The sequence below is a fragment of the Massilia sp. YIM B02443 genome (genome assembly GCF_030411955.1).
Taxonomy (GTDB): domain Bacteria; phylum Pseudomonadota; class Gammaproteobacteria; order Burkholderiales; family Burkholderiaceae_D; genus Telluria.
Genome location: NZ_JASNRA010000014.1, coordinates 115,344 through 166,991, shown reverse-complemented (window position 1 = coordinate 166,991; position 51,648 = coordinate 115,344). Strand labels below are relative to the sequence as shown.

Here is a 51,648-nt window from a genome sequence, read left to right as displayed (position 1 = left end):
AAATTTGCGATGTAGGGCTTGACGGCCGAGACGGTATCTACTAGTGCAACTGGCGATAAATCTCTTCAGCCAGAGCGCTGGAAATGCCCTCCACCGTCATCAGGTCTTCCACACTGGCGTCGACCACGCCGCGCAGGCCGCCGAAGCGCGCCAGCAGGCGCTGGCGGCGCTTGGCGCCGATGCCTTCGATCTCTTCCAGGCGCGAGGCCTGGCGCGCCTTGGCGCGCTTGGCGCGCATGCCGGTGATGGCGAAGCGGTGTGCTTCGTCGCGGATCATGGCCACCAGCATCAGCGCCGCCGATTCCTTGCCCAGTTCCTGGGCCGGACGGCCGTCGGCGAAGATCAGGGTTTCCAGGCCCACGCGGCGGCCCTCCCCCTTGGCCACGCCGACGATCATCGAGATATCCAGCCCCAGCTCGGTGAACACCTGGCGCGCCATTTCCACCTGGCCCTTGCCGCCGTCGACCAGCACGATGTCGGGCATGACGCCCTCGCCCGCCTCGGCTGCGGCCGCCACCTTTTCGTAGCGCCGCGTCAGCACCTGGCGCATGGCGGCGTAATCGTCGCCCGGGGTGATGCCGTTGATGTTGAAGCGGCGATATTCCCCGTTCTGCATCTGGTGGTGGTGGAATACCACGCACGAAGCTTGGGTCGCTTCGCCCGCCGTGTGGCTGATGTCGAAGCACTCGATGCGCAGCGTATCGAGCTCTTCGCTGTCGAGCTGCAGCACCTCGGCCAGTGCGCGCGTGCGCAGCTGCTGCGAGCCCTGCTCGGACAGCAGCCGCGCCAGCGCGATCTCGGCGCCCTTGCACGCCATCTCGAGCCACTGGCGGCGCTGGCCGCCCGGCTGCAGCACCAGGTTGATGCGGTGGCCGCACTGCTCGGCCAGGGCCAGGATCAGCTCCGGCTGGTCGAACTCGACGTTCATGATCAGGGTGCCGGGGATGAACTGGCCCGCATAGTGCTGGGCCAGGAAGGCGCTCAGCACCTCGACCTCGATCGGGCTTTCGCCCAGCGCGTCGCCAACGTGGCTCGGGAAATAGGCGCGGTCGCCCAGGTGCCGTCCGCCCCTCACCATCGCCAGGTTGACGCAGGCGCGCCCGCCCTGCACGATCACCGCGATCACGTCGACGTCGGCGTCGCCCGTGGTTTCCATGCTCTGGGCGTGCAGCACTTTCGACAGCGCCTGGATCTGGTTGCGCACGGCGGCGGCCTGCTCGAACTTCAGGTCCATCGCGTAGTCCTGCATCTTGCGCTCGAGGTCGGCCATCACTTCGCTCTGGCGCCCGCGCAGGAAGCGCGCCGCGTTCTCGACGTCGAGTGCGTACTCATCGGGCGTGATCAGGTCGACGCAGGGCGCGCTGCAGCGGCCGATCTGGTGCAGCAGGCAGGGCCGGGTGCGGTTCGAATACACGCTGTCTTCGCAGGTGCGCAGCATGAACACGCGCTGCAGCAGCTGGATCGATTCCTTGGCCGCCCAGGCGCTGGGGAAAGGTCCGAAGTACTGGTTCTTCTTGTCCAGCGCGCCGCGGTAATAGGCCAGGCGCGGCGCCTTGCCGCCGGTGATCTTGATGTAGGGGTAGCTCTTGTCGTCGCGGAACAGGATGTTGTAGCGCGGCTTGAGCGACTTGATCAGGTTGTTTTCCAGGATCAGCGCTTCGGCCTCGCTGCTGACCACCGTCGTCTCGAGGCGCGCGATCTGCGACACCATCATCGCGATGCGCGGGCTCGACAGGTTCTTCTGGAAATAGCTCGACACGCGATTCTTGAGGTTGCGCGCCTTGCCGACGTAAAGCACATTGTCGGCGCCGTCGAAATAGCGGTACACCCCGGGCAGCGGCGGCAGGCGATTGACCACCTGCAGCACTTGGGCGCGGGTGTCGGCCTTGACCTCGGGGCTGAGGTCGCGGTTGGCCTCGGCACGCGCCTGCTCGCGCGCGTCGCTCAGGCGCTCGCGCCCCAGGCGCGCCGCCAGTTCCGGCGTGAGGTCAACGCCGCCCTGGGTTCCATCTGGTTTTGCTTCGGACATTACTCTTCCGTTGATGACGCTGGAGATGCGGCAGGCGCCTGGGTCACGATCACAAAGGCGACGCCGTAGTCGGCCTCGTCGCTGATGGTGACCTGGGCGGTCAGCCGGTTGCTGCGCATGAATTCCTCGAGCGCGCCGCTGCAGACGATGACCGGCTTGCCGCTCGGGTCATTCAGCATCTGCGCCGAGCGCCAGGTCATGGGCATGCGCATGCCCATGCCGATGGCTTTGGAGAATGCTTCCTTGGCCGAAAAGCGGGTGGCCAGGAAGCGCAGGCCGCGCGTTGCGTTCTTGGCGCTGCGGGCGTGGTATTTGGCCAGTTCTTGCGGGCCCAGGATCTTCTCGGCGAAGCGCGGGCCGCTGCGTGCGAGGGCAGCCTCGACACGCGAGATCTGGACGATGTCGGTGCCGATGCCGTAGATCATCTCACGCACCCGCGCCGTGTTGCTGGCCATACGATACACCCAGGCGTGCCGCGACCATGATCGCCTTCATCTCGCGCACCGCGTTTTCCCAGCCGACGAACAGCGCATGGCCGACGATCGCGTGGCCGATGTTCAGTTCGTGGATGTCGGCGATCGCCGCCACCGGCTGCACGTTGGTGTAGTGCAGGCCGTGGCCGGCGTTGACGCGCAGGCCGCGTTTCGCGCCCTCGAACACGCCGAGCTTGATGCGTTCCAGTTCGCGCGCCACTTGCTCGCCCTCGGCTTCGGCATAGCGTCCGGTGTGCAGCTCGATCACGGTGGCGCCGACCGCGGCCGCGGCTTCGATCTGGCGCGCGTCGGCGTCGATGAACAGCGAGACGCGGATGCCCTCGCCCTTCAACTGCTTCACGGCCGCTTCGACTTCGCTGTAGTAGCGCACCACGTCCAGTCCGCCTTCGGTGGTGACTTCTTCGCGCCGCTCGGGCACCAGGCACACGTCCTGCGGCTTCACCTGGCAAGCGAAGTCGATCATCTCGCGCGTCACCGCCGCTTCCAGGTTCATGCGCGTATTCAGCAGCGGGCGCAGCGCCAGCACGTCGGCGTCCTTGATGTGGCGGCGGTCTTCGCGCAGGTGCAGCGTGATCAGGTCGGCGCCGGCCTGCTCGGCCAGCAGCGCGGCGCGCAGCGGATCCGGGTAGGTGGTGCCGCGCGCATTGCGCACGGTGGCAACGTGGTCGATGTTCACGCCCAGGTCGATCACCTGGCCAGCGGGTTGCAGGAAGCTCATGTTCGCCCTTTAACTTTCTTCTTACGTTCTTACAGTTGCATCAAATCGATCAGGATCTGGCGCGTGTTCAATGGTTGCCCGTTCAAATGGTGCGCCAGCAAAAAGCGCATCAGCTGCTTGCTCTGCGCCTGGGTAGCCGGGTCGTCATACTCCTCGCGCTCCATGTCGAGCAGGGTCTTGCCCGACACCACAGGCCAGACTTCGGCCTGCCCTGCCTCGCGTGCGCCCTTTTCCGGATCGACCACGTAGTCGAGGCCCGGCTCGACGCGGCTGCGGGTCGTCGTGCAGCGGCTCAGGTCGGCAGCGACGCCTGTTTCCTTAAGTAGGGCTCTTTCGAATTTTCGCAAGACGATTTGCGCCGGTTCGCCGTGGGCCAGCTGGTTCAGGGTCGAGACGTAATGGTCGAACAGGGCCGGATGGCGGTCGTCGCGCGCCAGCAGCTTGACCAGCAATTCGTTCAGGTAAAAGCCGCACAGCAGCGCGGTGCGCTCCAGCGGCAGCATGCCGCCGACCCATTCGGCGTCGATCAGGGTGCGCAGCTCGGACTTGCCGCTCCACGACACGGATAGAGGCTGGAAGGTTTGCAGCACCCCGCGCAGCTTGGACAGCGGACGCTTGGCGCCCTTGGCCACCAGCCCAATCCGGCCATGGTCGCGCGTAAACATGTCGACGATCAGGCTGGTTTCTTTGTAGGGATAGCTGTGCAGCACGAAGCCGGGCTGGCCGTTGACCCGGCCGCCGTCGCGCGCCGGGGCGCGCGGCCGCTTGGCCGCTGCGCCACTGGCCGAAGGCGCCGCGGCCGGCGCGCCCAGCGCCGGGCTATCGTCGAGGAAGTCGTCGTGGCTGGGCATGCGCGTGGGGACAGGCTCCTGTGGGGGTAGGATTTACTCGTAGCCGTAGGCGCGCAGGCCCGCTTCGTTGTCGGCCCAGCCCGATTTGACCTTGACCCATATCTCCAGGTACACCGGGCCGCCGTACAGCTTTTCCATGTCCAGGCGGGACTGGGTCGAGATCTCTTTCAGGCGCGCACCCTTGTTACCGATGATCATCGATTTATGCGTGTCGCGCTCGACCAGGATGGCGGCGAAGATGCGGCGCAGATTGCCTTCCTGCTCGAACTGCTCGATCAGGACGGTGCTGGTGTACGGCAATTCGTCGCCCAGCAGGCGGAACACTTTTTCGCGCACGATCTCGGCCGCCAGGAATTTCTCGCTGCGGTCGGTGATGTCGTCCGGGCCGAACACCGGCTCGTTTTCCGGCAGGTGGCGCTTGATCTCGTTTTCCAGCGCGTCGACCTGGAAGCGCAGCTTGGCCGACACCGGCACGATGGCGGTGAAGTCGCGCATGGCGGCGATCTTCTGGGCGAACGGCATCAACACCGCCTTGTCCTTCACACGGTCCGCTTTATTGATGACCAGCACCACCGGCACGTTCTTCGGCAACAGGTTCAGCACCTGCTCGTCGGCGGCGCCGAAGGTGCCGGCCTCGACCAGGAACAGGATCACGTCCGACGACGTCAGGGTGTTGGAGACGGTCTTGTTCAGCGTCTTGTTCAGCGCATTCGCGTGGCGGGTCTGGAAGCCCGGCGTGTCGACGTAGATGAACTGGGCGTCATCGCGGGTCTGGACGCCGGTGATGCGGTGGCGCGTGGTCTGGGCCTTGCGCGAGGTGATCGACACCTTGGCGCCGATCAGCACGTTCATCAGGGTCGACTTGCCGACGTTGGGACGGCCGACGATGGCGATATAGCCGCAGCGGAAGTTTTCTGGGGTAGTGCTCATGCGATGGTGTTCCTGGTTATTTCGATTGCGCAGGGGCGTCGGCCTGGCCGGCATCCGCGTCGGACTGGTTGGTGCCGATGCCGGCCAGCTTGAGCTGGGCGGCGCGCGGCTTGCCCTTGCGCGCGCCCGGGGCGCGGGTCAGGGCTTGCTGGGCCGCCGCCAGCGCCAGCTGCGCGGCGGCCTGCTCGGCGGCGCGGCGGCTGCCGCCGCGGCCGAACACCTGCACGTTCAGCTTCGGCACCAGGCATTCGACCTCGAATTCCTGGCTATGTGCCGCGCCGTGGGTGGCGATCACGTTATAGGTCGGCAGCGGGATGCGCTTGGCCTGCAAAAATTCTTGCAGCAGGGTCTTGGCGTCCTTGCCCAGCGTGCCCGGGTCGACCGAATCCAGCAGCGGAATGTAGAAGGCGCGGATGGCGTCGCGCGCGCTGTCGAAGCCGCTGTCCAGGAAGATCGCGCCGAGCAGCGCTTCCAGGGTGTCGGCCAGGATCGACGGGCGGCGGAACCCGCCCGACTTCAGTTCGCCCTCGCCCAGGCGCAGGAATTGCGACAGGTTGAGTTTCTGGGCGATCTCGAACAGCGTCTGCTGCTTGACCAGGTTGGCGCGCAGGCGCGACAGGTCGCCTTCGTCGAGCGCGGCGAAGCGTTCGTACAGGATCGAGGCCACGACGCAGTTCAGGATCGAGTCGCCCAGGAATTCCAGGCGCTCGTTATGCAGACTGCTATGGCTACGATGGGTCAGGGCTTGTTGCAGCAGCCCGATATCCCGGAACGTATACCCCAAGCGCGTTTGCAATAACTGAAGATTCATTGTCGATGTTTCATGGCGACAGGATGTACCCGCCGCGTGGTTCTGGATGTGGTGACGTTGCGCCGGTTCAGCGCGCCGCCTGGGTGTCGTCCGCCGTGGCCACCGTGCCGCTCGGGTCGGTGGTGCCGGCGAAGTCGATCAGCAGGCTGACGTTGCCGGCCAGCGGCAGGCGTTTTTCATAGGAGAAGCTGATTTCAGGCTGCTCCCCGTCGCGCGTGATCACCAGGTCGCGCCCGGTGATCGCCTCGACGTTGTTGATGTCGGCGTTGCGGTCGAACGCGGCCTGCATGTCGCGCACCGTGCCGCCGGCTTGCTTGGCCTGGCCGATCGCTTTCTTGATCGCGTTGTACTCGACGTAGGCCGGGATCAGGCGCAGCGCGAAGATGCCGACCACGCCGAGCACGGCCAGCGCCACGATCAGTCCGGTAATCGAGATGCCGCGCTGCTGCTGCGGTTTGCTCCACTGCTTGCGGTCCATGGGCGCCTTTCGCTCGCTGTCGTTGCCGGACGTACTGGGGTGATGCTTACTTGATGCCGCCGATGCGGTCGAACTTGCCGAAGTTCATCCACACCACGAAGGCCTTGCCGACGATGTTGCGGTCCGGGACGAAGCCCCAGTAGCGGCTGTCGGCACTGTTGTCGCGGTTGTCGCCCATCATGAAGTAATGGCCTTCCGGGACGGTACAGGTGAAGCGGTCGAGCGTGTAGTCGCAGGCTTCGCGCAGCGGGAACTCGTCGACCGCGCCCATGTCGATACTACGGCGGCCATCGGTGTTCAGGATGCGGTGCTGGGTCACGCCCGTCCCGTTCGGCAGATTTTCGACGAACTGCTTGTGGTATTCCGGATGCTGGTCGTCCAGGTAATCGTCCAGCGCGGTGTATTCGACCGCCTTGCCGTTGACCGTCAGGCGCTTGTCGGCGTAGCTGATTTTATCACCGGGCACGCCAATGACGCGCTTGATGTAATCCTGGTTCATGTCCTTCGGGTACTTGAACACCATCACGTCGCCGCGCTGGGGATCGTTCACCGCAATCACCTTCTGGTTGATGATCGGCAGCCGGATACCATAGGTGTACTTGTTCACCAGGATAAAGTCGCCCACCAGCAGGGTCGGCACCATCGACGACGACGGGATCTTGAACGGCTCCCACAGGAACGAGCGCAGGATAAACACCAGCGCGATCACCGGGAAGAAGCTGCCCGAGTACTCGACCCAGGTCGGCTGGCGCAGGTGGGCCTGCTCGATCGCGGCGCGGTTGTTGTTGCTGTCGAGCTTGATGCCGTCGGCGGCCAGCTTGGCGTTGCGCGCATCGTACTCGCGCAGCGCGGCGTCGGCGGCGCGCCGGCGCGCCTTGGACAGGACAAAGGTATCGAGGCACCAGATCACGCCCGTGATCACCATCGCCACGAACAGGATCAAGGCGAAATTGCTCAGGATCGGCTGCAGATTCATTATTTTTCTTCCACCTGGAGAATGGCGAGGAAGGCTTCCTGCGGAATCTCCACCGAACCGACCTGCTTCATGCGTTTCTTACCAGCTTTCTGCTTTTCCAACAGTTTCTTCTTGCGCGAGATGTCGCCGCCATAGCACTTGGCCAGCACGTTCTTGCGCAGCGCCTTGACGTTCTCGCGCGAAATGATGGTGGCGCCGATGGCGGCCTGGATCGCGACGTCGAACATCTGGCGCGGGATCAGCTCGCGCATCTTGGCCGCCACCTGGCGGCCGCGGTACGGCGCGTTGGCGCGGTGCACGATGATGGCCAGCGCATCGACTTTTTCGCTGTTGATCAGCATGTCGACTTTCACCACGTCGGCGGCGCGGTTTTCCTTGAACTCGTAGTCCATCGAGGCATAGCCGCGCGAGGTCGACTTCAGGCGGTCGAAGAAGTCGAGCACGATCTCGGCCATCGGGATTTCGTAGTGCAGCTTGACCTGGCGGCCGTGGTAGGCCATGTCCATCTGGATGCCGCGCTTGCCGTTACACAGCGTCATCACTGCGCCGACATATTCCTGCGGCATGTATAGATTGACGTCGACAATCGGCTCGCGCACTTCGTTGATCTTCGACGGTTCCGGCATCTTGGACGGATTGTCGACGCGGATGATGGAGCCGTCGCGCATCTCGACCTCGTACACCACGGTCGGGGCCGTGGTGATCAGGTCCATGTCGAATTCGCGCTCCAGGCGCTCCTGCACGATTTCCATGTGCAGCAGGCCGAGGAAGCCGCAGCGGAAGCCGAAGCCCAGCGCCTGCGACACTTCCGGCTCGTACATCAGGGCGGCGTCGTTCAGTTTCAGCTTTTCGAGCGAGTCGCGCAGCGCGTCGTACTGGTTCGCTTCTACCGGGAACAGGCCGGCGAACACCTGCGGCTGGACTTCCTTGAAGCCCGGCAGCGGCGCCGGGGCCGGCTTCGGCGCCAGGGTCACGGTATCGCCCACCTTGGCGGCGGTCAGTTCCTTGATGCCGGCGATGATGAAGCCCACCTGGCCGGCGGTCAGTTGCGGCAGCGACACCGAACGCGGGGTGAACACGCCGATGTTTTCCACCAGGTTCACCGAGCCGGTCGCCATCAGCAGGATCTTGTCCTTCGGACGCAGGGTGCCATTGACCACGCGCACCAGCATCACCACGCCCACGTACGGGTCGTACCAGGAGTCGACGATCAGCGCCTGCAGCGGCGCGTCCGGGTCGCCCTGTGGCGGCGGCACCTTGGCGATCAGGGTTTCCAGCACGTCTTCCACGCCCAGGCCGGTCTTGGCCGAGCATACGGTGGCGTCGGACGCGTCGATGCCGATCACGTCCTCGATTTCTTTCTTGGCGTTGTCCGGGTCGGCGTGCGGCAGGTCGATCTTGTTCAAGATCGGCACCACTTCCACGCCCAGGTCGAGCGCGGTGTAGCAGTTGGCCACCGTCTGCGCTTCCACGCCTTGCGAGGCGTCGACCACCAGCAGCGCGCCTTCGCAGGCCGACAGCGAACGGCTGACTTCATAGCTGAAGTCGACGTGGCCGGGGGTGTCGATCAGGTTCAGGTTGTAGACCTCGCCGTCGCGCGCCTTGTACTGCAGCGCCGCGGTCTGGGCCTTGATGGTGATGCCGCGCTCGCGTTCCAGGTCCATCGAGTCGAGCACCTGCGCATCCATTTCGCGTTCCGACAGCCCGCCGCACAGCTGGATGATGCGGTCGGCCAGGGTCGATTTGCCGTGGTCGATGTGGGCGATGATGGAGAAGTTACGTATGTTTTTCATTAACAAAAATCAAAACCAAAAAGGATGGCAGGCGCAGCACAGCACCCGCGGGCGGAACGTGAAGCGCAAAAAAGCGCAGCGCCGGAAGAACAGTCTTCTCAGGCACGCGCCTCATGGAACGGGCTTCGATCGCGAAAACAGGGCGCGATCGGCGCCAAGCCCCGCATTTTACCGGATTTCGGGTTAGAAAGCCCGGTTTCTGGGGGGCGGCCCCTGCGGTGCACGCTCTGCGCCCAGGCGTAAGCAATTGCCTTCAAGTAATCTCGAGCTCAGCCGTTAAGAATCCATCGGCGCCACCGGCGCCATCACCCGTGACGCCATGATCTCGACCACCACCCCGCTCGCCTGGACCGAACTGCTCCAGCTTCCCCTGCACCAGCGCCTGTTGCCGCTGCCGCCGGCCGTGCGCGACTTCGTGCACCAGGTGAACCTCGCCACCGGCGTGGATGCGGTTCCGGAAGCGCTGCCGGTCGACGCCGCCCTGCGCACCGACCTCGAGGAGGCACTGGCCGGGATGCCCGAGCGCGTGCGCGCGCTGGTGGCGCCGCGCCTGCTCGGGATCTGCATCGGGCGCGGCCTGGGTTCGTGCGGCATCACCGACATCGTGCTCGACGCGGGCGACAACAGCCTGCTGGGCTGCATCGTGCTGCTCGACGCCGGGCTGATGGCCGAATGCGGCGCGAATGCCTGGGCCAGCTGGAAGGACAACCTGCCGTTTCATGCCGACGGCGGCTTCACGCTCGATACCGCGATCGCGACGGCTCCCGACGACACCCGCGCCGGAGCACTGCAATTTTTGCTACTGCACGAATTCGGGCACGTGCTCAGCGCCGGCGGCGACTTCCTGCCGCGCTGGTGGGAAGCGGCGCCGGCGCGCGCCTTCCCCTTCCTCGACCTGGGCTGGACGGCGGATGCGGCCGGGCGCTTCGTGCCGCACGCGGGGTGCGACTTCGCATTGCGCGGTGCGGTCGACTTTTATGGCGCCAACAAGCTGCCCAGCGCGGCACTGGTGACAGCTTATGCGGGGCTCGAGTTGAGCGGGTATCCCAGCCTGTACGGCGCCACCAATCCCTACGACGATTTCGCCGAGTGCTTCGCCACCTGGGTGCACACGCAGATGCTGGGACGGCCGTACGCGGTGCGCATCGACCTCGACGGCGCGCCGCAGGCCTGGCTTGAACCGTTCTGGGCTAGTGCGCGCAGCGCATCGCGGCGCGCGTTCATGGAGCGCCTGCTGGGCAAGGCGGAGGACATAGGCGCGGCGCAGGAATTGATGGCGGCGTGAGCTAGCCGGCGCCGTACGCGGCCAGGTAGCGTTGCACAGCGTCCGCATCCAGGAAGTAATGGCATAGCTCGGGGCCGGCCGGGTCGCCGTACAGCACCGGCACCAGCTCGTCGAAGCGCGCCACGAGCGCCGGGTCGGCATCCACGTCGAGCACGCTGATGGCGAACGGCCGCGCCGGCGTTTCCAGCGATCGCAACGCGGCCAGCATGTCTTCGCACAGGTGGCACCAGCTGCGCGAATACAGGGTGAACGGGATCGCAGGCATCAATGCCTGCGATCCTGGCTGCGCATTCACTGGCGCGGCTTGAGGGTCAGGTATTGCGTGGTGCCCTCGCGCTGCACCAGCAGCGCCACCGGTTTGGTCTTGTCGTGCTTGGCCAGCAGTGCGTTGAACTGCTGGGCGCTGGTGACCGGCGTGTTATTCCATTGTAGCACCAGGTCGCCCGGACGGATGCCGGCGGTGGCCGCCACGCCCTGCGCATTCTCGACCATCACCCCGCTCTCGATGCCCAGCTCGCGCCGCTCCGCAGCCGGCACGTCGGCCACGTGCAGGCCGAGCGCGTTCGGCGCCGCACCTGGCGCCGGCTTCTTCGGCGCCGGCCGGCCGCCCGGCGCGGTCTTTTCATCCTGCAGCTCGACGATGGTGACCGGCAGCTCGACCTGGGATCCGCGTCGCCACACGGTGACGGTGGCGCGGCTGCCGACCTTCGATGCGCCGACCAGGCGCGGCAGGTCGCGGGTGGTCTCGATCGGCTGCTTGTTGAATTGCAGGATGATGTCGCCGACCTTGATCCCGCCCTTCTCCGCCGGGCCGCCCGGCTCGACCATCGAGACTTCGGCGCCGCGCGCCTTGCCCAGGCCGAGCGACTCGGCTACGTCGCGCGTGACTTCGCTGATCTGCACGCCCAGGCGGCCGCGCGTCACGCGACCGCTTTGCTTGAGCTGTTCGGCCACGCGCATCACTTCGTCGATCGGCACCGCGAACGAGATGCCGTTGTAGGCGCCGGAGAGGGTCGCGATCTGCGAATTGATGCCGATCACTTCGCCGCGCATATTGATCAGCGGACCGCCCGAGTTACCGGGATTGACCGCGACGTCGCTCTGGATCAGTGGCAGGAAGTCGCCGGTGTCGCGCGACTTGGCCGAGATGATGCCGGCGGTCACGGTATTGTCGAGATTGAACGGCGAGCCGATCGCCACCACCCATTCACCGACCCGGATCTTGCTCGAGTCGCCGGTGCGCAGGTAAGGCAGGCCGCTGGCGTCGAGCTTCAGCACGGCGACGTCGGAACGGCGGTCGGCGCCCAGCACCTTGGCCTTGAATTCGCGGCGGTCGGTCAGCGTGACGGTGACTTCGTCGGCGCCCTCGACCACGTGGGCGTTGGTCAGCACGAAGCCGTCGCCCGAGATCAGGAAGCCGGAGCCGACGCCGCGCTGCACTTCCTGCTCTTCCTGCTGCTGCGGGCCGCGGCGGCCACCGCGCGGGATCTGCATGCCGAAGTGGCGCCGGAACAGTTCCAGCATCTCGTCTTCGGCGCCACCGCCGCCGCCGCGCATCACGCGCTCGGTGGTGCGGATATTCACGACGGCCGGGCCGGCCTTGTCGATCAGGTCGGAGAAATCGGGCAGGCCGGTGACGACCGGCGCCGGCACCGGCTTGCCTGCCTGGCCGGCGGCCTGGGCCGGCGCCGGCACGGCGACGGCGCCGGCCAGCACGAGTGCCGACATCAGCAAGGACAGGGAAACAGGACGGGAAGATGGGCGCACGCCAGTCTGGACGAGCTCGGCGTTGCAGGAATGCAGGCTAACGGTTTTGCGTGTCATGGGATGGGGTTGTCAGGTCTGGAATTGACTTAATGGTAAGCCAATTCCAGCGCTTTGTCGCGCCGCGCCGGCCTGCGCGGCGCACCCCGGGGGAAAGGACCTTGCCGGCGTCAGGACGACGCCGACTTGGCCAGCACCGCGGCCAACCCGGTGGGCTCGGACGAGACGCTCGGGCGCCGCACCGGCGGGGGCTCGGCCGCCAGGCGCTCGGCCAGGCGCGCGCGGAACCCTGGCGACAGCCCCGGCAAGGGAACCGTGGCCGCGCCGGCGCCGTCGGTCTGGCGCAAGGTGTCGCCGATCAGGTGGTACAAGACCCAGGCGGCTTGCCCGTCGCTGCCGTGCATGGCAGCCAGCGCCAGCTCCACGTCGGCTTCCGGCAATTCGCCATCCTTGAAGGCAGAAATGTGCTCGCGTAATTTTCTATTGGTGTCCATCGGTGCGTCCATCGCCGTCGGTCTTTGTTCAATATATGCTGTGTTCGTACGATCCCGCTACCTACCGACGTTTGTCAACCGGGAAATCGAGCAAAGGGCGCAATTTCTCGGCAATGACTTCGCGCGCCCGGAAAATCCGGCTGCGCACGGTACCTATTGGACAGGCCATCACTTCGGAGATTTCCTCGTAGCTGAGTCCTTCGATTTCGCGCAAGACAATTGCCGTGCGCAATTCCAGCGGCAATGCTTCCATGGCCGCGTTCACTGTATGGGCGATCTGCTTGCTGGCGAGTACCGATTCCGGTGTATTAATGTCGCGCAAGCTATCGGCGTCATCGAATCCTTCGGCGCGCTCGGCATCCGCCTCAGTCGAGGTCGGTGCGCGCCTGCCTTGGGTGACTAAAAAGTTTTTCGCCGTATTGATTCCTATTCGATAAAGCCAGGTATAAAACGCCGAATCACCGCGAAAATGGCGCAGTGCGCGAAATGCCTTGATAAAGGTTTCCTGCACCACGTCTTCGGCCTCGGCGGGATCATGGACCAGCCGCGACACCAGGCGCATCAGGCGGCGCTGGTACTTGGAGACGAGCAGGTCGAAGGCCTCCCTGTCGCCGGCCTGGACGCGCTCCACCAACAGCTGATCACCCTCGCGTTCTGTCGTCACGGACCATGCCCCAGTTGGCGGCCCACCCTTTCTAAGAGTTGGCCTCCTGCAATAAGTTCAAAGTATTTTGTGCCCACCGTCCGCCGCGGGCCCCAGCCCGGCGGCGGCGCCGGCGGCGAGGCTGCGCACGGCCACCGCCAGCGCGCGGTACTGTCCGCAACCCACGCTGTCGGGCAGCAGCACCAGCGTGCGCACGGCGCCGGTGTCGACGCGCAATCGCAGCACCATGCAGCAGGGCCAGACGGTGGCGCCGGGCAGCAGCAGCGCCGCTGCGCCGTTTCCGGACATGTCCTGTTGTACCGTCACGCGTAGCTGCCCAACTCCAGAAATATCAATCCGGTGCGCCGTTGCGGCAGCGGGCAAAAACATGCACGAGTGGCCTAGCAGGAGTGCGGCGAAAAGCGGCGCCAACGCCACAAGGGCGCCGCCGGCGAAGCGTTCGGGCAGCAGCAGGCCCACGGCGACGGCGACCGCGCACAGTGCCGCGCCGAACGCGGCGAGGAGCCAGCGCAGGCGGCGCGAAGGGTTGACGACGGCGGACACCGCGATCGACATGATGATGATGGGAAGTAAAGACGTTCCTGCGGTCGGCGCAATACCGGCGACAGGTGGCGGGCCGAGGGACATCCCTCTTTCCGCCGGCGCCCGGCGTCAGTCCGGAGATCGGATGACGGCCGGAGCCGTGGGAAGCGCCCATCCCGTTAGACCAGGATGGGGCAAGGCTGGTTCAAACGATATTCAAACCTTGGCGAACACCAGGGTGCCGTTGGTGCCGCCGAACCCGAACGAGTTCTTGACCGCGTAGTCGATCTGCATCTCGCGCGCCGTGTTGGCGCAGAAGTCCAGGTCGCATTCCGGATCCTGGTTGAAGATGTTGATCGTCGGCGGCGAGATCTGGTTGTGGATCGCCAGCACGGTGAACACCGATTCCAGGCCGCCGGCGCCACCGAGCAGGTGGCCGGTCATCGACTTGGTCGAATTGACGACCAGGTTTTTGGCGTGGTCGCCAAAGACGCGCTTGATGCCGCGCACTTCGGCCACGTCGCCCAGCGGCGTCGAGGTGCCGTGCGCATTCACGTAGTGCACCTGGTCGCCATTGATGCCGGCGTTGTTCAGGGCCGCCACCATGCAGCGCGCCGCGCCACTGCCATCCTCGACCGGCGAGGTGATGTGGTTGGCGTCCGCGCTCATGCCGAAGCCGATGACTTCGGCATAGATCTTGGCGCCACGCGCGACGGCGTGTTCGTATTCTTCCAGCACCATGACGCCGGCGCCCTCGCCCAGCACGAAGCCGTCGCGGTCGCGGTCCCATGGACGCGAGGCGGTGGCCGGATCGTCGTTGCGGGTCGACAGTGCGCGGGCCGAGGCGAAACCGCCCAGGCCCAGCGGCGACACGGTCGACTCGGCGCCGCCCGCGATCATCACGTCGGCGTCGCCGTACTCGATCAGGCGCGCTGCCGCGCCGATGCTGTGCAGGCCGGTGGTGCAGGCGGTGACGATGGCCAGGTTCGGACCACGCAGGCCGAACTTGATCGAGAGATCGCCCGAGATCATGTTGATGATCGAGGCCGGCACGAAGAACGGCGAGATGCGGCGCGCGCCGCGGCTGGCGTATTCTTCCTTGGTCGCTTCGATCATCGGCAGGCCGCCGATGCCCGAACCGATCACCACGCCGATGCGGTCTGCATTCTCTTCGGTAACTTCCAGACCCGAATCCTGCAGGGCCTGGATGCCGGCTGCCATGCCGAAATGGATAAAGCTATCCATGTGGCGGCCTTCCTTGCCCGGCAGGTAGTCTTCGACGACGAAGTTCTTGACTTCACCGGCGAAGTGGGTCGTGAATGGCGACGCATCAAACTTGGTGATGGCGGCAATGCCCGACTTGCCGGCCAGCGCCGCATCCCACGCTTCGGCAACGGTATTGCCGATCGGTGAAATGCAGCCCAGGCCGGTGACGACGACACGGCGGTTGCGTGAACGACTCAAGCGATTCTCCCAAAAACTGTAAAGCTTGCTACTTAGGCCTTGACGTGCGCGGTTGCGTAGTCGATGGCTTGCTTGACGGTGGTGATTTTCTCAGCCTGCTCGTCAGGGATTTCCATTTCGAACTCGTCTTCCAGTGCCATCACCAGTTCCACGGTGTCCAGCGAGTCAGCGCCGAGGTCGTCAACGAACGAGGATTCGATTTTGATGTCTGCTTCGGCAACGCCCAGTTGCTCAGCGACGATTTTTTTAACGCGTTGTTCGATATCCGACATGTTTTGGCTCCATTAAGGTATGTGTTGCGGAAAGTGCGCGCATTTTATCAGGTTTGCGACCTGAAAAACTACTTTCGGCAGTTGGCGCTAACTCTTCCGAAAGTCCTGCTAAAAGACGAGATTGCACCGGCATTCGACCCCGCGCAAGCGGAAACGAAACCGGCGTTATCCCATTTTATATTTAATTCATGTACATGCCGCCGTTCACGTGCAGCTCGGTGCCCGTGATGTACGCGGCTTGCGGACCGGCCAGGAAGGCCACCGCGTGGGCGATGTCTTCCGGCTGGCCCAGGCGGCCCAGCGGAATCTGGGTCAGCAGTGCTTCGTGCTGGCCTTCGCCCAGCGCCTTGGTCATGTCGGTGTCGATGAAGCCCGGCGCCACGCAGTTGACGGTGATGTTGCGGCTGCCGATCTCGCGCGCCAGCGCGCGGGTCATGCCGGCCACGCCGGCCTTGGCGGCGGCGTAGTTCATCTGGCCCGGGTTGCCCGAGGCGCCCACCACCGAGGTGATGTTGATGATGCGGCCGGCCTTGGCCTTCATCATGCCGCGCAGCACCAGGCGAGAAAGGCGACCGACGGCGGTCAGGTTGGTGGCGATCACGCCGTCCCACTCTTCGTCCTTCATGCGCATCGCCAGGTTGTCCTGGGTGATGCCGGCGTTATTGACCAGGATCGACAGGCTGCCGAAGCCCTTCTGCACTTCGTCCACCACGGCGGCGCAGCGCTCGGCGTCGAGCACGTTCAGGACCACGCCCTTGCCGCCGAATTCGGCCAGGTAATCGGTGATCGCCTGGGCGCCCGATTCGCTGGTCGCGGTGCCGACCACCTTGGCGCCCTGGCGCGCCAGTTCGAGTGCGATGGCCTTGCCGATGCCGCGCGATGCGCCGGTAACGAGGGCGACTTGGTTTTGCAGATTCATTCTTGTCCTCTTTCTTGGATGTTCTGGATGGCTCAGTTGGCCTTGATCAGTTCCAGCACGCGCTCGAGCGCAGGCTGGTCGACCAGCGCTTCACCGACCAGCGCCGGGTCGATGCGCTTGGCCATGCCGATCAGCGTCTTGCTCGGCGCACACTCGACGACCTGGGTCACGCCCTCGGCAGCCATCTTCTGCATCGTCTCGACCCAGCGCACCGGACCGGCGGCCTGGCGCACCAGCGCGTCCTTGATCTGCTCCGGATCGTTCAGCACGGCGACGTCGACGTTGTTGATGACGTCGATCTGCGGCGCGGCGAAGGTCAGTTTGCCCATGTACTCGCGCAGGCGGTCCGAGGCAGGTTTCAGCAGCGACGAGTGGAACGGCGCCGACACCGCCAGCTTCATGGCGCGCTTGGCGCCCTTGGCCTTGGCGATCTCGCAGGCGCGCTCGACGGCGGCAGTATGGCCGGCGATCACGATCTGGGTCGGTTCGTTGAAGTTCACCGCTTCGATCACTTCACCTTGCGCCGCTTCGACACACACGGCGCGCACGTCGTCGGCCTGCAGGCCGAGGATCACGGCCATGCCGCCCTGCCCCACCGGCACCGCGTCCTGCATCGACTGGGCGCGGAAGCGCACCAGCGGCACGGCGTCGGCGAACGGGATCACGCCGGCAGCCACCAGGGCCGAGTATTCGCCCAGGCTGTGACCGGCCACGACGCTTGGCGCCGGGCCGCCGGCCGCGATCCAGGCGCGGTACACGGCGACCGCAGCGGTCAGCATCACCGGCTGGGTGTTGGTGGTCAGGTCCAGGTCTTCCTTCGGACCTTCGGCGATCATTTTCTTGAGATCGAGGCCGAGCGCGTCGGATGCCTCCTGCACGGTCTGGTCGACAACCGGGTTGCCAGCGAAACCGTTCAGCATGCCCACTGCCTGGGCGCCTTGTCCGGTGAACAGAAATGCGAATTTGCTCATCGTATTTTTCCGTAAATTTGTTGTTCTTGTGGTTGAACCGCGGCGCTTACATGCGCGCCAGCACGGCGCCCCAGGTGAAGCCGCCGCCCACGCCTTCCATCAGCACGTTATGGCCCTTCTGGATGCGGCCGTCGCGCACGGCCTGGTCCAGCGCCAGCGGGATCGAGGCGGCCGAGGTGTTGCCGTGCTCGTTGACGGTGACTACCATCTTGTCCAGCGGCAGGTTCAGCTTCTTGGCCGTGCCCTTCATGATGCGCAGGTTGGCCTGGTGCGGCACCAGCCAGTCGATCTCGGACGCCTTGACGCCGGCGTGGTCCAGCACCTCGTTGGCCACCTCTTCCAGCACGGTAACGGCCAGCTTGAACACCGCCGGGCCGTCCATGTACAGGAAGCCGGAACCTAGAATCGCGCCATTGTCGACGCTGCCCGGACCGGTCAGGATGCCGGCCTGGCTGCCGTCGGCATGCAGTTTCGCGCCCAGGATGCCGGGCTCTTCGGAAGCTTCCATCAGCACCGCGCCGGCGCCGTCACCGAACAGCACGCAGGTGGTGCGGTCGTTGAAGTCGACGATGCGCGAGAACACTTCCGAACCGATCACCAGCACACGCTTGTGGTTGCCGGCGCGGATGAAGGCGTCGGCAGTCGAGACCGCGTAGACGAAGCCGCTGCACACGGCCTGCACGTCGAACGCCGCGCTGCCGTTGGCCATGCCGAGCTTTTGCTGCACGATGCAGGCGGTGCTGGGGAAGCTACCGTGGAAGTCGGGGGTGGAACTGGCGACGATCACCAGGTCGACGTCGAGCGGCGTCTTGCCGGCCATGTCCAGGGCGCGGCGCGCAGCCTGCACCGCCAGGTCGGACGACAACTCGTCGGCGGCGGCGTAGTGGCGCGCCTCGATGCCGCTGCGGGTGACGATCCACTCGTGCGAAGTTTCGACGCCGTTCTCGGCCAGCTGGGCGGTGAGCTGTTCGTTGGTGACGCGGTTGGCGGGCAGGTAGCTGCCGGTGCCGGTGATTTTGCTATACAAGGTCATTGCTTGATCGTCCTTCAGGCTTGCGCCTGGCGCACACTATCGGGGGCGACCACCGGGGCGGCCACGGCCGTCACGGGAGCCGGCATCAGCTCGGCGATCAGCGCCGACAGCTGTTCCTGCACATTGTTATGCGCCGCGTCGTAGGCGCGCTTGAGCGCCCACTCGAAGGCATAGGCATTCGCGCCGCCGTGGCTCTTGAACACCAGGCCCTTCAGGCCCAGCAGCGCGGCGCCGTTGTAGCGTTCGGGATTGAGTTTCTTCAGCGCCTTGCGCGCCAGCACGGCGCCCAGCATCGACATCACGCTTTCCTTGAAGGTGGTCTTCATGAAGCGCGACAGGCCTTCGATGGCTTTCAGCATGACGTTGCCGACGAAGCCGTCGCACACGACGACGTCGACCGTGCCCTTGAAGATGTCGTTGCCTTCGACGTTGCCGAAGAAATTCAGCTTGCCGCGCTCGTGGTCGGCGCGCAGCAGCACACCGGTGGCCTTGACCGCTTCGTTGCCCTTGATGTCTTCGGTGCCGACGTTCAGCAGGCCGACGGTCGGACGCGGATTGCCTTCGATCGCCGAGCACAGCACCGAACCCATGATGGCGAACTGGTGCAGGTGATCCGGCGTGCAGTCGACATTCGCGCCAAGGTCGAGGATATAGGTCGGGCCGTTCTTCTGGTTGGGGAAGATCGAGCAGATCGCCGGACGGTCGACCCCGGCCATGGTCTTGAGCACATAGCGCGAGACGGCCATCAGGGCGCCGGTATTGCCGGCCGAGACGCAGGCGTTGGCGCTGCCGTCCTTGACCAGCTCGATCGCCACGCGCATCGAGGAATCCTTCTTGCGGCGCAGGGCGACTTCGACCGGATCGTCCATCGTGACGACTTCGGTTGCGTTGCGCACGCTGATGCGAGGATTGTTCTCGGCGTGGTGTTTCTTGAGTTCTGCGCGCAGCACATCCTCCGCACCCACGAGCACGAGTTCGGCGTCTGCGTGGCTTTTGAGGAAGGAGATGGCTGCCGGAATGGTAACTGAAGGGCCGTGATCGCCGCCCATGCAGTCAATGGAGATTTTAATTGTCATTTGTCGGAGGGATGCCGCGGCTCACGCTGGGCGGGCGGCAAGATGGGACCAACCCCGGACCCGGGGCCGGGCGCAATCCGCACTGTTCAAAATGACGGTGCCAGGGATGCAGCCGATTACAGATTTCATACGAACGTACGTGCGAAATAAAAAGCGGTGCCACGCAGATAACATACGTTGCACCGCTTTCATGTCACTGAAAGACAAGACGTCGATTACTCGTCGTTCTTGGTCTTCAGGACTTTACGACCACGGTAGAAACCGTTCGGCGAGATGTGGTGACGCAGGTGGGTTTCGCCGGTGGTCGGCTCGACTGCCAGGTTAGGGGCGGTCAGGAAATCGTGCGAACGGTGCATGCCGCGCTTCGACGGGGATTTTTTATTCTGCTGAACTGCCATGATAACTCCTAATACAAAGTTCTAAAATTTTAACACAACCGATATGCAAGCTTATGCAAATCGAGTATCTCGACGGCAACTTTATTTGCTGCCGACATGTTTAACGCTGCTACAACTACCGCAAATGCCATACTCGATTGCACGCGTTTGACACGTTCCTTTGCAGATTTTGGGCGACACTGTTTCTACGCTGCCGCCACCGTACTGCGAATCCTGTACTACTGATTTGACCTGCCAACTACTTGATTTATTCTGCCTTGAGATTCTTGAGGGCAGCGAAGGGCGACACTTTATCCGTTTTCAGGCTATCGAGCAAGCCGGTATCCGGACAAACGTCGTGGCGCGGCGACTGCGGCAATGCCAGCAGGGCTTCGTCCTCGAGCAATTCGCGGATGTCGCAGGTGCGGCTGCCGACGATCACGTCGATGCTGTCGTCGTCGAGGATTTCCTCGATGGCGTCGGCATCGGCATCGTCCTTGCCCAGCACCAGCATGGTCGACGAATCGATCTCATAGTCGAACGGCTGCAGGCAACGCTGGCACACCAGCTTGACCTGTCCGGCGACCGCGAGGGTCAGCGACGGATAGCCTTGACGGGTCTGGCCGCCCTGCATCGACCAGCGGATCTCGCCGCTCTTGTCGGTGCTTTCGGCCGCCAGGCGCGTCATGTCGACCAGGGGCGTGCTGCCTTCGCGATGGCCGTCGTTCTTGCAAAACTCGAAGGCGTCGATGACAAAAGCGCTCATTTAGAAAGTTACCCCGGAAAACCTGCGATAATAGCAGGCTTTCCAGCGCAGCGCCATGAAACTGTCGCTTTTGCGCGTGCCTTGATTCTTCCGCCTTGCCATGACCTCCACTTCCGCACCAGTGCGTCTCATCCTTGCATCGAGCTCTGCCTACCGGCGTGAACTGCTGGCGCGCCTTGGTTTGCCGTTCGAGGCGATCGCACCCGACATCGACGAAACGCCGCTGCCCGGCGAGTCGCCGCAGGCCACCGCACTGCGCCTGGCCGCCGCCAAGGCCCGGGCCGTCGCCGCGGCGCATCCGGGCGCGCTGGTGATCGGCTCCGACCAGGTCGCCACGCTGGACGAACTGCAGATCGGCAAGCCGGGCGACCATGCGCGCGCCCTGGCCCAGTTGCAACTGATGCGCGGGCGCGAAGTGGTCTTCCATACGGCGCTGTGCCTGTGGGATGGCCGCGCGGCCGATCCGGCACAGGCGGCGCAGATCGAGAACGTGCAGGTGCAAGTGCGCTTCCGCGACCTGCCGGACGCCGAATTCGACGCCTACCTGCGCATCGAACAGCCGTACGACTGCGCCGGCAGCGCCAAGAACGAAGGCCTCGGCATCGCCCTGCTGGAAAGCATCGTTTCCACCGACCCGACCGCCCTCACCGGCCTGCCGCTGATCGCCCTGACCGGCATGCTGCGGCGCGCGGGCGTCCGCTTTTTCGGCACCTGACCACTGACCTCCCCATGCCCGGCACCCTGTACCTGATTCCGAATACCCTCGGCCCGACCGAAGCCGCCCCTGGCGCCCTGTCCAACCTGATCCCGACCCAGGTCCAGGCGCTGACCAGCCGGCTCGATTATTTCGTCGCCGAGAATGCCAAGACCGCGCGCGCCTTCCTGAAGCTGATCGCGCTCGACCACCCGCTGGCCAGGCCGCTGCAAGAGATCGAGATCGCCGAGCTGAACGTGAACACGCCGGCGCAGGCGCTGGCGCAACTGCTGGCGCCGCTGCTGGCCGGGCGCGACGCCGGCCTGGTGTCGGAAGCCGGCGTGCCGGCGGTGGCCGATCCGGGCGCCGACCTGGTGCGCCTGGCGCACCAGCACGGCATCAGCGTGCGGCCGCTGGTGGGGCCGTCGTCGCTGCTGCTGGCCGTGATGGCAAGCGGGCTGAACGGCCAGAGCTTCGCCTTCAACGGCTACCTGCCGACCGATGCCGCCGCGCGCGCCAAGCGCATCCAGGAACTCGAGAAGCGTTCGCGTGCGGAAAAGCAGACGCAATTGCTGATCGAGACGCCATATCGCAACGGGCAGATGCTGGAAGCGCTGGTGGGTAGTTGCCAGCCGGGAACGCTGGTGTGCGTGGCGACCGATCTGTCGCTGGCGACCGAGTCGGTGCGGACCATGACGGCAGCCAAGTGGAAGGCGGCGCTGGCGGCCGGCAAAGGGCCGGATTTTCACAAGAAGCCGACGGTGTTCCTGCTCCTGGGGCAGTAAGGGACGGCGAAACATCCTGATGCGGGCGTCGCTCGAACGCCCGCTCAATGCACTTAATGCACGTCGCGCACCTCGTGCACATCGTTGGTCAACTCGCGTACCCAATCGAAGGCCGCCAGTTCGATCTCGCGCACCTCGGGCACCGTCAGTCCGATTTTCCTGAGCGCGCAATTGAGCCTGGCCCCGCCCTCGGCCGCCTCCAGCAATTCGGTGATGCGCAGCATGGTGCCGAAATCCCCTTCCCGCTCAAGCAAGGCTTCGCGCACGTCGGCCGCGATCTCGACGTGGTCGAGGATGTCGGCCATCGGCACCGAGAACAGCGCCTCGGCCAGCGACATGATGCCCACCGTGAAGGCGCGGTCGGCGCTGGCGGTGTCGCCGGGGCGCACGCGCAGCGTCATGAGTTCGAGCATCTTGCCGCGCGTGGTGGCCAGCTGCAGCAACGGCGAATCGAGATCGACCCGCGCGCCGGCCGCCGTGTACAGCAGGATCTGCAGCCAGCGCGCCAGCTGGCGCCGCCCGAGCTGGGCCAGCGCCTGCGACAGCGATTCGATGCGCGGCCCCGGCACGGCGCGGCTGTTGACCAGCCGCAGCAAATTCAGGCTGATCAGGGCGTCGCGCTTGACTGCGGTTTCGATCGCCTGGCTGTCGGCGTTCGAATTGACCAGCTCCAGCAGACGCAGGATGCCGATCTCGGACGGCGTGATCTTGCGTCCGCTCAGGATCACGGGACGCGCAAAGTAATAGCCCTGGAAGTATTCGAAGCCGAGCTCCATGCACAGCTTGAATTCGTCGATGGTCTCGACCTTTTCGGCCAGCAGGCGCTTGCCGGTGAGCTTCAAGGAATCGACCAGCTGCGCCAGCGCATTCGGCTGCACGCCCTTGATGTCGATCTTGATCACGTCCACCAGCCCGACCAGCTGATCGAGCTCGGCCGAGTGCTCGACCACGTCGTCAACTGCGAACTTGAAACCCAGCTCCTTGAGCTCGGCTACCCGCGCCAGCAGCGGCGGGGTCGGTTTGACGGTTTCGAGGATTTCCAGGATCACCCTGTCGGCCGGCAGAAAACGCACGAAGTCGCTCATCAGGACGACCTCGTCCACGTTCACGAAGGCCAGTTTCTCGCCGACCACCTGCTCCATGCCGAGTTGGGAAGCGTGCGAAATGACGGCTGCGGTGGCTGCGGCGCCATCAGTCAGCTTGGCGTCGTCATCTTCGCCGGCGGCGCGGAACAGCAGTTCGAAGGCGACCAGATGCTGGTCGCGCCCCAGGATCGGCTGGCGCGCGAGAAAGAAATCATTGGACGGCACGGAGACCGCGGCCGTTGCATCGGCATGCATCGAAAAACTCCTGAAAACGATTGCAGCACACGCCGTGCCACCCCGGCGGCACCCGCGCCACCGACGTGAGGACTATACTACATAAATGCTAATCTTAGCATTTAGACATCGAATCGCATGACGCGTTGCAGCCACACGTCGACGTTTTGCGCGACGCCTGGTGCGGCGCGTGCCGCTTGACGCGCCGGGAAGTAAGGATCAGCCGCGCCCGCCGCCCTGGCGCGTGCGCGGACCGCGCGGTGCGGCCGGGCCGGTTGGCCGTGCCGTGCCGCTGCGGGCGCTGCTCCCGGCATTGCCGGGGCTGTTTCGCGAACCGCTGCGGAACTTGTCGCCCGAGGCGGCATCGCGCGGCGCCGAACCGTCCGGGCGGCCACGCGGCGCCGGGCCATCGGTACGGCCACGGGGACCATCGGTACGCCCGCGCGCGCCGGTAACGCCGCTGCGCGCACGTTCGTCGCCGACGGCACGTGGCGCACCGGCGCGCGGCGCCGGACTTGCTACACCGCGCGGGTCATCCTCGTCGCGCGGCATGCTCTGGCCCGGCAGGCGCAGGCTGCCCTTGCCCGACAGCGGGCTGGCGCGACGCGCGTTGCCGACCGGCGCGCGCGGGGTGTCGCCCACCAGGCGGCCGGCGGCGGCGCCGGTCACCTGCGTGCCCTTCTCGATCGTGAAGCGGGCGCCGGCGTCCTTGCCCAGCACGCGCACCAGGTAGGGCATGACTTCGCGCAGCATCGGCTCGAGCGTGTACGGCGGGTTCAGGATGAACATGCCGCTGCTGTGCAGGCCGGTGCCGTCCGGGGTCGGGGTCTGGATCGTCAGGGTGACGTTGAGCCATTCCTTGGCCGGCAAGCGCTTGAGGCGGTCGGCGAACTGGCGCGACTCCATGCGCTGCAGCACCGGATACCAGACCGCGAACACGCCGGCCGGGAAGCGGCCCAGCGCTTCGTCCAGGGCGTCGCGCACGCGCCGGTAGTCGTCCTTGATCTCGTACGGCGGGTCGATCAGCACCAGCGCGCGGCGCGACGGCGGCGGCAGGAGCGCCTTCATGCTGGTGAAGCCATCGCCGTGCTCGATGATCACCCGGCGGCCGCGCGAGCGCTCGCCCTGCTCGGCCTTGTGCGCTTCCAGCTTGCGGAAGTTTTCGGCCAGGATCTTGCACTCGGACGGGTGCATCTCGAACAGGCGCAGGCGATCCTGCTCGCGCGACATTTGCTCGGCCACGTAGGGCGAGCCGGGGTAGTAGCGCATCTTGCCGCTCGGGTTCATGCCCTTGACCAGGTCCAGGTATTCCTGCAGCGGCGCCGGCACTTCGGTGGCGTTCCACAGCGGGCCGATGCCGGTGTCGAATTCGGCGGTCTTCGTCGCCTGGAAACTGTCGAGCGCATACACGCCGGCCCCGGAGTGGGTGTCGATATAGGTATAGGCGGCGTCCTTCTGGTTCATGTACAGGTGCAGCTGCACTTGCACAAAGTGTTTGAGGACATCGGCGTGGTTACCCGCGTGGAAGGCGTGGCGGTAGCTCAACATAAGCTGGAATTCCTAAAAGATGGCATTGCCGCACGAAACTGGCGGCGCAATTGTCGCCATTATCCACTACAAGCGGCCGTGGCTGGGAATATGGTGCGAAGATCGACGCCGAACAATGTAGGGTTGGCGGCTCGGCCGCCGACGCGTAGAATGTTGGCGACTCCGTTTTAGGACCGGCTGATTTGACTGCCAACTATCACCGCGTCGGCGGCTGAGCCGCCGACCCAGTAAAAAAGCCGCAGGCCCTTGCGGGGCTGCGGCCTGGCTTGTGTTGCGAATGCTTACGCGACTTTCTTGGCGTCGAAGAATTGTTCGTCCTCGGTCGAGCCGTGCAGCGCCGTGGTCGAGCTCTGGCCCTGCTGGATGGCCTGGGTCACGGCGTCGAAGTAGCCGGTGCCGACTTCGCGCTGGTGCTTGACCGCCGTGAAGCCCTGTTCGGCGGCGGCGAATTCGGCTTCCTGCAACTCGACGAAGGCCGACATGCCGCTGCGCGCGTACCCGTGCGCCAGGTTGAACATGCCGTAGTTCAGGGCGTGGAAGCCGGCCAGGGTGATGAACTGGAATTTATAGCCCATTGCGCCCAGCTCTTTCTGGAATTTGGCGATGGTGGCGTCGTCCAGGTTCTTCTTCCAGTTGAACGAGGGCGAGCAGTTATAGGCCAGCATCTTGCCGGGGAACCTGGCGTGGATGGCCTCGGCGAAGCGGCGCGCGAAGTCGAGGTCCGGCTTGCCGGTTTCGCACCACACCAGGTCGGCGTACGGCGAGTAGGCCAGGCCGCGCGAGATCGCTTGCTCGATGCCGGGACGCACGCGATAAAAACCTTCGACGGTGCGCTCGCCGGTGCAGTACGGGCGGTCGATGTCGTCCACGTCCGAAGTGAGCAGGTCGGCGGCCTCGGCGTCGGTGCGGGCGATGACCAGGGTCGGGGTGCCCATCACGTCGGCCGCAAGGCGCGCGGCGTTGAGTTTTTCGACCGCTTCCCGGGTCGGCACCAGCACCTTGCCGCCCATGTGGCCGCATTTCTTGACCGAGGCCAGCTGGTCTTCGAAGTGCACGCCGGCGGCGCCGGCATCGATCATCGACTTCATCAGCTCGTAGGCATTGAGCACGCCGCCGAAGCCGGCTTCGGCATCGGCCACGATCGGCGCGAAGAAATCGATGTCGCCCTTGCCTTCGGACCATTGGATCTGGTCGGCGCGCTGGAAGGTGTTGTTGATCCGGCGCACCACCTGCGGCACCGAGTTGACCGGGTACAGCGACTGGTCGGGATACATCTCGCCGGCCGCATTGGCGTCGCCCGCGACCTGCCAGCCGGACAGGTAGATCGCTTTCAGGCCGGCCTTCACCTGTTGCATGGCCTGGTTGCCGGTCAGGGCGCCCAGCGCGTTGACGTAGGGTTCTTCCTGCAGCAGGCTCCAGAGTTTCTCGGCGCCGCGGCGCGCCAGCGTGTGCTCGATCGGCACCGAACCGCGCAAGCGCACCACGTCGGCGGCGGTGTAATTACGGGTGACGCCTTTCCAGCGCGGATGATTGTCCCATTCCTGCTGCAGCGCTGCGACTTGCTGTTCACGGGTTGCCATGTCGTTTCTCCTCGGGTTTGAAAAACTGCGGGTGTCGTAAATCGCTTGGTTAGGAACATCATAGATCAGGTAGTGCGCAGCACCATCAGTCTTATATAAGATATACAAGATGATTTTTCCTATTATATATCAAAGGCTTGCAATGACGATTCCACGATATGGAAAGAAATTTCTTACAATGAGAAATGATCGAGCCTTGCTTTTGCTGCACATCTCATATCGCGAAGCCGATATTTCAGATGATGAAATTCATTTCAATATTGCCGAGTGGAAATTTAAATGATTTCCAATTTGTTGCATTGGGGAAATTCAAACCAAGGATCGGTTTGCCCTATTAAATTAATGAAAATAAACTAGTGTTGTTTTATTGCATTTAATATTGACCTGTTGAATCAAAGCCATCAGCATTGCGTCTTGAAGTCCAGACAACTAATCGCTGCACATTGCTTAACAACAGGAAAATAAAACAATGCAACGCACTCTGCGTAATCTCGTCCTGCCCCTGCTCCTTGCCGTCGGCGCCGCTCCGGCCCTGGCCCATGGCATCAAGACCGGCTCGTACACCTTCGAAGGCGTCACCTTCACGACCTGGGTCTACGGCAGCAAAATGACCGTGCAAGTCACCGGTACCACATCGGCAATGAAGGGCAAGTACATCGACGCGATCTCGATCGGCAACATCGGCACCGTCAGCAAGGCAAGCACCGTGTCGTCGCCGTGGAATGGCTGGTCGCTGCTGAACAACTCGGCCATCAGCACCGGTGGCTGCAACCTCGGCGCCGGCGCCAAGACCGCCGGCACCCAGCTGTGCCTGCAAGGCATCGGCAATCCGTCGCTGAAGACGACGCAAACCTTCGTGTTCGACATCGCCTCCAACAGCAAGCTCGGCGCACCCGACATCAAGCTGACCCTGGTCGACACCGCAAGCGACTGGAAGGAAAAGGCTGGCACGCTGGTCCAGGTGTCGCTCAGCAAGAACAAGGGTGAAATCGTGACGGGCGGCAGCCAGAACGGTGGCGGCTCGACCACCAATCCGACGCCGACGCCGACGCCTACCCCGACGCCTACCCCGACGCCGACGCCGACGCCGACTCCAGCGCCAACGCCGGAACCAACGCCCGAACCAACCCCTGAGCCGACGCCTGTCCCGGAACCAACCCCGCAGCCAACGCCAACGCCAACGCCAGAACCGACGCCAACGCCGACTCCGGAACCAACGCCGGATCCGACCCCGGTCAACCCGCCGGTCGCCCCTGATCCGGAACTGATTCCGCCACCGCCTGTCGGCCCGACCGATCCGATCGAGACCATTCCGGTCTCGGGCCCGGACACTCCGGATGGCGGTGCGCCGTCCGAAGTACCGGAACCGGAAACGCTGGCCCTGATGGCGGCCGGCCTGGGCCTGGTGGCGTACATGCGCCGCCGCAAGTCGGGCAAGTGATCCACCCGGGCCGGACCTAATCCGGCTGAAAACGACAACGGGCGCGACTCGCGCCGCGCCCGTCCTTCGTTTCCCGTAAAAAGCGGCGCCCGAGGGCGCCGCTTTCGTTTCCGCTTACTTCGCCAGCTCGACCGTGCCGGCGCCGCCCTCGGGCGCGCCGAACGCCAGCTCGCCGCCGCGCACCCGCACCGGAATCACATCCTTCGGCCCGAAGCGGCCCGACAGGATGGCCTTCGACAGCGGATTCTCGATCTGCTGCTGGATCGCGCGCTTGAGCGGCCGCGCGCCATACACCGGATCGTAGCCCGCCTCCGCGATTTTCTGCAGCGCTTCTTCGTCGATGTCGAGCGTCATTTCCATCTTGGCCAGGCGCGCTTCCAGGTTGTGCAGCTGGATGCGGGCAATCGCCCCGATGTTCTTCTCGTCCAGGCCGTGGAACACCACGATCTCGTCGATACGGTTGATGAACTCGGGACGGAAGTGTCCGCGCACCTCGGCCATCACGGCCAGCTTGACCACCGCCGGCTCATCGGTGTCCATCGACTGGATGCGGTTCGAACCGAGGTTCGAGGTCATCACGATCACCGTGTTCTTGAAGTCCACGGTGCGGCCCTGGCCGTCGGTCATGCGGCCGTCGTCGAGCGCCTGCAGCAGCACGTTGAACACGTCCGGATGCGCCTTCTCGATCTCATCCAGCAGGATCACGCTGTAGGGCTTGCGCCGCACCGCCTCGGTCAGGTAGCCGCCTTCTTCATAGCCGACGTAACCCGGCGGCGCCCCGATCAGGCGCGCCACCGAATGCTTCTCCATGAATTCGCTCATGTCGATGCGGATCAGGGCGTCTTCGGTATCGAACAGGAAGGCCGCCAGCGCCTTGCACAGCTCGGTCTTGCCGACGCCGGTCGGGCCCAGGAACATGAACGAACCATACGGGCGGTTCGGGTCCGACAGTCCCGCGCGCGAACGGCGGATCGCATCCGACACCGCCTCGATCGCCTCATCCTGGCCGACCACGCGCTTGTGCAGTTCGTCCTCGATGTGCAGCAGCTTGTCGCGCTCGCCCTGCATCATGCGCGCCACCGGGATGCCGGTCGCGCGCGACACCACTTCGGCGATCTCTTCGGCGCCGACCTGGGTGCGCAGCAGCTTCGGCTTGTCGCTCGCGTCGGGCTTGTCGCCCGCCGCCTCGGCTTGCTTGAGTTGCGCTTCCAGTTCCGGCAGGCGGCCGTACTGCAGCTCGGAAACGCGCTGCCAGTTGCTCTGGCGCTTGGCTTCTTCCATCTGCAGACGGATGCGCTCGATCTCTTCCTTGATGTGGGTGGTGCCCTGCACTGCCGCCTTCTCGGCCTTCAGGATTTCTTCGAAGTCGTTGTACTCGCGTTCCAGGCGCGCGATCTCCTCGCCCAGCAGTTCCAGGCGGCGCTGCGAGGCTTCGTCGGTCTCGCGGCGCACCGCTTCGCGCTCGATCTTCAGCTGGATCATGCGGCGCTCGAGGCGGTCCATGACTTCCGGCTTGGAGTCGATCTCGATCTTGATCTTGGCTGCCGCCTCGTCGATCAGGTCGATCGCTTTATCGGGCAGGAAGCGGTCGGTGATGTAGCGGTGCGACAGTTCGGCCGCGGCGATGATGGCCGGGTCGGTGATGTCGACCTGGTGGTGCAACTCGTATTTTTCCTGCAGGCCGCGCAGGATGGCGATGGTCGCCTCCACGCTCGGCTCGTCGACGATGATCTTCTGGAAGCGGCGCTCGAGGGCGGCATCCTTCTCGACGTACTTGCGGTATTCATCGAGCGTGGTGGCGCCGACGCAATGCAGTTCGCCGCGCGCCAGCGCGGGTTTGAGCATATTGCCGGCGTCCATCGCGCCTTCGGCCTTGCCGGCGCCGACCATGGTGTGGATCTCGTCGATGAAGACGATGGTTTGTCCCTCGTCCTGGGCCAGTTCCTTGAGCACCGCTTTCAGGCGCTCTTCGAATTCGCCGCGGAATTTGGCGCCGGCCAGCAGCGCCGCCATGTCGAGCGACAGCACGCGCTTGCCCTTGAGCGAATCGGGCACTTCGCCATTCACGATGCGCTGCGCCAGGCCTTCGACGATGGCGGTCTTGCCCACGCCCGGTTCGCCGATCAGGACGGGATTGTTCTTGCTGCGCCGCTGCAGCACCTGGATCGCGCGCCGGATCTCGTCGTCGCGGCCGATCACCGGGTCGAGTTTGCCCATGCGCGCGCGCTCGGTCAGGTCGAGCGTGTATTTCTTGAGGGCTTCGCGCTGGCCTTCGGCTTCGGGCGAATTCACCGATTCGCCGCCGCGCACCGCTTGGATCGCGGATTCGAGCGCCCTGCGCGTCAGGCCGTGTTCGCGCGCCAGGCGGCCGGCGTCGGACTTATCCTCGGTCAGCGCCAGCAGCACCATCTCCGAAGACAGGAACTGGTCGCCGCGCTTTTGCGCTTCGCGGTCGGCCAGGTTCAGCAGCGCCATCAGGTCACGGCCGACCTGGACGTTGCCGCCCGCGCCCGAGACCTGGGGCAGGCGCTCGAACGCGGTCTTCAATGCGTTCGACAGGCCGCCGACGTTGACGCCGGCGCGCTGCAGCAGCGAGCGCGCACTGCCGTCGTCCTGGTTCAGCAGGGCCGCCAGCAGGTGTACCGTTTCGATGTACTGGTTATCGTTGCCGACCGCCAGGCTCTGGGCATCCGCCAGGGCTTCCTGGAGCTTGGTCGTCAATTTATCTTGCCGCATCTTGTTGCTCCCTAGAGTTAGTTTTAACTGGAGAGCAAGATAGGGGTCAGTGTCGGCTTTTCAAGATGGGCAACGGCGCGAGGCGCCGTTCTTCAATCGGACAGCTTGCCCTCGGGCGCAGGTCCCGCCGCCTGCAGATCGCGCACGTTCTTCTGCACCGCGATCACGGCAAACAGCGCCAGCGCGAACGACATGGCATAAAAGCCTTTCTCGCTCAGTTCCAGCGTCGCATTCCACAGCCCGATCGTCAGCAGCAGGATGGCGGCGACCAGCGAGAACCAGCACAGGCTGGAATACATGCCGGTGACCGGTACATTCTCGGACCGGTCGCGCACGGTTTTCTGCAGCGAGATGGCGGAGAACAAGCCATACAGCAGCAAGGTCAGGTAGTAACCTTTTTCGTTGAGTTGCATCTGGGCGTTCCACAGGCCGATCAGGTAGGCGGCCATGCCGATCAGCAGTGCGGCCCAGGATGCGCCGACGAAGGCCGCGGTCGGACGATAAGTGGTTTGCATGTCAGAGCTTCCGTAAGTTGGCGTCGGCGAACTCTACCATGTTTACCAGCGCGAAAAATCACGCTTGATCACACTGCGCCGCAGTCGGCTCACCGCCCTTCCCAGCGCGCCTTGGCCTTGTCGTCGGTCACCCGCGCATCGACCCAGCGCGCGCCCTCCGGCGTCTGCTCCTTCTTCCAGAACGGCGCATCGGTTTTGAGGTAATCCATGATGAACTCGCAGGCCGCGAACGCTTCGCCGCGGTGGGCGGCGCTGCAGGCGACCAGCACGATCTGGTCGAGCGGCGCCAGCGGGCCGACACGATGGATCACCTGGGCCCCGTACAGCGGCCAGCGCGCGCTCGCCTGGGCCACGATGTCCTGCAGGGACTTCTCGGTCATGCCCGGATAGTGTTCCAGCTCCAGCTCGGCCACTCTGGCGCCGTCGTTCAGGTCGCGCACGGTGCCGACAAAAGCGACCACCGCACCGATGCGGGCGTCGCCCTCGCGCAGGCGCGCCACGTCGCGGCTCAGGTCGAAGTCGGCGGTCTGGACCCGGATGTCGCAGAAGAACGGGCCGGCCTGTTCCACCGGCTGCACGCCCGTCTCTCGTTGCGCCTGCTCAGTCACTTGTTCCATTCCTTGTTCGATCGTCTGCCCGCTCATTTGCCGTCCTTCGCCTGGCGCAGCAGCAATTGCTCGACACGCGACTCGGTGCGCGCGTCCACCAGCGCCGGCAGCGCCAGCAGCGCGCGGATTTCATCGACCTGGGCGCCCGGCTTCTGGCCAGACTTGAGCGAGCTTTGCAGCACCTCGACCTGCAGGCGCAAGCGCTCGCGCGCGAACTCGGCGCCGCTGTCGATGCCGGCCGCGATTTCCAGCCGCAGAAGATCCTGCAGCAGGCGCCCGCGGTTGGCTTCCAGCTGGCCGACGTAGCCCCCGCGCTCGCCTTCAAGCGCCGTCAACCCGGCCTCGAACCGTTCGCGCAGCACCGCTTCGTAGCCGCCGTCGAGCGGCAGCAACGCGTCCCAGCGCGCGCGCCAGTCGGCGGCGCTGGTGTTCGATTCCGGATTGGCCAGCGCCGACTCCAGCGCCAGCACCAGGCGCAGCTTGTCGCGCACCGCGCCGGCCAGCGCCACCCCGGCCGCGCGGCGCGCGCTGTCGGCGTGCTCTGTTACCTGTGCCACGGCGGCGTGGTAGCGCTTCTCGATGCGCGCTTCGTGCGCGCGCGGCACCGGGCCGATCGACTGCCACTCGGTGGCCGCTTCGCGCAGCAGCTTGCCGGCGCTCGCCGGCGTCGCTTCCGGCGCGGCCGCTTCCAGGCGCGCGCACAGCGCTTCCTTGGCCGCTTCGTGGGCGCGGCGCTCGCTGTCGGCGGCGTGCGCGTGTTCCTTGCGTGCGGCGAACAGCTCGTCGCAGGCGGCGCGGAAGCGCTGCCACAGCGCCTGCTCGGCCTTGCGCTCGAGCGGCAAGGCGCGCGCGTGCTCCTGCCAGCGGTGCTGCAGCTCGCGCAGCAGGTCCACCGCATGGCGCTCGTGCGGGTCGAGCTTGCGCACTTCTTCAATCAATTGCTCGCGTACGGCAACTTCGACCTTGCGCTGATGTTCGAGCGGACGCTGCAGCGTGGTCAGCGCTTCCGAGAACTGGGCGTCGAGACGTTTCTTTTCCTTGCGGTCGACCGCGCCCAGGTGGCTCCAGGCGGTGCGCAGGCGCTGCACCGTGCCGGACACGTGCTTCCAGTCGGCCTCACCCGCTCCCAGGCGGGCGACTTCGGCATTCGCCTCGTCGACCAGGGCCTGGCCGCGCGCCGCATTCGCGTGGCGGTCGTCGGCCAGCTGGCGGAAGTGGGCGGCGGCCGGGGCGTAGGCCTGGGTGCAGGCGGCGTCGAAACGCTCCCACAGGCTGCGCGGCGCCGGGCCGGACAGGCTGTCGAGCGCCTTCCAGCGGTCGCGCATGCTGCCCACCTTCTTGGCCAGCTCGCCCATCGCCAGGTTCTGGGTCGGCAAGCCCTCCACGGTCTTGATCAATTCTTCGCGCGAGACGTTGCCGCCCCAGCGTGCCCAGTCCGACAGGCGCTTGAGCTCGGCGCGCAGGTGGGCCAGGCGGTCGGCCTGCGCGGTGCTCAGGCGCATGCCGCGGTCCTTGGCTTCCTTCAGCGCCTTGTCCAGTTCGGCAGCGCTGCCGAGCGAACCCTGCTGCAGGGCGGCTTCCAGCGCGTCCATATTGTCGAGGAACTGCTGGTCGGCGCCGCGGCCCCTGTCGTCCTTGTTACTTTCCTTGTTGCCGGCCTTGGCGGCGATGCGGCCGGCGTCCTTGGCGCTGTCGGCGCCGGTGGCGGCCGGCTTCGACTTGCGCGCTTCCTGCGGGAGCGTGGCCAGCAGCATCTCGAAGCGTACCTGCAGCGCGCCAGCAGCGTCGCCCGCCGGCAGCGCGGGGAGGCGCTGCCAGTCCTTGCGCAGCACCTCGTGCCTGAGTTCGGAAACCGGACGGGCCTGCCATTCGGCCAGCGCCGCCTCGCGCGCGGCCAGCGCGGCCTGGTCCTGCTCGATGGTGGCCAGGCTGGCCGTCAAGCGCGCATGTTCGGTGGCGAATTCGGCCACGAGGGTGCGCGGCAGCGAGGCGTGGCCGGGGTCGACCAGTGCCGCATCCTGCTCGCCCTGCAGCTCGGCCAGGCGCGCCGCCAGCGCGGCGGCGTCGAGACCGGCCGATCCCAGCTGGCGCAGGGCCGCCAGGCGGTCGATCATGGCGCGCTGCAGCTGCACCTGGGATGCCAGGCGGCGGCCCAGTTCGGCGCGCACGGTATCGAACTCGGCGGCCAGCTCGGGCGCGCGGATGACCGACCATTTACGGTCGAGTTCTGCAACGTGGTTCGGGGTCAGGAGGGTGTCGGCCAGCAGCGCGCGCGCCTGCGCCAGCGCTTCTTCGCCGCGCCGCAGTTCGGACTCGTGGTGGCGGATCGCGTCCAGCCGGCCATGGACCAGCTTGGCGACGCGGCGGTCGAGGTTGCGCATCGCCGCGTGCACGCGTTCCAGCGCCTCCTTGCCGTGGACCAGCTCGGCGGCAGCCAGGCGTAATTCGGAGAATTCGGAGCGCAGGATGAAGGCGACGGCAGCCGCTTCGTCAGACCCGAGCGACTTGAGTTCTTCGGCCTGGCGCGCCCGCGCGTCGCCGGCCGCCGAGGCCGACGCTGCAGCGGAAGCCGACGTGGCGCCGACGGACGCCGGGTTTGACTTCGCCACGCCCGGCGCGCTCTTGCCGCTGCCGGCCTGCTCGCCGGAAGCGGCCGGTTTCGCGCCCTGCCGCTTGAATAGGAATTCGAACATGATGAAATCGCACTTCCAAAACTCCCATCATAGCAAAGAACCTCCGGCTCTACGGGCGCGTGCCGCGATTCGCCGCAGCGCGCGGCGGCCCCGTCATCGTGCTATTCCCTCGCTAATTTACCATCGGCAACGAATGGTCTTTTCCGGCAAACTGCGGTGGCCGCTGCGGTGGCCGCTGGGGTGGCTGCTGGGGCAACTGCTGACATGGCCGCTGCGACGATGCGGCGCGCGGCGGACCGGCGGCCCCGCCGCGCTGCTCGTTCTGGTAGGCGTCGTGCGCCAGCATCTGGTTGGCGATCGCAAACCAGGCCTCGCCCGAGATCCGGTTGCGCGCCAGCGGCATCAACTCCTGTTCTTCGCGCTCGAGCCGTTCGAGCAGCAGCTGGCAGCAGCGCTCGATCGCGGCCAGGCAGCCCGGATCGCCCTCGCTGGCGGCGGCCTCGGCGGCGCTGCGCGCTTCCGCCGCGCGCTGGCTCAGGTTATCGAGCTCGGCCAGCAGCGAGTCGGCCACCGCGCCGCAGCGGCGCAGCGCCGGCAGCACGAACTTGTCGAGCTTGCGCCAGTGGCATGCGTCCAGCACCCGGCGCAGCGATTCGCAGGCCTGCGCGTACTGGCGCATGGCCGGCGGCTCGCCCCACCAGGCGCCGGGACGCCAGCGCTCGAGCAGCGCCTGCACTTCGACCCGTGCGCGCGCTTGCTCGACCGACAGGGCGACCAGCGTATAGGTTGACGTCAGCATTGTGTCTCCTCTCGATATGGCTCCGCCAGCGCAAGCGGCGCACGTGGTGGGGCCGCGCCTGGGTGACTGGGGATGCTTTGTATGGGTGGCCGGCTCTTGGATTGTGTTTGTCGCCGACCGACAGAGACTTCGTAGTGTAGAGACAAGATGAGGCGTGAGTTTGAGATGGCTCAAACCCGCACCAGCCGTGCGGGCGGGGTCAGGCGCCATGATTTGCCGGCGACTCTGCAGGATGGCGCGCGGCTGCGCTATAGTAGGCGCCGGCCTGGCACCGACCTTGACCGTTTCCTTGGCCTTTTACTTCCCGAAAACCCGATCCCGAATCCCCATGCGGCTGCTGCACACTTCCGACTGGCACCTTGGCCAGACCCTGCACAACTACGACCGGAGCTACGAACACCAGTGCTTTCTCGACTGGCTGGTCGACACGCTGGCGGACGAGGCGATCGACGTGCTGCTGATCGCGGGCGACATCTTCGACAACGCCAACCCGTCGTCGCATGCGCACCGCCAGCTGTACCGCTTCCTGCAGCGCGCGCGCAGCCGGGTGCCGCACCTGCAGGTGGTGGTGATCGCCGGCAACCACGATTCGCCGGGCCGGCTGGAGGCGCCGACGCCGCTGCTGGAAGCCTATGGCACGGTCGTGGTCGGCAACGTACTGCGCCGCAGCGACGGCGAGGTCGACCTCGAGCGCCTGCTGGTGCCGCTCACCGAGCGCGATGGCGAGGTCCGGGCCTGGTGCCTGGCGGTGCCGTTCCTGCGCCCGGGCGACGTGCCGCGCATCGCGCGCGAAGCCAGGCAGGAAACGCAGGAAGGCGACGAAGGTGAACAAGCCCCGCCGCGCGACCCCTACCTGCACGATCCCTACCTGCACGGCACCACCCTGCTCTACCAGCAGGCGCATGCGCTGGCGCGCGAGCGGGCCGGCGCCGGCCAGGCCATCGTCGCCATGGGCCACTGCCACATGGTCGACGGCCAGTCCTCGCACGACTCCGAACGCCGCATCGTGATCGGCGGCAGCGAGGCGTTGCCAACCAGCATGTTCGGCGCCGACATCGCCTATGCGGCGCTGGGCCACCTGCACCTGGCCCAGCGCGTCGGCGGGCGCGAGCACGTACGCTATTGCGGCAGCCCGCTGCCGCTGTCGTTCTCCGAAGTCGGCTACCAGCACCAGGTGCTGCGCATCGACCTGGACGGCGCCACAGCCGGCGCCATCACGCCGATTTTCGTGCCGCGCGCGGTCGAGCTGCTGCGCGTGCCGGCCACCCCGGCGCCGCTGGAACAGGTGCTGGAAGCGCTGGAAACGCTGGAGCTCGATCCCGACCTGCCGCCGCAGGCCTGGCCCTTCCTCGAAGTGCGGGTGCTGCTGGACGGACCCGAGCCGGGCCTGCGCGGCCGCATCGAGGCGGCACTGAGCGGTAAACGGGTGCGCCTGGCCAAGATCGAGCCGACCCGCAAGCTGGTGGCGGTCTCGGAAAGCGCAGACGCGCTGAGCCTGGAGCAGCTGGCGCGGCTGCAGCCGGACGACATCTTCCGCCGCCTGTGGCAGCAGCGCTTCGGCGACGAGGCGCCGCCGGACCAGATCGACGCCTTCGCCGAACTGTTCCACGCAGTGGGAGAGTCGAAATGAGGATCCTGCGCATCAGCGGCAAGAACCTGGCTTCGCTGGCCGGCGAATTCACGGTCGACTTCGAAGCCGAACCGCTGGCCTCGAGCGGCCTGTTCGCGATCAGCGGCCCTACCGGCGCGGGAAAAAGCACCCTGCTCGACGCGCTGTGCCTGGCGCTGTACGGCGCCACCCCGCGCCTGCAAAAGCGCATCGGCGGCTCGCAGCTGCCGGACGTCGGTTCCGAGACCGTCACCGCACAGGACCCGCGCACCCTGCTGCGGCGCGGCGCGGCGGAGGGCTGGTCCGAAGTCGACTTCGTCGGCAGCGACGATGGCCGCTACCGCGCGCGCTGGAGCGTGCGGCGCGCCTACAACCGTCCAAGCGGCGCCCTGCAGCCCGTCAAGATCACCCTGCACCGGCTGCCGGAACTGGCGCCGCTGGGCGGCACCAACACCGAATCGGCGCAAGAGATCGTGGCGCGCATCGGCCTGTCGTTCGAGCAGTTCACGCGCGCCGTGCTGCTGGCGCAGAACGAGTTCTCGGCCTTCCTCAAGACCGACGAGAACGAACGCGGCGAACTGCTCGAAACCCTCACCGGCACCACGATCTACACCGAGATCTCGCGCCGCGCCTTCGAGCGCTACAAGGAGGAACGCGACAAGACCAGCCTGCTGCAGGCCAAGCTGGCCAACCAGGCGCCCCTGAACCCGGAACAGCGCGCCGAACTCGACACCGAGCGCACCGCCGCCGAGGTCGCCCTGGCCGCCCTCGACACACGCTTCGCCCTGTTCGAAGCCCAACTGCGCTGGCACCGCGAGCTGGACAAGCTGACTGCCGGCGAGGCGCAGGCGCAAACGGCGCTGGCCGCCGCCACCGCCGCACGCGACGAGGCCGGCGAGCGGCGCCGGCGCCTGGCCACGCTCGACGCGGTGCAGCCGGCGCGGCCGCTGGTGGCCGACGTGGCGCGCCTGGAAGGCGAGCGGCGCCAGGCCCTCGCCGCCAGCGTCAGGAACGAGGCCGACCTCGCCGCGGTTCAGGAAACCCGGCGCCAGGCCGGGCAGGAACTGGACGCGGCCATGGCGCGCCTCGACACGGCCGAGGAAGCGCTGCGCCAGGCCGCGCCCCAGCTCGACGGCGCCAAGGCGCTCGACGCCGGCCTGGAAGCGCTCGCCCCCGCGCACGCCCAGGCGGCGCAAGCGTTGGAGGCGGCGCGCAACGCCGCGCGCGAAGCGCGCGCCGCGCACGCCGCCAAAGCTGAAGAGCTGGAACGCGCGCGCCAGTCGCGCGACAGCGCCGGCGCCTGGCTGGCGGCCAACGCCCGCCTGGAGCCGCTGGCCGCCCAATGGCAGCGCTGGGAACGCCTGTTGAGCCAGGCCGAGCAGGCATCAAACACGCTTGCCGCCGGGAATGCGGCGCTGGAAGCAGCGCGCGCCAAGGCCGAACAGGCGGCCGGGCGCGAAGCGCAGGCCGCCGCCGCCCTGTCGCAGGCCATCGAGCACCAGGAGGCGCTGGAGAGCAAACGACGTGAAGCGATGGCGGCGCTCGAGGGGTTTGACGCCGACGCCATCGGCGCCGAACGCCAGGCGCTGGAAACCCGGCGCGAGCGGCTGGCGGCGGCCGAGCGCACCTGGCTCGACCTGTCGGCCGCGCGCGACGCGCTGGCGACGCTGGCGCGCGAGCACGACCGCCTCGATACGGCGCGCGCCGCAGCGCACAGCCAGCTGGAGTCGGCCCGTGCCGCGGCGCCAGGCCTCGACGGCGCCATGCAGCAGGCCGAGCGTTCGCTGGCCACGGCCGAACTGGCCTGCGCGGCCAGCGTCGAGCAGCTGCGCGCCAACCTGAGCGACGACACGCCGTGCCCCGTATGCGGCGCCCACGAGCACCCGTACGCGCACCAGGACGCCCGGCTGCACGCGATGCTGACCGGCCTGCGCGGCCAGGTCGACGCATGCCGGTCCCGCGTGCGCGACAACAACGCGCTGCAGGCGAACCAGGCGGCGGCATTGAACGCGGCGAGCGAGCGCCTGGCTGGGCTGACGAGCGAGCGTGGCGCCCTCGACAACCGCATCGCCTCCCTCACGCAAGCCTGGGAGGCCGATCCGCTGGCGCCGGACGCGCCGGCCGAGGCAGAGCGCGGCGACTGGTTCGGCGCCCAGCGCGCCGCCCTGCGCGCAGCGTTCGATGCGGTGGCCGCACGTGAAACCGCCTGGCGCAGCGCGGCCGGCACACGCGACGCCGCCCAGCGTGAAGTGGATGCGGCGCAATCCGTGCTGGCGCGCCTGCGCCAGGCCGCCGACGGCGAACGCGAGGCGGCTGTCCGTTTGCGTGACGAATTGCGTGCCCACACCGTTCGCCTGGAAGCAGCCGGCGCACAATTGGCTGCCCTGCTGGAAGAACTCGACCCGGCCCTGGCCGGCGCCCACGGCGACGGCTGGCAAAGCGCATGGCAGCGCGATCCGTCCGGCTGGCGCCAGGCGCGCGCCCTCGAGGCCGGCCACTGGCAGGAACAGACCGCGCTGCAGGCGCGCGCACTCGCCTCCGCCACGACCTTGGCAACGGAAACCGCCGCCGCCCAGGCCCGCATCGGCGACATCGACCGCGCCGGCGCCGCGGCGAAAGCCGAGTTCGAACGCATCGACGCCGAGCTGGCGCGCATGCGCGGCGAACGCGGCGCGTTGTGGCAAGGCCGCGCGGCGCGCGAGGTGGAGCGCGACCTGAACGCCGCAGTCACCACCGCCCGCGAAGCCCTGGCCGGGCGCCAGGCCGCCGCCAACGACGCCGCCCAGCGCGACATCGCGGCGCGCACCGCGCTGACCCAGCTGTCCGAACGCATCGCCGAACTCGACAACGCTGGCGCGGCCGCCGCCACCGCGCTGGCCGACTGGCTGGACGACTACCGGCGCCAATCCGACAGCGACGGCCTCGACCCGGTCGAGGACAGCGCCGAGATGGCGCGCCTGCTGCAAGTGGGCGCCGCCTGGCTGGCGCAGGAACGCGCGGCGCTGGGTGCGCTCGACGCCGAGGTCGGCAGCGCCGCCGCGGTGCTGAACGAACGCCGCGCCCAGCGTGCGGCGCACCTGGCATCCAGGCCGGAGGACGAGCAGCCGCTGGAAACGGTGCAGGCGCTATTCGACGCCATCAAGACCGAGCGGCAGTCGGCGCACGACCTGGCCGCCGCGCTGCGTCTGCGCGCGCTGCAGGACGACGAGCGGCGCAAGCAGGCCGCGTCGAGCCTGGCCGAGATCGAGCGGCAGCAGGCGGTCGAAGCGCGCTGGGGCAAGCTGTCGGAGCTGATCGGCTCCAGCGACGGCAAGAAATTCCGCAACTACGCCCAGCAGTTCACGCTCGACGTGCTGCTCGGCTACGCCAACGTCCACCTGTCCCAGCTGGCCCGGCGCTACCGTCTGGAGCGCGTCAGCTACCAGGGCATGCCGTCGCTGGCGCTGATGGTGCGCGACCAGGACATGGGCGGCGAAGTGCGCTCGGTGAACTCGCTGTCGGGCGGCGAATCGTTCCTGGTGTCGCTGGCGCTGGCGCTGGGCCTGGCCTCGCTGTCGTCGAACCGGGTGCGGGTCGAGTCGCTGTTCATCGACGAGGGTTTCGGCAGTCTCGACAGCGACACCCTGGGCGTGGCGATGGACGCGCTCGACGCGCTGCAATCGATGGGGCGCAAGGTGGGCGTGATTTCGCACGTGCAGGAAATGACGGAACGGATCGCGACCAAGGTACTGGTGCGGCCGTCGGGTGGCGGCAGCAGCGCGGTGGTGGTGGAATGACCCGGCGGGCGTCCTGGTGGGCGTCCTATATGCTGTCGGCGCCCGGTGTAGAATGCCGCACTTTCTCATCCAACAAACCTCAACCATGAAACCTGCCCGCATCCTGACCTTCAAGTGCGCCAAGTGCACCAAACCGGTCAAAGTCTTCCTGCAGAAAGTCTCCGCCTGCTCGCACATCCAGCCCTACCAGGGCATCTGTGATTGCGGCGAAGTCAAGCGCCACGCCACCGGCAGCCCGGATGCCGTGAAGTCGTACATCGAATCGACCGACGGTAACTGGCATCACCATCACTGACATGACGCGCATCGAATGGCTTGAAGGCGGCGCATCCCGCTCGGCGCAATGGCGCTCGGAAAGCGGCTGGCCGGCGCCGAAGAAGGTGGTCGTGGCCGACGATACCATGAGCGCCGACGCCGCCTACCGCCTGGCGCTGGACGGCACTGCCCTGCTCTGGCGCGGCGACTTCCAGAACGCGCGCCAGCTGCTGCAGGCGCTGGTACGCCGCATCGAACACAAGGGCGACCGCGCGCGCCGCGCCAAGCCCGGCAAGACGCCGGCCACGCCGCTCGAAGCCTTCCACCGCCACCGCCTGCAACAGCTGCAGCGCGCGCGCACCCTGGCCATGCTGGTGATCCCTTTCGAGGCCGACCACGGCATCCCGCTGCGGCGCGCGCCGGACGCGCGCCTGGCCTGCCTGGAAGCTTACGGCCCATCGCTTGAGCCATATATTGCGTCGCTGCGCGAACTGCTGGGCGTGATCGGCGCCCACGAATGGCGCCGCAAGGGCGTCATGATCCCGGCGCTGGACGAGCGCATCCACCCCTGGTACGGCGTGTTTTCGCCGGTGCGCGGCGAATACGTCGAGCTGGTGGCGCAGGCGCCGCTGCCGACCGGCGCCAGACTGGCCTTCGACATCGGCGCCGGCACCGGCGTGCTGTCGGCGGTGCTGGCGCGGCGCGGCCTGCAGGTGCTGGCCACCGACATGGACACGCGTGCGCTCGGCTGCGCGCGCGAAAACATCTCCCGCCTGGGACTGGCGAGCCAGGTCGACATCGTCCAGGCCGACCTGTTCCCCGAGGGCCGCGCGCCGCTGGTGGTGTGCAATCCGCCCTGGCTGCCGGGTAAACCCAGCTCGGCGATCGAGTACGCCATCTACGACCCCGACAGCCGCATGCTGCGCGGCTTCCTCGACGGCCTGGCGGCGCACCTGGAACCAGGCGGCGAAGGCTGGCTGATCATGTCCGACCTGGCCGAGCACCTGGGCCTGCGACCGCGCGAGCAGCTGCTGGGCTGGATCGCGGCCGCAGGACTGGAAGTCGTGGCGCGCCACGATACGCGCCCGGTGCATCCGCGCGCCAGCGACCAGGACGATCCCTTGCACATGGCGCGCTCGCAAGAGGTCACGTCGCTGTGGCGCCTGCGCGCCGCCGGTTGATTTTTAACGCACAGCAACGGCCTTTCGACCGCCATGATTGCAAAACAAAGTTGGACGCGCTATACTGACGTTCTCAGACGCGGGGTGGAGCAGTNCGCCGGTTGATTTTTAACGCACAGCAACGGCCTTTCGACCGCCATGATTGCAAAACAAAGTTGGACGCGCTATACTGACGTTCTCAGACGCGGGGTGGAGCAGTCTGGCAGCTCGTCGGGCTCATAACCCGAAGGTCACAGGTTCAAATCCTGTCCCCGCAACCAAATTCGATACGAAAGCCCGACTCACCGAGCCGGGCTTTTGTTTTTGCGCTGTGTGTGGCCCTCGTGTGGCCCGTGTGTGGCAGATGAGAGACAAGAAAGATAACGCGACGTTCGATCTGCCCGGCTTCGAACCGGCCGCACCGCTCGTCGCAGCTGCCGAGCCGAACGGCGTAGCAGGCGAGCAACCGAAGCGCAACGGCCCACGCCCGCGCCGCATCGCCCTCAAGCAAGAGCAGATGCAACTGCTCGAAGAAACCGATACCACCGGCCTGCCAGTCTGGCGCCGCGACGACAAGCTCGACCTGACCGGCCTGCCGGTCTGGGCGCCCGATCCCAGCGATCATCCATAGTCCGGCCCGGCCGGCTGCCACAGGTCCCTACAGGCCCTCCATCGCCATGCAATCCGATTCGTTCACCGCTCTGCCCCTCGGCCCGCGCTTCCTCGCCAACCTGGCGACCCTCGGCTACCACACCATGACCCAGGTGCAGGCGCAAACCCTGCCCGCCGTGCTGGACGGGCGCGACCTGATCGCCCAGGCCAAGACCGGCAGCGGCAAGACCGCCGCCTTCGGCATCGGCATCCTGCACCGGCTCAACCCGGCCTGGTTCGCGGTGCAGGGCCTGGTGTTGTGCCCGACGCGCGAGCTGGCCGACCAGGTGGCGGGCGAACTGCGCCGGCTGGCGCGCGGGGTCGGCAACGTCAAGATCCTGACCCTCACCGGCGGCGTCTCGATGCGCCCGCAGATCGCCTCGCTCGAGCATGGCGCCCACATCGTGGTCGGCACTCCGGGCCGCATCCGCGACCACCTGGGCCGCGCCACGCTCGACCTGTCCAAGGTGCAAACCCTGGTGCTGGACGAGGCCGACCGCATGACCGACATGGGTTTCTACGACGAGATCGCCAACATCGTCAGCGCCACCCCGGAGCGGCGCCAGACCCTGCTGTTCTCGGCCACCTACCCGGACGACATCCGCTTCGCCACCGCCGGCTTCCTGCGCGATCCGCTCGAAGTGACGGTCGAAGGCAAGCACACGCAAGAGAAGATCGCCCAGCGCTTCTACGAGATCGGCTTCGACGGCCGCGACGAAGCGGTGGCGCGCCTGCTGCGCCACCATCGTCCGGTGTCGGCGCTGGCGTTCTGCAACACCAAGGCGCGCTGCCGCGAACTGGCCGAATCGCTGCGCGCCGAAGGTTTTTCCGCCCTGGCGCTGTATGGCGAGCTGGAGCAGCACGAGCGCGACGAAATCCTGGTGCTGTTCGCGAACCGCAGCTGCTCGGTGCTGGTGGCCACCGACGTCGCCGCGCGCGGCCTCGACATCGCCGACCTCGACACCGTGATCAACGTCGACGTCTCGAAGGATCCGGAAGTGCACGTGCACCGCATCGGCCGCACCGGCCGCGCCGGCGGCAGCGGCATGGCGCACACGCTGTGCGCGCCGAACGAAAAGAAATGGGTGCGCCTGGTCGAGGAATACCAGGACCAGCCGGCCGTCTGGGAAGACCTGGACGCGCTCGGCGGCCAGGATGAACCGGCGGCGCCGGCGCCGATGGTGACGCTGAACATCGCCGGCGGCAAGAAGGCCAAGCTGCGTCCGGGCGACCTGCTGGGCGCGCTGACCGGCGACGCCGGCCTGACCAAAGAGCAAGTGGGCAAGATCAATATCGGCGAATTTAACAGCTATGTCGCACTGGAGCGCAACGTGGCGCAGGCGGCAGTCGAACGCCTGGCCGCCGGCAATCCGCCCGGCCCCGGCTTCGGCGCCATCAAGGGCCGCTGGTTCAAGATGCGCTTCGTCGAGTTCTGAACGCCGCCGGCCGCTCCCGGTCGGGCCGCGCACTGTTGACCCGACTACCACGTGCGCGCCGCAAATATGGCATCATTTGCAACAAAACAAGTTGCCCGGAAGCGCATCCCGCGTAACCGGCACGATGCCATGACAATCAATCCGCCCAGCACGCCAAGTACGCCAGACACCCCGCCGCCGGCGATCGAGGGACGCACCGTCCGCGAGATCGTCGAACACAACCACGCGCTGGTGAACGAGCCCTGGTGCCGCCGCATCTTCCGCCAGCTGCTGCAATCGCTTGAGGTGCAGTATGGCATGCGCATGCCGCATCGCCGCATCTCGCCCGACACCATCATGATCCTCGATGCCGGCGACCCGATGCTGCTGCCCGACGGCGGCGATCCGGCGCAGGACGAGCGCATCGTCGACGACCTGCGCGACCTGGCCGCCACGATCCACTACGCGATCACGCTCGAGCTGATCCCCGAAGGTCCGCTGCGCGGGCGCGCCCTGCCCGGCTACAGCGACTCGTTCCTGGCCGCGATCGACCGCTGCATGTCGCCCGATCCGGAACAACGTCCGCGCAACATCGAGGAACTGCGCAACCTGCTCGGCATCGTGGTGCTCGGTCCGCCGGCGGCGCTAACATTGCCGGGCGACGAGCCGCCGGCGCCGGTGCGCATCACCGAGGTGCCGCGCAAGGAGCGCCCGGGCGACGCCGCGCTTGTGTCCGGCAGTGCTGCGCGCCGCAACAACCGCTGGCCGCTGTGGATCATGGCCGCCATCGTGGTGGTCGGCGCCGTGATCGCGCTGGCGCTGCTGCTGCGCCAGACCGACAGCAGCGAAGCGCTGGCGCTGTCCGTGCCCGAGCTGGCGGAACCATCCTCGGCCCCACCCGCGGCGGCGGATCCGGAACAAGCGCTGGTGACGCTGCCCCAGCCGAATCCGGCCGTGCCCGAAGGGCCGGTGCTGGACGAAGCCGCCGCCAACGTTCCCACGACCGGCGTCGCCGCGGCGCCGCAAAACGCCGCGCCGCCCACCGCCGTCCAGCTGGCCCCGAAAGGCACGCCGCCCGGCGCCGCCGTGGCCGGCAGCACCTACAAGCTGGTCATCCAGCCGTGGGGCACGGTGGTGGTCGACGGCATCGAACGCGGCGCCAGCCCGCCGCTCAAGCACCTGACCCTGCCGCCCGGAGAGCACACGATCCGCATCGTCAATCCGAGTTTCCCCGAGCACACCGTGACGGTGCAATCGGTGAAGGACGGCAAGGGCGTGATCGAACTGGATTTCACCGAGGAGAAGACACCGTGAGCGCACGCATCGCACCCCTGACACCGCAGACCGGCATGCTGGCGCTCCTGGTGCTAAGCCTGGGCCTGGCAGGTTGCGCCCCGGTTGCGCCCGTTTTGGGCGGGAAGACGCCGGCGCGCGCCCATCCGCGCGCCGACGCCGTGAACGCGCGCGCCGAACGGGCGCCGGCGCCAAGCCGCCCGGCCCGCACCGAACGCGCGCCCGGCCGCGACGAGGTCGCCCTGCGCGACGGCATCGCCCTGTTCAACGACGGCGATTACAACGGCGCGATCCGCCGCCTGAGTGGACCCGAGATGAACGGCGCCGCGCTGCGCCACCGCGTGGCCGGCCTGAAATACATCGCGTTCAGCTATTGCGTCACCGGACGCCAAGGCCTGTGCCGCGAGAACTTCGAGCGTGCATTGCGGCTCGATCCGAATTTCGACCTCGGCGAAGGCGAACACGGCCACCCGCTGTGGGGGCCGGAATTCGCCAAAGCCAAACAGGCGGTGCGGCGCTGACCGTCGCCCCGCAGGCGTTTACAGCTTGAGCGTGGCCGGATAGGTCGGCGCGCGGCGCCGGCGGCTGGCCTGCTCGTAGGCATAGGCCATGCCGATCAGGGCCGCTTCGCTCCAGGCGCCGCCGACAAACGACAAGCCGACCGGCAAGCCGCGCACCTGGCCGGCCGGCACCGTCACGTGCGGATAGCCGGCCACCGCCGCCGGCGACGAGAAGCTGCCGCCGTAGTGGTCGCCATTCACGTAATCGGTCAGCCAGGCCGGTCCGCCGGTGGGCGCCACCAGCGCGTCCAGCTTGTGCTCGCGCATCACTTTGTCGATACCTTCTTCGCGCGAATAGCGCAGGTTGTTGGCCAGCGCGTCCTTGTATTCGCGCGCTTCCAGCCCCGGCTTGGCCTGGGCCGCGATCAGGTGTTCCTGGCCGAAATGCGGCATCTCCCGCTGCGCATGCCTGACGTTGAAGGCGATCACGTCGCCCATGGTCTTGACCGGCGCGTGCGGCGCGTAGGCAGCCAGCCAGGCTTCCAGGTCGGGCCGGAACTCGTGCAGCAGCACCGCCAGTTCGGTCTCGTTGTACTTGTCGGTGTTGGGTACCTCGACGTCGACCAGGATCGCGCCCTGGGCCGCCAGCAGCGCCAGCTCCTTCTCGATCACCGCATCGGCCTGCTCATTGCTGCCGAAGAAATTGCGCGCGACGCCGAGGCGCTTGCCGCGCAGGCCGTCCGGGCGCAGCGCGGCTGCGTAGTCGGCCACGCGCGCGTCCGTCGTCGCACTGTCCTGGGCGTCGGCGCCACTCAGCGCCGCCAGCAGCAGCGCGGCGTCGGCCACGGTGCGCGTCATCGGTCCGGCGGTGTCCTGCGAATGGGCGATCGGGATGATGCCGCTGCGGCTGACCAGGCCCAGCGTCGGCTTGATGCCGACGATGCCGCAGGTAGAGGCCGGCGACACGATGGAGCCGTCGGTCTCGGTGCCGACCGCCAGCGTAGCCAGGCTGGCCGCCATCGCCGCACCCGAACCCGAACTGGAGCCGCTGGTGTTGCGGTCCAGCGCGTAGGGGTTGCGCGTCTGGCCGCCGCGGCCGCTCCAGCCGCTCGACGAGCGGGTCGAGCGCATGTTCGCCCATTCCGACAGGTTGGTTTTGCCGAGGATCACGGCGCCGGCTTCGCGCAGCAGCGCCACGATGTGCGCGTCCTTTTTTGCGCGCACGCCATCGAGCGCCAGCGAACCGGCGCTGGTGCTCATCCGGTCGGCAGTGGCGATATTGTCCTTCAGCAGCACCGGGATGCCGTGCAGCGGCCCGCGCAGCTTGCCGGCCTTGCGTTCGCGGTCGCGCTCGATGGCAATGGCGAGGGCGTCGGGATTGGTCTCGATCACCGAACGCAGACGCGGGCCGGCGCGGTCGATGGCCTCGATGCGCGCCAGGTAGCGCGTCGCCAGCGCCTGGGCCGTCAATTGGCCGCTGCGCATTGCCTCTTGCTGGGCTTGGACGCCGGCTTCCAGGATGGCGTCGCCCGCGGGCGCGGCGGCCAGCGCCGGATGGATCACCGCCGCGCTCGCCGCCAGCCCCGCTCCCAGTTGCACGAATTGCCTGCGCTTCATCGCCACTCCCTCGTTTTTATTGAAAGCAATAGCATATCAGTAAGACATAGGCTGTTGTCACAAAGTCGCTCCAGCAACGTGGTCAATGTCGAGGCGAAAAAAAACGCTGCCGAAGCAGCGTTTTTTTTGACAAAGCCGGTGCTTAGTTACGCACGACTTTCTTGTACTCGTTGGTACGGGTGTCGATTTCGATGGTGTCGTCCTGGCTGACGAACAGCGGGACCATCACGATATGCTGGTGGGCTTCGATCGCGTTTTCGATCTTGGCTTCCTTCAGGACGTTGCCCGAAGTGTTGCCCTTGACTGCCGGCTCCGAGTAGATCACCTGGCGTGCGATGATGGTCGGCAGTTCGACCGAGATGGCCTTGCCGTCATAGAACACGGCTTCGCATTCCATGCCGTCTTTCAGGTAGTGCAGTGCGTCGCCCAGGTTTTCTTCTTCGATTTCGTACTGGTTGTACTCTTCGTCCATGAAGACGTACAGCGGGTCGGCGAAGTACGAGTAGGTCACCGGCTTCTTGTCCAGCACGACCACGTCGAACTTGTCGTCACCGCGGAACACGTTTTCCAGCGGAGCGTTGGTCAGAAGATTCTTCATCTTCCATTTGTAGGTGAAGCCCGTGCGGCTCGAGCCGTTGACGTCGGAACGCAGCACGATGAACGGCTTCTCATCGACCATGATGATGTTGCCAACACGAATTTCTTTTGCGGGTTTCATAGTGTTTTACTTAAAAAGGTAGTTGCATTAAATCATCGTGAGCCCGTTGGCAAACGCCATGGCCTACGTTTGATCGTCGGAATCCAGTACAAACTAACCGGGCATTATACTCGGTTTTGCCCTTACCGCCCCAGTTCGCGCACGAAATCGAGCAGCTTCGTCACCAAATCGCCATGCGCCAGCACTTCCCCGCGCCATTCTTCGGCGCGCGCAAGGTCGTGCGGTATTTCGTTCAGCACGGCCTGCCATGCCTCATTCCAGTCGCCGATGGCCAGGGCGCCATTCCAGCCGAGCATGAAGCGCGCCAGCGCCGGCAGTTGCGCGGCGTAACGGTCGAGGAAGGCGCGCAGCTTCTTGTGGTGCAGGTTCTCGTCCTGCACATAGATGTGCCAGACGAAGGGGCGGCCGGCCCACTGGGCGCGCACCCAGGAATCCTCGCCGCGCACGAAGTTCAGGTCGCAGGCCCACAGCAGCAGGTCGTAGTCGGGCTGCGGCACGAAGGGCAGCACGCGCAGCGTCAGGGCGCCGTGCGTCGCCGCGGCGCCGGCCACGGCGGCGGCGCCCAGGAAGGCCTCGACCTGTTCCCTTGCCACGCCTTCCGGCACCAGGCACAGGGTCGGCTTGGCGCCGCCGGTCCAGGTTTGCAGCATGTGGGCGACCGGCGCGTCCGGATAGCAGAACAGCGACACCTTGCGCGCAGCAAGTTCCTGCGGCGTGACGCCAAAGCGTGCCAGGAAAGTCGCCACGGCAGCGTGGTCTTGTTGAAACGCGCGGCGGCGCTCGTCCAGGCCGGCCTCGTGCAGCAGGCCGCCGGTGCGTTCGTTAAAGCCGGGGAAATAGAAATGCTTGGTCAGGCGCAGGCGCGGATGCATCGACGGCAGGCGGTGGCAGCCTTCGACCCAGTCCTCGGCCGTCAAGCCTTCGTAGTTCAGCCACACCGGGCGCGGCGTGCGCGCCGCCATCGCCTCGACATAGCCGGGCGGCAAGTCGCAGCCGAAGAATTCGATGACCACCTCCGGGATCCCGTCCGGCGCGAAGGCGCCGTCCTGGCCGCGCCAATGGCGCACCGTCACGCCCTGCACTTGCTGGACCTCGGCGCCAAGGTCGACTTCCGGACAGATGCGGCGGTAGCTGGCCAGGTCGTCGACCCACAGCGTCACCGCCACGCCATGCTCGTGCTGCAACTGGCGCGCCAGGCGCCAGCAGATGCCGATGTCGCCATAGTTGTCGACCACTTTGCAGAAGATCGCGAGCGATGGAGCGGTTGGGCGTATGGACATGGCGGCGAGGTGAAAGATGGGTTCGGGCGGCGCCGGGCGGCTGGAGCCGGTCCGGCAAAGGGCCGTCATTCTACTCGATTCATGGATGCTTTTTCCGCGTGCAAAGTGATTTGCGCAATGGAATGTCGCGGTTTTCCTGCCGTTGTATGCGTTACCGCAAGCGGCGATCGTGAAGTCACTTCACATGGAGTTAGTTCATAAACTTCGCGCCTGGCCTCAGGTCGAACGCTTACCTGCAGGGAAGGCGGTCTCGTTGATGCCTCCCTGCCCTACGCTCGCGCCACCGGCTCACCGTCGCCATCGATGTCCGCATTGATTGTGGGAGTCCGGGCGCGATTCATATGAACGCGGCCGCAAGTGCTCGTTCGTTGGCAACCTGGCGCAGCTCCGCGACGGTGTCGCGCAGCGCGCACGAGCATGTGGGCCGGCCGTCACGCCGGCACCGCGGCCGATTACTGGAGGAGTCGGACATGTACGATTTTCAGCAAGGTTTTGGCGCACAGCAAATCCCGCAGCAGCAGTTCGCACCGCAGAGCCTCGTGGGCGGCACGCTCGGCGCGCCGATCGGCGGCGCCATCGGACGCGGCATCGGCGGACTGTTCAACAATCCCAACCTGGGCGGCCGCATCGGCCAATGGGCCGGCGGCTTCCTGGGCGGCCTGTCGCCGTTCTCGGCCGATCCGACCGGTACCCAGCAACAGCAGATCGATCCGCAACAGCTGCAACAGCTGCAGCAACTCCAGCAGCTGCAGCAACTCCAGCAGATGCAGGAGCTGCAGCAACAACAGCAATTGCAGCAACAGCAGTTCGCACCGCAAGGGATCGGCAGCTTCATCTCCAGGCTCAGCAAGCCGGCGGGCGCGATCGTCGGCGGCCTTACCGGCAATCGCAAGCTGGGCGACATGATCAGCGACACCGGGAGCTATGCCCGCTTCCTGCCGTTCTCGGCCGATCCACAAACCCAGCAAGGACAGCAAGGCCAGCAGAATCCGCTGTTGCAACTGCAGCAGCTGCAGGCCCAGGAACAGCAACTGCAGCAAATGCTGCAGCAATGCCAGCAACAGCAAGCGGTGCTGCAACAGCAGCTGGGCGCCCAGCAAGGCGGCCAGGGACAGATGACGCCGCAGGGCGGCTGGGTCGCCAATATGGTCGGCCAGTATGCACAGCCGATAGGCAGCTTCCTGGGCAACCAGTTCGGTAACCAGGGCCTGGGCGCGGCCATCGGCGGCGTCGCCAGCCAGATCGGCCGCATGCTGCCGTTCTCGGCCGATCCGTACAGCGCCTACCAACAGCAAGCCCTGCAACAGGCCCAGCTGCAGGCCCAGCAAGGCCAGTTCGGTGGCCAGCAAACCCTTCATTAAACGATAACAAAGCCGCCGGAAGCCGCGACTGCGGCGTCCGGCTTTCGCGGGTTCTGTTGAGCCCGCAGGAGCCCAACCATGCCGCAACCCCTGCCACCTGCCGCAGTCAGCCGCTACATCGTGCGCGCCACCGGCGAGGACGACGCCCTGGCCCGCTTCCTCGCCGCGCTCGACACCGAGCCCGGCGTGCGCCTGGTCGACACCATCGGCCCCTCCGCCGGCCCGCCGCATACGGCCGTCGTCGAGACCGACGCCCCGACCGCCGAGCGCCTGCGGCACAGCAGCCTCTACCAGTTAACGATCGAACCGGACCAGCCGCTCTCGCTGTCGCGCTGAGCGGCGCCGGACAAAGGACACGACATGCCCAAACAACCTCAAGGCGGCGCCAGCGACTTCCAGGACCGCCCACCTCCACCGCCGGACGGCGCCGGAGACAAGCGCCCCGCCACCGACGACGGCGCCGCCGCAGGCGCGGCCAGCGCGGGTGCTGCGCCCATCGCTTCCGGCAGCGCGGGCGCTTCCGCCACTTCCGGCGCTTCCGGCGCTGAAGGCGCTTCCAGCGCTTCCGGCGCTTCCAGCACCGGCGCCGCGCCGGGGCCCGGCCGCCCGGTCGCCGAGCGCAAGAAGAAGTATCTGGTGGCGCCGCGCGCCGCGCCCGGCGCCGCCTT

The 51,648-nt window shown here is 66.5% G+C and carries 48 protein-coding genes and 1 tRNA gene (1 of these 49 cut by a window edge); 16 read left to right on the top strand and 33 right to left on the bottom strand.

The annotated features are described in order from the left end of the window. Window positions 1-40: 40 nt before the first annotated feature. The 9 genes from uvrC to lepA form a co-directional block, all read right to left on the bottom strand. Window positions 41-2,029, bottom strand: coding sequence for an excinuclease ABC subunit UvrC (uvrC, locus tag QPK27_RS15890; protein WP_290419222.1), 1,989 nt, complete (start codon window positions 2,027-2,029; stop codon window positions 41-43). Next, window positions 2,029-2,454, bottom strand: coding sequence for a holo-ACP synthase (gene acpS / locus QPK27_RS15885; RefSeq protein ID WP_290419226.1), 426 nt, complete (start codon window positions 2,452-2,454; stop codon window positions 2,029-2,031). The genes uvrC and acpS overlap by 1 nt, the downstream gene beginning before the upstream one ends. 1 nt (window position 2,455) lies before the next feature. After that, the gene (gene pdxJ, locus QPK27_RS15880; RefSeq protein WP_290419221.1) at window positions 2,456-3,241 is read right to left on the bottom strand and encodes a pyridoxine 5'-phosphate synthase; all 786 of its coding nucleotides are present in this window, start codon (window positions 3,239-3,241) and stop codon (window positions 2,456-2,458) included. A gap of 29 nt (window positions 3,242-3,270) precedes the next feature. After that, window positions 3,271-4,092 carry a DNA repair protein RecO gene (recO, locus tag QPK27_RS15875; RefSeq protein WP_290419220.1) on the bottom strand — a complete coding sequence of 274 codons (822 nt, stop codon included), beginning with the start codon at window positions 4,090-4,092 and terminating at the stop codon, window positions 3,271-3,273. Between the two features lie 33 nt (window positions 4,093-4,125). Continuing rightward, window positions 4,126-5,022: a GTPase Era gene (era, locus tag QPK27_RS15870; RefSeq protein WP_290419219.1), complete on the bottom strand. Its 897-nt coding sequence runs from the start codon at window positions 5,020-5,022 to the stop codon at window positions 4,126-4,128. A gap of 16 nt (window positions 5,023-5,038) precedes the next feature. Beyond that, the gene (rnc, locus tag QPK27_RS15865) at window positions 5,039-5,833 is read right to left on the bottom strand and encodes a ribonuclease III (protein ID WP_374047075.1); all 795 of its coding nucleotides are present in this window, start codon (window positions 5,831-5,833) and stop codon (window positions 5,039-5,041) included. Window positions 5,834-5,900: 67 nt separating this feature from the next. Beyond that, complete coding sequence (locus QPK27_RS15860; RefSeq protein ID WP_290419217.1) at window positions 5,901-6,311, bottom strand: DUF4845 domain-containing protein; 411 nt, start codon at window positions 6,309-6,311, stop codon at window positions 5,901-5,903. A gap of 46 nt (window positions 6,312-6,357) precedes the next feature. Next, window positions 6,358-7,287: a signal peptidase I gene (gene lepB, locus QPK27_RS15855; RefSeq protein WP_290419216.1), complete on the bottom strand. Its 930-nt coding sequence runs from the start codon at window positions 7,285-7,287 to the stop codon at window positions 6,358-6,360. After that, entirely contained in the window at window positions 7,287-9,080 is a 1,794-nt protein-coding gene (gene lepA / locus QPK27_RS15850; RefSeq protein WP_290419215.1) for a translation elongation factor 4, read from the bottom strand. The genes lepB and lepA overlap by 1 nt, the downstream gene beginning before the upstream one ends. Window positions 9,081-9,399: 319 nt before the next feature. Here lepA and QPK27_RS15845 point away from each other — a divergent pair, with 319 nt between their 5' ends. Continuing rightward, complete coding sequence (locus tag QPK27_RS15845) at window positions 9,400-10,365, top strand: hypothetical protein (protein WP_290419214.1); 966 nt, start codon at window positions 9,400-9,402, stop codon at window positions 10,363-10,365. A 1-nt stretch (window position 10,366) separates the two neighbouring features. Here QPK27_RS15845 and QPK27_RS15840 read toward each other — a convergent pair whose 3' ends face one another. The 13 genes from QPK27_RS15840 to QPK27_RS15780 form a co-directional block, all read right to left on the bottom strand. Beyond that, window positions 10,367-10,630 (bottom strand): glutaredoxin family protein, encoded by a 264-nt coding sequence (locus QPK27_RS15840; protein WP_290419213.1) that lies wholly within the window; start codon window positions 10,628-10,630, stop codon window positions 10,367-10,369. Window positions 10,631-10,656: 26 nt separating this feature from the next. Further along, window positions 10,657-12,093: a Do family serine endopeptidase gene (locus QPK27_RS15835; RefSeq protein ID WP_290419212.1), complete on the bottom strand. Its 1,437-nt coding sequence runs from the start codon at window positions 12,091-12,093 to the stop codon at window positions 10,657-10,659. A 206-nt stretch (window positions 12,094-12,299) separates the two neighbouring features. Further along, window positions 12,300-12,623, bottom strand: coding sequence for a sigma-E factor negative regulatory protein (locus QPK27_RS15830; RefSeq protein WP_290419211.1), 324 nt, complete (start codon window positions 12,621-12,623; stop codon window positions 12,300-12,302). A 61-nt stretch (window positions 12,624-12,684) separates the two neighbouring features. Beyond that, a complete protein-coding gene (gene rpoE / locus QPK27_RS15825) occupies window positions 12,685-13,287 on the bottom strand; it encodes an RNA polymerase sigma factor RpoE (RefSeq protein WP_290419210.1) in 603 nt (200 codons plus the stop codon). Between the two features lie 57 nt (window positions 13,288-13,344). Next, complete coding sequence (locus QPK27_RS15820; protein ID WP_290419209.1) at window positions 13,345-13,914, bottom strand: protein YgfX; 570 nt, start codon at window positions 13,912-13,914, stop codon at window positions 13,345-13,347. Window positions 13,915-14,025: 111 nt separating this feature from the next. After that, window positions 14,026-15,273: a beta-ketoacyl-ACP synthase II gene (gene fabF, locus QPK27_RS15815; protein WP_290419208.1), complete on the bottom strand. Its 1,248-nt coding sequence runs from the start codon at window positions 15,271-15,273 to the stop codon at window positions 14,026-14,028. 32 nt (window positions 15,274-15,305) lie between these two features. Further along, a complete protein-coding gene (gene acpP, locus QPK27_RS15810; protein WP_020653257.1) occupies window positions 15,306-15,545 on the bottom strand; it encodes an acyl carrier protein in 240 nt (79 codons plus the stop codon). A gap of 181 nt (window positions 15,546-15,726) precedes the next feature. Next, window positions 15,727-16,464, bottom strand: coding sequence for a 3-oxoacyl-ACP reductase FabG (gene fabG, locus QPK27_RS15805; protein WP_290419207.1), 738 nt, complete (start codon window positions 16,462-16,464; stop codon window positions 15,727-15,729). A 32-nt stretch (window positions 16,465-16,496) separates the two neighbouring features. Then, window positions 16,497-17,435 (bottom strand): ACP S-malonyltransferase, encoded by a 939-nt coding sequence (fabD, locus tag QPK27_RS15800; RefSeq protein WP_290419206.1) that lies wholly within the window; start codon window positions 17,433-17,435, stop codon window positions 16,497-16,499. A 46-nt stretch (window positions 17,436-17,481) separates the two neighbouring features. Next, entirely contained in the window at window positions 17,482-18,468 is a 987-nt protein-coding gene (locus QPK27_RS15795) for a beta-ketoacyl-ACP synthase III (protein WP_290419205.1), read from the bottom strand. 14 nt (window positions 18,469-18,482) lie between these two features. Next, the gene (gene plsX / locus QPK27_RS15790) at window positions 18,483-19,544 is read right to left on the bottom strand and encodes a phosphate acyltransferase PlsX (RefSeq protein ID WP_290419204.1); all 1,062 of its coding nucleotides are present in this window, start codon (window positions 19,542-19,544) and stop codon (window positions 18,483-18,485) included. A 215-nt stretch (window positions 19,545-19,759) separates the two neighbouring features. Further along, window positions 19,760-19,942: a 50S ribosomal protein L32 gene (gene rpmF / locus QPK27_RS15785; RefSeq protein ID WP_005666806.1), complete on the bottom strand. Its 183-nt coding sequence runs from the start codon at window positions 19,940-19,942 to the stop codon at window positions 19,760-19,762. Between the two features lie 247 nt (window positions 19,943-20,189). Then, window positions 20,190-20,687, bottom strand: coding sequence for a DUF177 domain-containing protein (locus QPK27_RS15780; protein ID WP_290419203.1), 498 nt, complete (start codon window positions 20,685-20,687; stop codon window positions 20,190-20,192). A 100-nt stretch (window positions 20,688-20,787) separates the two neighbouring features. Here QPK27_RS15780 and QPK27_RS15775 point away from each other — a divergent pair, with 100 nt between their 5' ends. Both QPK27_RS15775 and QPK27_RS15770 read left to right on the top strand, forming a co-directional pair. Beyond that, window positions 20,788-21,402 (top strand): Maf family nucleotide pyrophosphatase, encoded by a 615-nt coding sequence (locus tag QPK27_RS15775; protein ID WP_290419202.1) that lies wholly within the window; start codon window positions 20,788-20,790, stop codon window positions 21,400-21,402. 14 nt (window positions 21,403-21,416) lie between these two features. Then, the gene (locus QPK27_RS15770) at window positions 21,417-22,166 is read left to right on the top strand and encodes an SAM-dependent methyltransferase (protein ID WP_290419201.1); all 750 of its coding nucleotides are present in this window, start codon (window positions 21,417-21,419) and stop codon (window positions 22,164-22,166) included. A gap of 53 nt (window positions 22,167-22,219) precedes the next feature. Here QPK27_RS15770 and QPK27_RS15765 read toward each other — a convergent pair whose 3' ends face one another. The 3 genes from QPK27_RS15765 to aceA all read right to left on the bottom strand — a co-directional run bounded on the left by QPK27_RS15765 (window position 22,220) and on the right by aceA (window position 26,613). After that, window positions 22,220-23,506, bottom strand: coding sequence for an EAL and HDOD domain-containing protein (locus tag QPK27_RS15765; protein WP_290419200.1), 1,287 nt, complete (start codon window positions 23,504-23,506; stop codon window positions 22,220-22,222). Window positions 23,507-23,704: 198 nt separating this feature from the next. Further along, window positions 23,705-25,033, bottom strand: coding sequence for a 23S rRNA (adenine(2030)-N(6))-methyltransferase RlmJ (gene rlmJ, locus QPK27_RS15760; protein WP_290419199.1), 1,329 nt, complete (start codon window positions 25,031-25,033; stop codon window positions 23,705-23,707). A gap of 281 nt (window positions 25,034-25,314) precedes the next feature. Continuing rightward, window positions 25,315-26,613, bottom strand: a complete 1,299-nt coding sequence (gene aceA, locus QPK27_RS15755; RefSeq protein WP_290419198.1) for an isocitrate lyase — start codon at window positions 26,611-26,613, stop codon at window positions 25,315-25,317. A 469-nt stretch (window positions 26,614-27,082) separates the two neighbouring features. On the opposite strand from aceA, the gene QPK27_RS15750 reads away from it, so the two are divergent. Then, window positions 27,083-28,054, top strand: coding sequence for a PEP-CTERM sorting domain-containing protein (locus QPK27_RS15750; protein ID WP_290419197.1), 972 nt, complete (start codon window positions 27,083-27,085; stop codon window positions 28,052-28,054). Between the two features lie 114 nt (window positions 28,055-28,168). Here the strand turns inward: QPK27_RS15750 and clpB are convergent, their stop codons facing one another. From clpB to QPK27_RS15725, 5 genes are all read right to left on the bottom strand, one after another. Further along, entirely contained in the window at window positions 28,169-30,790 is a 2,622-nt protein-coding gene (gene clpB / locus QPK27_RS15745) for an ATP-dependent chaperone ClpB (RefSeq protein WP_290419196.1), read from the bottom strand. A 92-nt stretch (window positions 30,791-30,882) separates the two neighbouring features. Next, window positions 30,883-31,305, bottom strand: coding sequence for an inner membrane protein YiaA (gene yiaA, locus QPK27_RS15740; protein ID WP_290419195.1), 423 nt, complete (start codon window positions 31,303-31,305; stop codon window positions 30,883-30,885). Between the two features lie 89 nt (window positions 31,306-31,394). After that, the gene (gene moaE, locus QPK27_RS15735; RefSeq protein WP_290419194.1) at window positions 31,395-31,922 is read right to left on the bottom strand and encodes a molybdopterin synthase catalytic subunit MoaE; all 528 of its coding nucleotides are present in this window, start codon (window positions 31,920-31,922) and stop codon (window positions 31,395-31,397) included. Between the two features lie 23 nt (window positions 31,923-31,945). Next, on the bottom strand, window positions 31,946-34,606 hold the full coding sequence (locus tag QPK27_RS15730; RefSeq protein WP_290419193.1) for a DUF349 domain-containing protein: 2,661 nt from the start codon (window positions 34,604-34,606) through the stop codon (window positions 31,946-31,948). A 112-nt stretch (window positions 34,607-34,718) separates the two neighbouring features. Continuing rightward, window positions 34,719-35,345, bottom strand: a complete 627-nt coding sequence (locus QPK27_RS15725; RefSeq protein WP_290419192.1) for a hemerythrin domain-containing protein — start codon at window positions 35,343-35,345, stop codon at window positions 34,719-34,721. Between the two features lie 328 nt (window positions 35,346-35,673). On the opposite strand from QPK27_RS15725, the gene QPK27_RS15720 reads away from it, so the two are divergent. The 9 genes from QPK27_RS15720 (at window position 35,674) to QPK27_RS15680 (ending at window position 46,025) form a co-directional block, all read left to right on the top strand. Beyond that, the gene (locus tag QPK27_RS15720; protein WP_290419191.1) at window positions 35,674-36,975 is read left to right on the top strand and encodes an exonuclease SbcCD subunit D C-terminal domain-containing protein; all 1,302 of its coding nucleotides are present in this window, start codon (window positions 35,674-35,676) and stop codon (window positions 36,973-36,975) included. Then, on the top strand, window positions 36,972-40,730 hold the full coding sequence (locus QPK27_RS15715) for an AAA family ATPase (RefSeq protein ID WP_290419190.1): 3,759 nt from the start codon (window positions 36,972-36,974) through the stop codon (window positions 40,728-40,730). The genes QPK27_RS15720 and QPK27_RS15715 overlap by 4 nt, the downstream gene beginning before the upstream one ends. A gap of 85 nt (window positions 40,731-40,815) precedes the next feature. Beyond that, the gene (locus tag QPK27_RS15710) at window positions 40,816-41,025 is read left to right on the top strand and encodes a hypothetical protein (protein WP_208277906.1); all 210 of its coding nucleotides are present in this window, start codon (window positions 40,816-40,818) and stop codon (window positions 41,023-41,025) included. Window position 41,026: 1 nt separating this feature from the next. Then, window positions 41,027-42,166: a class I SAM-dependent methyltransferase gene (locus QPK27_RS15705; RefSeq protein ID WP_290419189.1), complete on the top strand. Its 1,140-nt coding sequence runs from the start codon at window positions 41,027-41,029 to the stop codon at window positions 42,164-42,166. Window positions 42,167-42,349: 183 nt separating this feature from the next. After that, a tRNA-Met gene (locus tag QPK27_RS15700) sits at window positions 42,350-42,426 on the top strand. A gap of 83 nt (window positions 42,427-42,509) precedes the next feature. Then, window positions 42,510-42,776 (top strand): hypothetical protein, encoded by a 267-nt coding sequence (locus QPK27_RS15695; protein ID WP_290419188.1) that lies wholly within the window; start codon window positions 42,510-42,512, stop codon window positions 42,774-42,776. A gap of 46 nt (window positions 42,777-42,822) precedes the next feature. Continuing rightward, on the top strand, window positions 42,823-44,232 hold the full coding sequence (gene dbpA / locus QPK27_RS15690; RefSeq protein ID WP_290419187.1) for an ATP-dependent RNA helicase DbpA: 1,410 nt from the start codon (window positions 42,823-42,825) through the stop codon (window positions 44,230-44,232). A 129-nt stretch (window positions 44,233-44,361) separates the two neighbouring features. Continuing rightward, window positions 44,362-45,525 carry a hypothetical protein gene (locus tag QPK27_RS15685; RefSeq protein ID WP_290419186.1) on the top strand — a complete coding sequence of 388 codons (1,164 nt, stop codon included), beginning with the start codon at window positions 44,362-44,364 and terminating at the stop codon, window positions 45,523-45,525. Beyond that, window positions 45,522-46,025: a TssQ family T6SS-associated lipoprotein gene (locus QPK27_RS15680; protein WP_290419185.1), complete on the top strand. Its 504-nt coding sequence runs from the start codon at window positions 45,522-45,524 to the stop codon at window positions 46,023-46,025. The genes QPK27_RS15685 and QPK27_RS15680 overlap by 4 nt, the downstream gene beginning before the upstream one ends. An 18-nt stretch (window positions 46,026-46,043) precedes the next feature. Here QPK27_RS15680 and QPK27_RS15675 read toward each other — a convergent pair whose 3' ends face one another. The 3 genes from QPK27_RS15675 to earP form a co-directional block, all read right to left on the bottom strand. After that, window positions 46,044-47,621, bottom strand: coding sequence for an amidase (locus tag QPK27_RS15675; protein WP_290419184.1), 1,578 nt, complete (start codon window positions 47,619-47,621; stop codon window positions 46,044-46,046). Window positions 47,622-47,763: 142 nt separating this feature from the next. Next, window positions 47,764-48,339 (bottom strand): elongation factor P, encoded by a 576-nt coding sequence (locus QPK27_RS15670; protein WP_290419183.1) that lies wholly within the window; start codon window positions 48,337-48,339, stop codon window positions 47,764-47,766. Window positions 48,340-48,461: 122 nt separating this feature from the next. Beyond that, window positions 48,462-49,619: an elongation factor P maturation arginine rhamnosyltransferase EarP gene (earP, locus tag QPK27_RS15665; RefSeq protein ID WP_290419182.1), complete on the bottom strand. Its 1,158-nt coding sequence runs from the start codon at window positions 49,617-49,619 to the stop codon at window positions 48,462-48,464. 470 nt (window positions 49,620-50,089) lie between these two features. Here earP and QPK27_RS15660 point away from each other — a divergent pair, with 470 nt between their 5' ends. The 3 genes from QPK27_RS15660 to QPK27_RS15650 all read left to right on the top strand — a co-directional run. Further along, window positions 50,090-50,980 (top strand): hypothetical protein, encoded by an 891-nt coding sequence (locus QPK27_RS15660; RefSeq protein WP_290419181.1) that lies wholly within the window; start codon window positions 50,090-50,092, stop codon window positions 50,978-50,980. A gap of 78 nt (window positions 50,981-51,058) precedes the next feature. Then, window positions 51,059-51,316, top strand: a complete 258-nt coding sequence (locus tag QPK27_RS15655) for a hypothetical protein (protein WP_290419180.1) — start codon at window positions 51,059-51,061, stop codon at window positions 51,314-51,316. Window positions 51,317-51,340: 24 nt separating this feature from the next. Beyond that, window positions 51,341-51,648 carry the beginning of a S8 family serine peptidase gene (locus tag QPK27_RS15650; protein WP_290419179.1) on the top strand. The gene runs 1,759 nt beyond the window's last position, so 308 of the gene's 2,067 nt are visible here — the first part of the coding sequence; the start codon lies at window positions 51,341-51,343; its stop codon lies beyond the right edge, outside the window.

Coding starts and splice junctions, on each gene's coding strand:
- uvrC (WP_290419222.1), bottom strand. CDS start 2,029: ATGTCCGAAGCAAAACCAGATGGAACCCAGGGCGGCGTTGACCTCACG.
- acpS (WP_290419226.1), bottom strand. CDS start 2,454: ATGATCTACGGCATCGGCACCGACATCGTCCAGATCTCGCGTGTCGAG.
- pdxJ (WP_290419221.1), bottom strand. CDS start 3,241: ATGAGCTTCCTGCAACCCGCTGGCCAGGTGATCGACCTGGGCGTGAAC.
- recO (WP_290419220.1), bottom strand. CDS start 4,092: ATGCCCAGCCACGACGACTTCCTCGACGATAGCCCGGCGCTGGGCGCG.
- era (WP_290419219.1), bottom strand. CDS start 5,022: ATGAGCACTACCCCAGAAAACTTCCGCTGCGGCTATATCGCCATCGTC.
- rnc (WP_374047075.1), bottom strand. CDS start 5,833: ATGAATCTTCAGTTATTGCAAACGCGCTTGGGGTATACGTTCCGGGAT.
- QPK27_RS15860 (WP_290419217.1), bottom strand. CDS start 6,311: ATGGACCGCAAGCAGTGGAGCAAACCGCAGCAGCAGCGCGGCATCTCG.
- lepB (WP_290419216.1), bottom strand. CDS start 7,287: ATGAATCTGCAGCCGATCCTGAGCAATTTCGCCTTGATCCTGTTCGTG.
- lepA (WP_290419215.1), bottom strand. CDS start 9,080: ATGAAAAACATACGTAACTTCTCCATCATCGCCCACATCGACCACGGC.
- QPK27_RS15845 (WP_290419214.1), top strand. CDS start 9,400: ATGATCTCGACCACCACCCCGCTCGCCTGGACCGAACTGCTCCAGCTT.
- QPK27_RS15840 (WP_290419213.1), bottom strand. CDS start 10,630: ATGCCTGCGATCCCGTTCACCCTGTATTCGCGCAGCTGGTGCCACCTG.
- QPK27_RS15835 (WP_290419212.1), bottom strand. CDS start 12,093: ATGTCGGCACTCGTGCTGGCCGGCGCCGTCGCCGTGCCGGCGCCGGCC.
- QPK27_RS15830 (WP_290419211.1), bottom strand. CDS start 12,623: ATGGACACCAATAGAAAATTACGCGAGCACATTTCTGCCTTCAAGGAT.
- QPK27_RS15820 (WP_290419209.1), bottom strand. CDS start 13,914: ATGTCCCTCGGCCCGCCACCTGTCGCCGGTATTGCGCCGACCGCAGGA.
- acpP (WP_020653257.1), bottom strand. CDS start 15,545: ATGTCGGATATCGAACAACGCGTTAAAAAAATCGTCGCTGAGCAACTG.
- fabG (WP_290419207.1), bottom strand. CDS start 16,464: ATGAATCTGCAAAACCAAGTCGCCCTCGTTACCGGCGCATCGCGCGGC.
- fabD (WP_290419206.1), bottom strand. CDS start 17,435: ATGAGCAAATTCGCATTTCTGTTCACCGGACAAGGCGCCCAGGCAGTG.
- QPK27_RS15795 (WP_290419205.1), bottom strand. CDS start 18,468: ATGACCTTGTATAGCAAAATCACCGGCACCGGCAGCTACCTGCCCGCC.
- plsX (WP_290419204.1), bottom strand. CDS start 19,544: ATGACAATTAAAATCTCCATTGACTGCATGGGCGGCGATCACGGCCCT.
- rpmF (WP_005666806.1), bottom strand. CDS start 19,942: ATGGCAGTTCAGCAGAATAAAAAATCCCCGTCGAAGCGCGGCATGCAC.
- QPK27_RS15780 (WP_290419203.1), bottom strand. CDS start 20,687: ATGAGCGCTTTTGTCATCGACGCCTTCGAGTTTTGCAAGAACGACGGC.
- QPK27_RS15775 (WP_290419202.1), top strand. CDS start 20,788: ATGACCTCCACTTCCGCACCAGTGCGTCTCATCCTTGCATCGAGCTCT.
- QPK27_RS15770 (WP_290419201.1), top strand. CDS start 21,417: ATGCCCGGCACCCTGTACCTGATTCCGAATACCCTCGGCCCGACCGAA.
- QPK27_RS15765 (WP_290419200.1), bottom strand. CDS start 23,506: ATGCATGCCGATGCAACGGCCGCGGTCTCCGTGCCGTCCAATGATTTC.
- rlmJ (WP_290419199.1), bottom strand. CDS start 25,033: ATGTTGAGCTACCGCCACGCCTTCCACGCGGGTAACCACGCCGATGTC.
- aceA (WP_290419198.1), bottom strand. CDS start 26,613: ATGGCAACCCGTGAACAGCAAGTCGCAGCGCTGCAGCAGGAATGGGAC.
- QPK27_RS15750 (WP_290419197.1), top strand. CDS start 27,083: ATGCAACGCACTCTGCGTAATCTCGTCCTGCCCCTGCTCCTTGCCGTC.
- clpB (WP_290419196.1), bottom strand. CDS start 30,790: ATGCGGCAAGATAAATTGACGACCAAGCTCCAGGAAGCCCTGGCGGAT.
- yiaA (WP_290419195.1), bottom strand. CDS start 31,305: ATGCAAACCACTTATCGTCCGACCGCGGCCTTCGTCGGCGCATCCTGG.
- moaE (WP_290419194.1), bottom strand. CDS start 31,922: ATGGAACAAGTGACTGAGCAGGCGCAACGAGAGACGGGCGTGCAGCCG.
- QPK27_RS15730 (WP_290419193.1), bottom strand. CDS start 34,606: ATGTTCGAATTCCTATTCAAGCGGCAGGGCGCGAAACCGGCCGCTTCC.
- QPK27_RS15725 (WP_290419192.1), bottom strand. CDS start 35,345: ATGCTGACGTCAACCTATACGCTGGTCGCCCTGTCGGTCGAGCAAGCG.
- QPK27_RS15720 (WP_290419191.1), top strand. CDS start 35,674: ATGCGGCTGCTGCACACTTCCGACTGGCACCTTGGCCAGACCCTGCAC.
- QPK27_RS15715 (WP_290419190.1), top strand. CDS start 36,972: ATGAGGATCCTGCGCATCAGCGGCAAGAACCTGGCTTCGCTGGCCGGC.
- QPK27_RS15710 (WP_208277906.1), top strand. CDS start 40,816: ATGAAACCTGCCCGCATCCTGACCTTCAAGTGCGCCAAGTGCACCAAA.
- QPK27_RS15705 (WP_290419189.1), top strand. CDS start 41,027: ATGACGCGCATCGAATGGCTTGAAGGCGGCGCATCCCGCTCGGCGCAA.
- QPK27_RS15695 (WP_290419188.1), top strand. CDS start 42,510: ATGAGAGACAAGAAAGATAACGCGACGTTCGATCTGCCCGGCTTCGAA.
- dbpA (WP_290419187.1), top strand. CDS start 42,823: ATGCAATCCGATTCGTTCACCGCTCTGCCCCTCGGCCCGCGCTTCCTC.
- QPK27_RS15685 (WP_290419186.1), top strand. CDS start 44,362: ATGACAATCAATCCGCCCAGCACGCCAAGTACGCCAGACACCCCGCCG.
- QPK27_RS15675 (WP_290419184.1), bottom strand. CDS start 47,621: ATGAAGCGCAGGCAATTCGTGCAACTGGGAGCGGGGCTGGCGGCGAGC.
- QPK27_RS15670 (WP_290419183.1), bottom strand. CDS start 48,339: ATGAAACCCGCAAAAGAAATTCGTGTTGGCAACATCATCATGGTCGAT.
- earP (WP_290419182.1), bottom strand. CDS start 49,619: ATGTCCATACGCCCAACCGCTCCATCGCTCGCGATCTTCTGCAAAGTG.
- QPK27_RS15660 (WP_290419181.1), top strand. CDS start 50,090: ATGTACGATTTTCAGCAAGGTTTTGGCGCACAGCAAATCCCGCAGCAG.
- QPK27_RS15655 (WP_290419180.1), top strand. CDS start 51,059: ATGCCGCAACCCCTGCCACCTGCCGCAGTCAGCCGCTACATCGTGCGC.